This window comes from Pantoea sp. BL1, from assembly GCF_000963985.1.
Taxonomy (GTDB): domain Bacteria; phylum Pseudomonadota; class Gammaproteobacteria; order Enterobacterales; family Enterobacteriaceae; genus Pantoea; species Pantoea rwandensis_B.
Genome location: NZ_JZRH01000052.1, coordinates 1 through 57,671, shown reverse-complemented (window position 1 = coordinate 57,671; position 57,671 = coordinate 1). Strand labels below are relative to the sequence as shown.

Here is a 57,671-nt window from a genome sequence, read left to right as displayed (position 1 = left end):
TTCATCAGCGAAATAGCTGATTTTATATACTCTTCATGAGGTTTGAACCTCGACATATGCCGCACGCACACAACTGGAACCCGTTGGCCGTGGAATTTAGCATAGAAGGCGTAAGTGGTGTAATACCCTTTAGGATGGGAATACTTCAATGTACTTACGTCGCCAAAATGCTTGAGCAATAAGCTGGCAGCGGACAAGGAAGATAAGCCATTGCTATAAGCTATGATTAATTCTGGATTGCAAAGGGGCAGCGTTACATTATCAAAGAATCGCATAGAATTTATCGTAATCTCTTCTAGAGATTGATTTCTCGCAAGCGCTTCCACTTTTAGTGATGCTGCATTCTTTGAACACATCATGAGAGCATTGGTGTAAAGGACATCTTGCCAATCATAGCCAAGCCCCGTTGGGGTCTGTTGCAACCGCTTAGCAAGGTGAGTTATCCCCCACGCCCCTTCGATCCCGTTTTGAACATTAGATATGTAGGGTGATTCGAAATCCTTTTCGATGGATTGTGCATTGGTGAAATGGGCATCAACGAGTGAGCCATTGAATCCCATCATAATCACACGTTTTCTTTGTGGTGGAGAGGCTAAAAGTTGAAACGAACTATCGTAAGGTCTTCCCGGCAGATAGCTCAAACCGAAGTTTGCTAACCCGTCTAAGATAAATTTCTTTGTGGCTTCCATCTGAGTTGCTCCATTTCAAACCATGCATTTATAATGCGGAAAAATAATTTTTTTGGATGATCTTTCACACGGTTCACCTTTTATTTTTATTTATATTAAACCACAAATAGCGGCTGGCAATGAACCGTTTTAATATCGAGTTCGGTGATCATATGAGGCTCGCCTCTAATATGGTGGAAGTTGCATAGAATAATTTACAGGATCCGCTTAAAAACACAGAATGGTAACGCGCCATCTTAGCCATTCCTCTATATTATTACCAATTACAGTCCCTGCATCAAATTTCTGGCTGCTGATTCCAGCATCCGGGACTTTCACTGTCAAAAAACTCTATCAAAATATTTTTTCCAAGATTATCTTTGATTAATTGGTTGGCTCTATTGCAATACGCTTGGTCTCTTCTGAATACAGATACTGCGACTTTTTTTATGCCTGCTCCAGCCATTCGTTTTAGTAGATGCACATCATGCTCTCCCATTCCCCAGCCTAGAATCACAAGATTTTCACGCTGTTCGGTAAGTACTTCCCGATAAACCGTTGAAAGATAAAAACTGCTCTGAATCGAGTTTACTTTTTGTTCATGCGTTCCTTCACTAACAAACAGAGGAACAACTTCCTCGCTTTGCCACCGCTTCAGAATCGATTCAAGTAAACCTGCATTCCTAATATGAATTTTACTCTCTTGTTCAATACGATTACGGCACAATATGAGGCTGCCATGTGGATAAAAAACAAGTGTATTCGATTGTTCATTTCCAAGCATTCCTCTTAACCGTTGCCAGTCCTGCTCAAAAAGGCCTCTGGCAAGAAAGCAGTCCTTAAACCGATGATGGTCGTTGAGATCCAGACCATATGTCATTGCCCAATAGACGATCAGATCGTAGTTAAGCGAAATGACCGTGTTAAATCTTTTCAGAAACTCGTAAATATATGGCAGCTGTTCGTCAACTTCATCATGCTCAGGATGCACATCTCGTACAGCTTGAATAAGGCATTCACGTATTCGTAGGTAGGCCTCATGAGTGCGGGCATCTTCAATTTCTAATGATTTGTTGACGTTTGACGCCTGCCAAACAATACGCAGAATGAGTTCGAAATCTTTAGTTTGAAAAAAGTCAAAAAGTTTTCGTACATCTGCCTCCAGACTCTCTTTTTGGGTGACGTGTTCAAGAAGAGAGCCATATGCAAAACGAGGGCTGACTCCGATGCTTGCACCGTTGCCCAGCAAAATTGTCCCATCATATCGTGGTGCCAGCTCAGACCAAGGGAGAATGGAAAATGACATCTTAGTTATCTGCTCCAATAGTGAATTTTTCTAAATAAATAACAATTTACAGCACAGATGCTGACTGTTTGCATTTCTAACATTGCCGATTCAACAGTCTTGCTTGATGATTTCGAAAAAATATCATTATTTTTCAGTTATTTATCATTCTTTGTCATATGGCCGATACAATTATCAATATAGATATTATCTTCCTGATTTTATAGACTATCTAGTTAAGAATACCTCTTTCAGGAAATTGAACGATGCCCCGATTCAGCAATACTATTTTATGGTCAGGTCATGAGCACTAAGGCTGCCATGAGTGACAATCATTTAACAGAACCTTACGAGGCAGGGTTTAGTTTCTATGAGTTTTTCGCGGGCGGCGGTATGGCTAGGGCTGGGCTGGGAAAACAATGGCGATGCCTTTTTGCCAACGACATGGACCCGATAAAAGCATCGACCTACATCGATAACTGGGGGGACGAACATCTCGACATGCGTGATGTCCGAGAGGTTACCTCCTGTGAACTGCCGCTCCACGCTGATTTAAGCTGGGCGTCATTTCCTTGCCAGGATTTGTCTCTGGCCGGTAATGGCTTGGGAATTGGCGAAAGAGATTCCAGTGCGGATGAAACCACGCGTTCCGGTGCGATATGGCCATTCCTCGATTTAATAAGCAGGCTCGGCGAGGAAAACCGTAAGCCGCCGATTCTTGTTCTTGAAAATGTTCTTGGATTGCTGACGCTGGATAAGGGGAGCCATTTCGCCGCGATATGCCATCAGCTAAGCAAAACGGGCTATCGGTATGGCGCAATAATCATCGATGCAAAGCACTTTCTACCACAGTCCCGCCCCCGCGTATTTGTTGTTGCGATTAGTCGCCATATTTCCATTCCTGAATGTTTGGTTTCAGAAGAACCTTTGTCGAAATGGCATTCACCTTCGCTCCTACGCGCCTGCGATGCGCTAGCGAAGGAAGCTCGCAATGACTGGATCTGGTGGTCGCCTGGCGATTTACCAGACGCCAGAATGAGGGAACTGGACGACTTAATCGATTTTGAGCATGACAACGCGCTATGGCATTCTGCCGAGGAAACACAACGGCTTATCAGTATGATGGCACCGGCTAATCTGGCGCGTCTGGCGAACGCGCAGGCATCCGGCGAGACAATTGCAGGCAGCCTTTATTTACGCATGCGCAAAGAAAAAGGCGTCAACCGGCAACGGACCGAAATAACGTTCTCGACAGTTCTTGGTTGCCTGAGAACGCCAAAAGGCGGAGCTTCTCGTCCTCGTATTATCGTTGTAAAAGGCAGCCAAGTGAAAACTCGTTTGTTGTCGGTCAAAGAAGCGGCGGCGTTAATGGGGTTGCCGGATGATTTCATCCTCCCAGCTGCGTATCAGTCAGCATTCAAAGTGATAGGTGACGGCCTTGCCGTTCCTCCCGTTCGTTTTCTGGCAGAACGTATTCTGGAGCCACTGGTGATGGCAGTCCGAATCAATAGTCAGCGGACGGAGGATATACCTGAATGAACTGGACGTCTCTCGTTACGCCCGATGGTTGGGAGAGTAAACTGATTGATTATTTTCTCCGGTTCGGTGCTGGCGGCGACGCGCAGGATATTCGCTGGTTTGAAGTTACGCCGTCGACGCTTGCGGCAGCATTCGCCGACAGCAGTGCTAATGCGAATGAAATTGAAGAAGCGTTTCGAACCTGTATGTCAAAAATACGGGATCTGCCACAGCGCCTTGAATACGGCATGATAGAAAAGTCGACTCGTGATACGCCCGGATTTTTTACTTATCTGGTCATGACGTTGCTTATTAGCAGCCAATTCGACGCACAGGAAGAGCGCAATGACTTTCGTCTGAAGCTACAGAACTGGCTGCAGACCTCGCATAGTTTTCAGAATTTATCTGGCGTCAACCAGATGTGGGAGGCATTAGCCGAATGGCTTAACCAACGAATTCAGGAAGGTGAGTCTTACAGGCATCTTGTCCTACCGCCGCGGGATGGTCGGGTTCAAATCGGTCACACCTTGCGGTTGGCATTCCCTAATAAAGCCGATCTACGTCTGATGAGCGAGTGCCTGGAACGTTATCCGCAAGCGGCCGCTGATCCGCGCCAGTTAATCAAGTATTTTCAGATTGTTATTCAAAGACCTGGCGTTTCTTATGCGCTGAAGGAGGCTTACACCAAATTTAGAGACGCGTGGTTACTAGGGCACCGCGCACTATTCGATATGCCTTTCTGGCGCCTGCGTCAACGGGCGTTCGAAATATCATCCGGCGCACCGAATCATCAAATCATTATTGATATGTATGTCGACTTTGACGGTTCACGATGTTATTTCAGTAGTGTGGGCGAGACAGGCGAAACCGTTTTTCATCCTGAGTTATCCAAAGCTCTTAAAGACCGTGGTGCCGGGAGCAGTGAAAATCTGGGGAGGGCGTCGCAGGCCGGCTTACTATTTTTTGATGAGATCGGGCACGGGCGCTGGAGAGCGAAACCGTCTCCTGACGTAAACTCGCAACGGTTTCATATTGCCTTATCCAGTAAACATTCCGTACATATAAGCAAGCGTCTCAACGGTTATATTGTAGAGGACGATTGGATTTTAACGGTTCAGCCTCTGAACCTAGTTTCGGCGATGGATATATTTCGCTTACTAAGATCCTCTTGGGGCACTCAGGGTGATGACGTCACGCGTCCTCAGCTATACGGTGGAATACGCCTCCCCGGCGGATGGCTGGGATTACCCGCATTTTTGCCTTTTATTGAGTCAGATACGCTACGCTACAAAATATATTCATCCGGGAATGATGAAGCAGGAATCAACGTTTCTGTAATTGATGGCCGTTTGATTTCTTCTGTACCTCTTAACTGTGAACTTTCCATCGAGCCAGCGCTTGAAACGGGAGAAAAAACTCCGCCGTGGCGGCGTCGCGCGCGTTTTTTCACCTACGCTGTACCGCACCCGACTTTAGGCGAAAGTGCAAGATACCGGTTTGAGCCGCTTTGCGACTGGTTGACGTCTTCACTAAAGGCGCCGACATTTAATTTCGAAGAGCAGTTTCAATGGGAAGATAACGAAGTATGTTGCGATCATCTTCTGGAGGCGATATACGCCAGCGGAGCGAGCGGCTGGGAAGAGGCCGAGTTAATCGCGCTTCTAAGGCATGTAGACGGGAAGATCAACGTATGGCATTTGATTCGTTGTTTACAAAATGCGGGTCTGATCGAGCCACGCCTGCGTCCCGGATGGAAAGGCCGGGCATGGACGCTGGTTAAATCTTCATTGCTTCATATTCGTAACGGAGAAAATTCTCTAATTGTTGTGGAAGGCGCAGTCTGCGCCAGACTGGTGGATGATTTTCAAAAAGTGGTCGCTGGGTTGGGCGGAAAAAGTTTTCGTCGTTGCGGCGTTAGCCTTTGGTCGCCCCCTGTGTTTGGCGCTGTACTTGCTGATCCTGTTGCGTTATCTCAGCGTCTAGGATGGCCGCTTATCGAAGCCTCATCGTCATCCGATACAATACCGCTTTCACTAGCCACGACAGAACGCGCTGCTGAACTACATGATCTAGCTGCGGTCTGGGACTGGCATTCAGGGCGATTTCAGCAACATGGTTTCCAGGATAAAGAATCTGTGTCGTTGTCACTGCATATTCATCCCGGGGGGCGAGATCATGATATCTATCGGGTTGTTTCCGGAAGAAAAACAAAACATTATCTTTCCCGAACCGCAGCTATTATCGCCGCTGGCGCACATAACAGGGAACCCATGTTTGAACGCGTCGCTAAAAATCATCTGCAGTGTCTTATCGATGATTGTGGCCTGCCCGACGTATTGGCTACGGGAATACGGCGTCACGCGCTCAGAAACGGAGGTCCGATGGACTCCGGTTACACCTATCCTGTCGATGACATATCTCTCCTCTGGCTAGAGTCGCTACTTCCGGGATGTTTTTATTCTCCCTCGTCAAATGGCGAGGACGATTCAAGCCGAGTAGTTTCAGTCAGTCGCCATTCTGGCGGAAGAATACGTCCGATATGGAGAAACGGTCGGTTAACACTGACGCTGGGATAATAAGGAAAATTAAAAATGAGCAACATCCCTTGGTATCTGGGTCAATATGATCGCAGAAATTATCAGTCTTACCTTACAGCTATTGCGCAGGAAACACCTGATGGCTGGCGTACGATCGAGAACCCTAAGAAACTATTTCCTCGTACGGGTGAGGTTGAGTTTAACGACTCTGATGCTTTGCCGCTCCGTAAGGGCGAATGGGCCGCTTTTCATGTTGGGCCAGGTACTCGCAACAGAGCGCAGGCGAAACGTGCTCGCCGTATTTATCCTTATTATGATTTATCTTCCGGCCAATCGCTGCTGGAAGCGCGTCGCCAATTGAGCTTTGATGGCATAGCTACAGATGGTGAACCGGGGGTGTGGGCTATTCGTTTTGGCCTGGATGGCTTGATTCTGGCAAATCTGGCTGAGTCGAAAACAGGCTGTCTGATCATTTCCAAGAGTCAGAACGTCTATGAATATGACTTCCGTGAAGGCGGCGTGATTTCCGTATCAGGCATATCTGATAACGGAAAATTGTTTTATATGCCTGATGTCGATGCGTTGCCTACCCAGATCCATGACTGGACGCCGGATAAGCAGTACATCGAATACGTCATTCAACTTCTTTCCTGCGCTGATTTGACGGTCGATATCTCTTCATGGCTTCGAGTGCATACAGACGAGCAAAACGGAAAATTATCTTCCGGCGTCGATGCTCTTCTGGCTGCTGCTCAAATGCTTCGGGCAGGAGAGTTGGCTAAGAAACTGGAAGAGGAGGATTCTCTGACTCGTCAATTTACCGAAGCTGTATTGAAGGACCAGCACATCACCCGCCTTCTCGAGCATCAGATACAAAGCATCGCGGAAGAAGAGCGAGTCACGTTGCGCGCCCAACAGCAAAAGGCGCTCGATAATGAATTTTCGGGTGAACGGCTGCGACGTCGTGAAGTTATTGAAATGGAAATGGCCGTATTTGATAAGGCAAGGAAAAGCCAAATCGAGGAGGAGATTGCACAATTATGGCAGTTCCAAAAAGAAAAATTACAGACTGATTTTGCAGAAAATAAAGCGGATATAGAAAAAACTCTCAATCAGGAAAAAGAGTATCTCAAAAGCGAAATTAGTCGTCTGAAAGACGCCAGCAATGAGTTATGCGCCCAGAACGAAAATCAGCATCATATATTGGCTTCCTTAACCTACGAACATGAAGCATGTTTAGCATCTTTAAGAGAGACCGAAGAACGTACTGCTCAGGCAAAAATTGAACTCGAAAAGATGGATGTCGCGATTGCTGAGAAGTTTCGTCATATGGCTTATTCAGTATTCCCCAAAGTATGTCTTCCGACGCAAGCGAGAGTAGTATCATGCGAAGAATTCGGCCAGCTCGTTAGAGAGAACAAATTGCTGACACCCAGCGGAAAAATATTGATGACGCAATTTCTTGCGTTGATGTTAGCCGGTGAATGTCCGTTGTTATTTGGTCCGGAAACACAAGACTTTCTTGCTGTTGCTGAATCGCTGATTTCTTCAGGCCGCTCAATTCGACAGATCGCCGATCCAACGATAATTTCCTGCGAGGATCTATGGGTTCGTGCGGGAAATAATATGGCGACGCCGCTTTACCAAGGATTATTGTTGAGTGAAGCTTCTTGTCCCCGAACGATCCTCGCTGTGATTGAACGTGTCGAATGTTCCGCTGTGCGTTTCTGGTTGCCAGCGCTGAAAGATCGATTATACCGAGGTGATTTGCACCGACGCTTTCTGATTTGCGGCACCATTGAAAACGAAGATTGTGAAGAAATGGAGGAAATTAAGGAACAACATCTTCGCCTACGAATGGAAAATGTCGTCATTCGGAATGCGATTGCGCTATCTCCTTTATATCTTTCTTCAGAAAATCATAGCGAACTGGACCCCGGTCCAAAATCGCAAGGTTCTTTCCCTGACAAGCTCGCTATCGCGGATGAAATGTCAGCCGGACGTTTGGATCTAGCAAATACACTACGGGCGATGAGAACGGCACATGAGGTGGTGCCGCTTGATACTGAAAACAAAGCGATGCATCAAAAATATTTAGTCGATTTATATGCAAATTTAAATAATGACGAGATGTATGCCCAATAAATTATAGGAGAAGGAAATCATGTTAGACCCTATTGGCGGTTTTCGCCGTATTCAGGACTTCTTCATTTCATATATAGAAACTAGCTTTCGAATTGCCGATCCTTCAGTCGCGGCCTCAAGACGCAATCTTTTGAATAGTAGCGGAGAATTTGCCGCGGAGCCTTACATTGAACCTGTTTTGCGGTATGAGTCTTCTGATAAAACGCTTGAAGCTCTGGCCGAGATGGAAGGTGGACCGCTCAATAGCTTGTCTCCTAAAGGCCGTAAGGCGTTCGTTGAACTAGCGTTATCCGGTCTATTTGATTCGAAACTAGGTGACGAAGTCTGGTCGCGTCGTTCAGTCCATGCACCGTATAGCCACCAGACGCAAATGCTGGAGCGCGGTATTCTTCCCGGTAGACCCGGCATCGTGACATCTGGTACAGGTTCGGGAAAAACCGAAAGTTTTATGTTGCCTATATTGGCTGCATTATCGAATGAGGCTGTCAACTGGGCCGCGCCTTGCGAAGGCTATCTGCAAAATCGGTGGTGGACTGGCGAAAAAACAAACTGGACTTCTCGTCGAGAAGGAGAACAACGCCCGGCGGCCCTCAGGGCGATGGTGCTTTACCCGATGAACGCTCTGGTTGAAGATCAAATGGCGCGTTTGCGTAAAACGCTGGATTCCGAAGGGGCGCGTGGGGTTATGGAGCAGCATTTCTCCGGAAACAAGATATTCTTTGGGCAATATACCAGCGCAACACCGATTACAGGCTATGCCAGCCATCCACGTCTTTCCGGAGTCAAATCGGAAAAAAGTCGCCGTGCTCGTAATCTTGAAAAGTTACGTAAGGCATTGAAACGGATTGATAGCGATCAGCAGGCTGCACGTGCGTTCGATGAAAAAGAAAACACTGCAGAAAAGACTCGATATATATTTCCTTCGACAGACGGCGGGGAAATGATGTCTCGCTGGGATATGCAGGCTGCTCCGCCTGACCTCCTCGTCACTAACGCCTCAATGCTCGGGGCAATGCTTTCGCGCGAAGTCGAAGACGGTATATTTGATGCTACTCGCGAATGGTTAATTAATAACAACGACGCATACTTCTATCTGGTATTTGACGAGTTGCATTTATTACGTGGTTCTGCTGGAACTGAAACCGCGATGTTGATTAAGTCGCTAATTGTAAGACTCGGGCTTGACGACCCGAAACATCGCTACAAACTGCGTTTACTCGCGTCTTCAGCATCGCTGCCGATGGATGGCGTGGATGGAGAGCAATCTCGTAAATACCTACGCGATCTATTTTCGCCCTTCGGTACTTGCCGCGATTCTCTCGATCCCGGTAGTGATGATCCTGATTTCTGGCGTAACTGCGTCATTAAGGGAATACCTTATGTACCATTGAAACCAGAAGGAAAAATAGCTGTGCGGCCTTTCGCCGCATTGATGCGTGTTGCCCTCGAGGGGCAGGAAAATGTCGTACGCAATCTGAAAATGACGGACGCGCTTAGTCAGGCTTTGTCTAATGTCTTCATGGCTCTAGACGTGAAAGCGCAAAATAGCATGCAAGGCATTAAACAAGCAGCTGAGAAAGCAGCAGCGTTGCTGACCAATGCTTGTATAGAAGATGGCAGCGAGTTGCCGCGAGCGATGCCGCCGGGAATAATCATTGATAAGGTTTTTCTGAAGGAAGACCCAAGTAATCAAGATGAATTGGAATTAGCATTACGCGGATTAATGCTGGTGCGTGCGCTGCCAGAATCTGAGATAGATTGCGATAAACCCGCCAACGTCACACCAGCTTTTCGCGTGCATACATTCGTCAGAAATATTGAGGGTTTCTTCGCCTCCGTATTGCCGGGAGAGCAAAAGGCGAAATTCTCCGATTTTTGTTTGGAGCGTGGCTTGTCTCACGCTCCAGCAGGCCTAGGGGAGAAACGAGGTCGCCGTTTATTCGAGATGTTGTACTGCGAGGCATGCGGAGAATTACTGATCGGCGGTCAGAAGGGACAGAAGGGCGGTAAGACAATCGAATTATTACCTTCGGCGACCAATCTAGAAAATCTTCCAGAACGCCCCGGCGCTGAATATTACGACGATATGACGTTGGATGAATTTGCGGTTTTCTGGCCTGTCGATACTACTCATTCAAGCCCGGTAGGCTGCGAAAAAGGTTGGGATGTCTGGGATAAGGCGGTGCTCAATCCAGTTACAGGCATTGTGACGATCGGGCAGGAAATATTTCCGACAAATACTGACGCGGTTCACGGATATCTTTATTTCCAAAAAACAATTCCGGGTAAAAAAGGCGAGCCGACAAAGAGACCATCCGCGCAGCCTTTCTGCTGTCCTAACTGTGGCATTGACTACTCCAGCCGGCCTGCCAGCAATCGTACCAGAACGCCCATTCGCGCGTTTCGTACTGGTGTGACCAAGTCATCCCAGCTTGTGGCGACAGAATTATTTGAATTGCTACATGCGATCGGTGCGGAAGCAAAGAGTATTGTTTTTTCAGATAGTCGGCAGGATGCGGCATCTATGGCGCTAGAAATTGAACGATTGCACTTGCGCGATCTACGCAGGGAAATATTGGTCGCAGCAGCCAGAACTATGCTTAAAGAAGCAGAAAACAATTATATATCAGAAGATATTCTTAAAGATCAGATGACCAAAGCCATGCTGGCTAATGATGATAATGAGTACGGCCGACTATATGCTTTAAAAAAACATCAAGAGGGCATTGCTAATCTTTGTAAGTATAAACGCATAAAAATAGATAGGCTATTAGAGTCTGAAGGTGATTCAATCGGAAGAATTACATCTGAGCTGGTTGGCTTGGGAATATCACCATATAAGTATCGTTCCAGTTCAGATGATGAGGATAGCAATGTTTGGCATGCTAATTTTACTAAAGAAGATACGGTTGTTAAATATAGCGATGGACTATCTTCTCATGAAAAAATGAAGATAAAAACAAAAGTCGCCGGCGATCAATTTGAACTGATAGATGATGTCATTTTTGCTAATACCTTCTTCGCGCTTGAGGAAACAGGCCTGGCATATCCATGTATATCAAATAAAGATGACTTACCAGAGTTAGATGCATGGTTAAGGGTGTTTTCAGGGGCGTATCGAGTTACAGATAATAAATATTTTGACTCTACACGTACCCGTGATTGGTATGAAGGCAGTCATGTTGAAAAAGAGAAAGTTAAGCGCGTTGCCAGAGTATTATTCGGTGATAGAGGGTATCAAGAAGGTTTGACACGTATTTTAAATCAATTCTCTCAGCTTGAGCATAAGGCTGGGCGAATTAAGATCGGTAAATTGTTCCTCAAAATTAGTAAGCCAGGCGATAGTTATTGGCAATGCAGGAAATGTGGGCGAATTCACTTACATTTAGGGTTCAAGAATTGTACTCGCTGCTTAACCCCACTTGAAGTTAAACCCAGCGGAGTTGTCGAAAAGCTATGGAAGGAAAATTTTCTTGGTAAACGCATTGTTCGTGGAGAGCAAGACGGAGTTAAACGTTTCAGGCTGAACGTCGAGGAATTGACGGGGCAGACAGATGATTTCTCCGATCGCCTACGTAAATTTAAAGGCATTTTTGTTGATGAAATGAGTGAACTCGAAAAATTAGATGCGGAAATCGATATGCTTGCCGTTACCACGACAATGGAAGTTGGAATTGATATCGGTTCACTTCAGTCGGTTTATCAAGCCAACATGCCTCCTCAGCGGTTTAACTACCAGCAGCGCGTCGGCCGCGCTGGGCGACGTGGTCAGGCTTTTTCTTTCGTTATCACATTTTGCCGCGGACGAACTCATGATGCTTACTATTTCGCTCATCCTCATGCGATCACCGGAGATCCACCACCGCCGCCTTTTTTGGCAGTAGATCACGATGCCATTCCATTAAGACTTATGCGGAAAGTATGGCTTAGAGCTGCATTTAATCTTTTACGTGAAGAGGATCATAAAAAGGGAATAGCTTTCCCTGGAGATAAACTCGTTCCGCCTGATATTCATGGCGAATATATTTCTACGCATGATTACTATCATAGCGATGAAACTAATTGGGCTGAGCGGTTGCTGGGAGCATTGAAAGCAACTCAGAATATACATGATCGCTTTGTTATAGCAGCAACGTTCGATCCAAAGCAAAGACAACGCCTTTATTCCGCATTAGATGCGGAAAGAATAATTAATGAAATTGCTGAACTGAACGACTATGTCCCTAGCGAAGATATGGGACTTGCACGTTTCCTGGCCGAGCACGGAAAACTGCCGATGTATGGAATGCCGACTCGGGTGCGCAACCTTTATTTGGGATTGCGTAAAACAAAAGGGATAAACGCTCAAGAAGAATACGAGTGGTCGACGATGGATCGCGATCTTGATCTCGCAGTTTTCGAGTATGCTCCAGGCTCGGTACTGATTAAGGATAAGAAAAAGCATGAGGTAATAGGCTTCACAGGTAATTACCAAGAACCTCAGGTACAGAACAACCGAATATCTGATCTCTCGACGGTAGGCTCGTGGCAGGAGTCATGCAGCCATGTAGCAATTTGCCCGGCATGTGGTTCCGCCAAACTAGAACTAGATAAACCTGACAACGACATTAATTGCGAGGATTGCTGCACGCCGATTAGCCCTAACGAATTCAGACTTTATATCACACCAGCCGCTTTTCGTACGGATTTCAAACCTAAAGACGATATAGATAATTTTATCCGCATGTCGTTGAAAACCACAGCAACAGTGTTGCATGAAGGCGTTCCAACAAAATGCGGTTCCTTCACGGTACAACGAGGTGAAGTAACCATTCTACGCCTCAATGATGGTCCCATTAGCGGAGAAAAGGAAGGCGAACGATTTAATGTTGACTTGGTGAACGATCAAAAAGCGCCAATGCCATTTTCTACTTATTGCCCGTCAGTTAAAGGCGAGCAGGCTATCGATTCAGACTGGCTAAAATCGCACGCTAACCCACGCTGGCAGCTTCGTGGCGAGGAAAAAAGTTTTGGGCTTGTATCAAGCAAAGAGACAGAGTCTCTTCATCTTGAAATAACGAAATTCGATACTCGCCTTAATATGGATATGGTTGCCAGATACGGCGAGTACATGAATTTACCTTCGCGCGCTGCGGCTATTAGCGCGACCCAGATCTTGACGCATAAGGCAGCGCTCTATCTGGATGTTTCGCCAGATGAATTTGAAATGCTTGAACCCCGACTGCATCTTGGTAAACCCAGACTGCAAATCGCCGATGCGTTAATCAACGGTTCAGGACTATGCAGACGGCTTGCCGAACCAGCTACTGCTAACGGCTTTCCTCTGATAGTCAAACTATTACATGAAATTCTCGAAGAGAATGACAAATGGCCGATGGTTGATTTTTTAAACAAAGATCACCCGATTCAGTGCCAAACTGCGTGTTACAAGTGCATACAGCGCTATGGTAATCGCCAGTATCACGGTTTACTCGACTGGCGTTTAGGTTTGGCCTATTTACGGGCGATGGTTATGCCCGAATTCGCATGTGGTCTGAATGCCGCAGACTGGAACCAGCCGGAGATGAAAGGATGGCGAGAAAGAGCATTTCAGTTAGCGGAAGACGTCGAGGCTCTTCGACCAGCAACAATCAAATTGTTAAAAGAGTATTCGTTACCTGTTCTTATCGAAATTCAGGATGGAAAAGAACTCTGGCGTGCAGTTGTTACACATCCCCTATGGCAATCGAAGGACCCTGAGCGAAATGCTCTGATTGATTCCATGGGCCTAGCTGATGGGAGATCTTCACTTAAGTTCATTGATACATTCGAGCTGGAAAGACGACCATTGCGTGCGCTTGCTAACCTTAAGCCTAGTTAAAATATAGCAATAGGGCTGATAGTTTTGATTGATGAGGTTTTAATGGATGCGCTTTCGATATGAAAGCGCATTTATATAATTACATGGCATCACCGGGTTTTAATTTACAAAGTTTATTCGACTGAGTGTCTCTATGTGATAACAAGATTTTAAGGTAGATATAACAATGCAGAGCGAGTCGTTTGAAGCTTGGTCTATTAAGTTATTTTCCCTTTTATAGTTCAGAGATTACAGGTGAAGATCTTTGTTCTTTTTTGTTAGTATGTTCCATTTAAGCAGGGGGGGAAGAAATCGATGATATACTAAATTTAAGTAAGGGGTTTTTCAGTTAAAGAACACAAAGAAATATATTCTATGCACTCATTAAAGCTACACAAAATGCTTCGATGATATTGATATTTTAAAAACTACAAATTAAAACAGCTGAAGAATTTAAGGGGTATCGAGAGCATTTAAAAGTGTTGAATTAGAGATAATGCTACTTTGAGTGTTGTTTTCGGTAGTTGAAAATAGTGGTTAGTTAGATGTTTTTTAATGTGCTATTTTTATTTATCAAATTAACAAGTTTACTGTCGAAGGTAGTCTTGAACAGTGTAATTAAAGTTACATAAAAATCTTTTCAGTTCCCTAATGTTGGCTTACAATATAAGTTATCCATTAGGGTATCTTATTGAAGAAAGTAGGGGGCATACTTACTTATCAATTGAATGGCAACTGGATAACATTATTTTTAATAAATGTTTTATGCTTCATGCTTCATGCTTCATGCTTCATGCTTCATGCTTCATATTGCTAATGATAGCTAGTAGTATTTTACATAAAATCTCAAAAGATAAATGCGATGCAAATTTTTGATAATGATGGTACTGAACTAAATGCAGAGTGCTCTGTAGTTGAAGAAGATGGGGTTTATGGATTAATTCTTGAATCTTGGGGGCCAGCACACAGAAATAAAGACTACAATATAGCTCTCGATTGTATTATTGAGCGGCTGATTAGTTACGGTGTGCAAAATGTCATTGTCTATCTTGCCTCATCGACAGCCAGAAAACACATGCCGTCCATAGCTGAAAGAAAAATCCATCCAGGTGAATATTTCGCTTTAGTTGGCAGTAGCCCTAGAGATATTCGACAGGAAATGTGTAGTTATCAATCCCATTTCAGTAGTACAGGCAGAAAAGAAGTACCTTCAGGTAATAGGACAAAGAGAATAATAATATGTATTCCTACAGTCAATAGTGAAATTTTTTGGGACCATGTAATAAATGGAGAATCATCAGATATCTTGCAACCTACAGATGATGAGAGAATTTTGAACGCAAGGGTTAGCCGACTGATAAAGAAACCTTTGACTGAACCAGACGGATATAAATCACCAAGCTCGATAGAGCGACTTCAAAAGATCTATGCTAGAGATCCAGCCGTAAAAGCTTGGATCTTGCAGCAAAGTAAAGGCATTTGTGAAAGCTGTGGTGAAAAGGCACCGTTTTATTTAAATGATGGCAGTCCGTATCTAGAAGTACATCACGTAGTACCTCTTTCATCAGCCGGAGCGGATACCACAAGCAACTGTGTTGCACTTTGTCCTAACTGCCATAGGGCATTACACTACAGTCAAAATGCAAAAAAACTAATTGAAGCGCTCTATATTAATATAGAAAGATTAAAGAAATGACTGCGTACTTTGCTAAGTGAATCGTTGCCGTGTACTTACACTTTGGAATGCAGCGGGCATGCAGGGAGGATGCCTAGCCTGGAACGAATAGCGGTCGTTCGCATAGTATAACAATGGGAATGCTGCTTACGTCGTTAGATCTGACAGCTATAAGTTGACCAATATGTTCGATGTATACACGCAATGCGTTGAGAAATACCGTGCCCCTAGCCTGCGTGACTGGCGTGGGGATGTATATCCACGTGGATTTTTTTCCCCTCTTCCGGCAGAAGCCGAACTGCTGAATCTCAGCAAAGAAAATGTATTTGAATAAGGATTGTCTATCCTAGAATATGTTTACAAGGATTTTTGACCAACAAAGCTGGTTTTAATATATGCCTCAATTATGTCGATAGACTGATTTGTGAAATTTGAACTACCCGAATGTTTAATAACCAGATATTAGAATAAAAAACGAATAACCAACTGAGATAAAATGCTTTTTTGAGCTATAATATAAGAAGCCATCTTAGGGGCGGTTCGGACTTGGCACTTTTGCTTCATTGTCTTTACCACTCTTAAAGTGGCTTACATCACGACAGGATGTCTAATGTGAATCTGTAATCAATATAAGGATATAACCATATGAAAAATCAAAAAATAACTTTTAGAACCGCAGCAAGTGCGGTGAATTTTTTGCGTGCTTTAGGGCATCGTCGTCTCTGGATAACCCGGTTCTGGGTTGGTAATTATGGTGTAGATTACTACTATACCATTGTTGACTGGGACCTCCGCGTGTTGGCTGACTGGGATGAGACCGAACTTCGATGGGACATCAGAACTCCTGCATGGAAAGTAGAACCAAATTCACGTGATTACCTCCCAGAAGACGTCTTAGTTGAATTTGTCTCTGAAGAGCAATTATTTCAGTTGTCCACAGTACATTCATTTTTGTAAACATCAGGAGGGGCTTTGTCCCTCTCTTTGGGGCCACTTGGAAAACCGAAATTATCCCATGTTGAACCTATTTTTAAGCGATAAAGAATTGACAGGCAGCTTTGAGTGATAAGTAGACGGCTGCCCCATGTTGATCATTATGCTTTGATTTAAAAGCGCATGCTCTTTTTATCAATATTATCTAGGTTTAAATTAAGGATGCCTCCATCCCTTTACATCAGAAACCCATCTTATTATGTGTTTTTTTGAGTTAATATCTTTGTTCTAAAAGAATTTTTTGTAAAATTTAAAAGGAAAGAAAAGTGTCAAAGTTGAGTGTGGTTTACAACAGTATTATTATTATTGAATCACTACCTGAAAATGAATACAAAACAGGTGAGGTTTTATCCAGTGTGTTAAAAGAATCACATCCTGATCATTCAGGAATACAATATATTCCAGTTGCATCTAAAGATGAGTTCATAGAATTAATGGAGGAAATAAGATTTTTGATGCAGGATAACCAGGGGTTTAAACCGATTGTTGATATAGAAACACATGGTAACACGAAGGAAATTGGGTTTGCTGATAACTCTCGTATGCCATGGAAGGAATTAATGGATATGCTTAGAGGGTTAAATGAAATTTGCAAGAACGAACTTGTTGTTTTCCTCGCTTGTTGTGAAGGTTATCACTTTATTAAATCAACAACCATTTCAAAATATTCCCCATGTGGTTATCTATTTTCTCCTCAAGAAAAAATATCAGTTCTCAATGTTATCAATGCAACAGTTGAATTCTTCAATGAAATAAAAGCAAATGGAGATTTAGATGTAGCAGCTGATTTAATGCAGCTGCGGGGAATTAACTGTTTTAAATCGGAGGTGTTTTTTCATAACTCTCTAACTATTGCCTTAATACAAGATTTTAAAGGGGAAAAGAAAATGAGCACAGACATCGAAAGAGAGATGTTAATTAACAGTCTTTCTAATACTTATCTGGGAGGTATAAGAGATGATTACACAAAGCATGTGATTAAGTGCTTCCATGAGCATGTAAGAAAATAACCTAATCGCACCTAGCATGATGAAAGCGATGTCCGCTTCTCGCTGTGAGCGAAGAGTGGAAATTCGTGATTGTTGCTGATCATAACTGGGGCATATACTTAGCTAAGGAGCGATAAACTCATTAGACGTGTTAGAAATACTTAGATCGTAATATTAGTATTTGTTACATCATATTGAAAAATAAGGCGAAGCGAGATTTTTGTTCAAATATCATAAATTATTTTCTGAGTAAAAGAACATCAAGAGGATGATGTTTTGCACTCGAGTAGTTTACATACTAACTAGGGTCAAAAAATTTAGATGGGATAATTTCTTAATTACCACTGTGAACTTAGGTCTACGCTGACCGAAAACGCGAGAAGGTTTCCACGGTCAGCGGGAGTTATATACATTTGTATCTACACGCTTATTTTGAAGTGCATTCCTACTCTTAGGTATACAATAGATTTATTAAGGCCCACACTGGGAAAAGAGCCTTTATTATCCATTTCGTGAATTTACTTCTGATATTTAAGTGTAAGTGCCAGAGCGAGTCCAAATGCGGATTCCGCATATTTCTCAATATCCCCATGACCGCTTAGGTCAATACTGAGACGTAGAGCATTCCCATGAACAAGTTCAGACCTGATTTTATAAAGTTCTTTAAACTCTTTAGCCTTGCTATCACCAAGAAGATCCTTAACCAAGCGCTCTCCTGCTTTGGATATACTTTCTGTCTTAGCTGATCCTAATATATTAGAAAGACGATCTTTTATATCTTTTTTTGTATCGACTTTATTTATTTTTTTCTTCAGCATCTGAATTGCTTCCGCCATTTCTGCTTCGATAGGCTGCCGATCAATAAGTATCTCGATGGCAGTCATTGCTAGGATTAGCTTGGATTTAGCATGGCGGTCTGACAGGCATAAACTTAGCACATTGAGTGCTTCTAAGTTCTGGCCAGTGCCATAATTAAACTCCTCGTCTGGGAGAGATAAAGCGTTAAGTATCGTAGGGTCGAATTCCTCTACGGCAGGAGTAGCTCCCGGCCAGTGTATCAGTCTCTTGGTCTCATAAAACTGAGGTTTATAACTGATTGGAACAATATTCCGTTGTTCAAAGATACTGCCAATTAGTTCGGTGATATGGCGTTGCATGGTGTTAAATGAAAACCAGTCCAAAGGTGATATTTTATGCGTCACCAAAATGATTTTTGTTTTAATAATTGTATTAACCATTTCTTTTAGCGCATCCTCACTAGAGGAATATCCATCTGATGATATCAAAATAACATCATTCTCTTTTCTGGTAATGTTTATCACATTGCTACCAGTCTTAAACGATGTGCTTGTATTATCTTTATTTATATTTCTATCTGTTAGTTTGATTGCGAAAGCATATGAAAACATACCCAATCCTTTTGCTGTGTTGTTTATCCATGCATACGTTTTACGAGGTGCTTAGAGTAGACGTAAACTTATATATCATTGCATTTGCTCTGGTGATTGACAACCTGTAAAATATCTAAAAGGCTATAGGTTTTAGCATTTATCTAGTGATTAATTAAGAAAGTGGTTCTGAACAGAAGAAGTCGCTACTCAGCAGCATTGCTTCTTACGAACTCTTTGGCTGATTGACCAAGCAAAAATTTGTGATAAAAACATCCGTACCTGAAGTGATCCGCTCCCATAGATTACCGTGGCACAATGTTAACAACGTCAGCTCTTGGCACTTAGCAGCCGATGAATATCTATCGTGTCCAATATTTGGACTCGATGTAATTAGGCCATAGCAATTAATTTGATACCTTTATGCCCGCCTTCAATAATACTTCCGCGGTCTGCCGCTGTAACAAAATTTGCCCACCATTGCATCATCGGGCGTCGCTGCTCAAGGTAATCACTTCGGTTGTATGCGCGACGAACCTCATTTTTATCGACATGTCCTAGCGCTGCCTCAATGACATCAGGAGGGAAACCTTGCTCATTGAGCGCAGTGCTGGCAATTGAACGCAACCCATGTGATACAAGGATACCGCCGAATCCCGCTCTCTTAAGCGAAGCATTTACCGTTTGGCTATTCATTGGTTGAGTAGACTTCAAACGACTTGGAAAAATGAATTCCCGATTGCCACTTAACGGTTTCATCATTTCCAGAACAGCGATGGCTTCATCTGACAATGGCACAGTATGATCACGGTTCATCTTCATGCGTGATGCAGGGATCTTCCATTTTCTTGCTTCCATGTCTACCTCTTCCCAACGGGCTTCAGCCGCTTCGGCAGGGCGGGTAACGGTAAGAAGTTGCCACATGAACAGACATCGTGTTGAAAGGCTAATGCTGGCCGTTCGCATCGTCTGCATTAACTGAGGCAACTGATCGGGACGAATGCTGGGCATGTTTTTCTTCTGCGGCTTCTCGAATGCTTTGCCAATATTGACACTAGGAACCGCATTAATCAGCCCCGTGTTTTGGGCATAGATCATGACCTCATTTATGCGCTGGCACAGGCGACGAACGGTCTCCAGCGCTCCTCTGGCCTGAACCGGTTGCACGGCCTGAACCAAAGTATGAGCTTTAATATCTGTAACGCTGACGTCACCAATTGCAGGGAAGATATCTCTTTCCAAAGATCGCCAAATGTCCTCTGCATAGTCCTCGGTCACACTGGCTTTCTTCACATTCCACCAACGTTCAGCCACGAGTTGGAAAGTATTAGTTTTGGCTTCAAGCGAACTGCGCAGTTGTTCTTGCTGATGTTCCTGGTGATCGATTTGTTTCGCCAGGAGTGAGCGAGACTCTGCCCGATAGCTTCGAGCATCGGCAAGCGTAACTGACGGGTAGGAGCCAATGCTCTTTTTCGCTCTCTTTTTGGTGACAGGGCGAATGTAGCGAAACTGCCAGATTTTACTTCCGCTGGATTTGGTCAGTAGCTCAAGGCCATCGCCATCATAGAGCACATAGTCCGCTTCCTTGGGTTTGGCAGACTCGATTTCCTTAACGGAGAGAGGTTTGGTTTGTCTTGCCATAGCCGGGTTTCCATAGTTTTAGGCACCTCAAAAACGATAAAGCTTTATGAGGTGCCTAAAAGGTTCGGATTTAATTAGTTGAGTTCGGACTTTGCGGGATAAATTGAGGGCACAAAAAAGCCCGCAGTGCTTGCGCCATGCGGGCTCTTAGGGCTTCATCGGATGACTCTGGTAATCACCGATGGAGAATTTTGGTGGAGCTGGCGGGAGTTGAACCCGCGTCCGAAATTACTACACCGTCGGTACTACATGCTTAGTCAGTCTTTACATTCGCCGGCCAGCTGCGGACAGACACGCCACTGACAAACTAGCCTGATTAGATTTAGTGCTTCAACCCCAGGCAAGGCATCCACACGATCTCTTTTGGGTTTGACCTCTCTTGATCCCCGTCTTAAGAGCGGAAGCTAGGGAGAGAGGGCTCTTGGCAGGTTATTAAGCTGCTAAAGCGTAGTTTTCGTCGTTTGCGACTATTTTTTTGCGGCTTTTAACGAGGCAAACCGCCCCTCGACATGCACCTAAGGCTTCACAATCCCGTCGAGTCCAGAATCAGCCCCAAGAACTTCTTATACTACAGAAAAGTGACGGTTGAATCCAGTGCTTAACGCTTTGAATTCTTCATAATACGTGCTTTATCCATCTGCCATTCGCGATCTTTCACATCGTTACGCTTGTCGTGTTCTTTCTTACCGCGCGCCACGCCGATCTTCAGCTTGGCCCAGGCGTTTTTCCAGTACATCGACAGTGCAACCACGGTGAAACCTTCACGATTAACGCGACCGTAAAGCGAATCGAGTTCGCGCTGTTTCAGCAACAGCTTGCGGCTACGCGTGGGGTCACACACCACGTGCGTAGAGGCAACCGCCAGCGGCTGGAAGGTGGAACCGAACAGATAGGCTTCGCCATCGCGCAGCAAAATGTAGCTGTCGCTGATGTTGGCTTTACCGGCGCGGAGTGATTTAACTTCCCATCCCTGTAGCGACATCCCTGCCTCGAACTCTTCTTCAATGAAGTATTCGTGGCGAGCGCGTTTGTTGAGGGCAATAGTGGCTGAACCGGGTTTGTGAGCTTTTTTCTTTGTCATAGTGCGGCGTAGTCTACATCACTCAGTCTGTGGGCGCATCCCCCTGTCCTGGGGGCGGTAAAAAACACTCTATTTTAGCACAGCTGGCAAACCCGTGAATTTTGTTTGGTGTCCGAAAATGGTATTATTCTACGGTTTTGTGATGAACAGGAACCATTATGGCCCAGATTAGCCGTTCGGCGTTGGTCCCCTATAGCGCTGAGCAGATGTACCAGCTCGTGAATGATGTGGACGCTTATCCCCAGTTTCTTCCGGGCTGCACCGGCAGCCGCGTATTGGATAATAGCGGAAATCAGATGACGGCAGCGGTAGATGTCTCTAAAGCAGGCATCAGTAAAACCTTTACTACCCGCAACACGTTGATCAGCAATCAGAGCATTTTAATGCAGCTGGTTGATGGCCCTTTTCGTAAGCTGACCGGTGGGTGGCACTTCACGTCTTTAGGTGATGATGCCTGCAAAGTTGAGCTGAGCCTCGACTTCGAATTCACCAATATGTTGGTGGAGATGGCGTTCGGTCGTATTTTCAAAGAACTGGCCAACAGTATGGTGCAAGCGTTCAGTCAGCGCGCGAAAGAGGTTTACCGTGCCTGATATCACCGTTGAGGTAGTTTATGCGCTGCCCAACAAGCAGTACCTGCGTTCGGTAACGCTGGAAGAGGGCGCGACCGTCGAGCAGGCGATTAAAGCCTCGGGCTTGTTATCACTGCGCAAAGACATCGATCTGGCAAGCAATAAGGTGGGCATTTTTAGCCGGCCGGTGAAGCTAGGTGATGGCGTTCAGGATGGTGACCGCGTGGAGATTTATCGTCCACTGATTGCGGATCCCAAAGAGATGCGTCGCCAGCGAGCAGAACGTTCGGCGAGCAACAAGTAGCGGAATGACAGACACAAAAAAGGCGCTTAAGCGCCTTTTTTGTTGCCGTTCACTTAGTCTTCACTGCCAGTGAGTTTCGGTTTGTTATCAATGTTGGTCAGCGTACCGTTGCTGTCAAAGGTCAGCGTCAGGGTTTGCTGCTTCACGCCTTCATGGCCCGGTTCCTGACGGAACACGTAATACCAGACATTGCTGCCAAACGGATCGTGCATCATCGGTGTGCCGAGAGTGTAGGCAACCTGCTGCTGCGTCATGCCGGTGTGAATCTTCGAAACATCGTTGGCGACCAGGTAATTGCCCTGATTGATATCCGGACGATATACAACGCGCTCAAGGGTGGAACATCCGGCGGTCATCATCAACATTACCACTGCCGCGGCAGTCAGCGTTTTACAGCGCATCTATACATTCCTTTTCTGGGGCCAAACGCCTTTTGTCAGGCTGTTTTGTTGCCATCAAATTCTGAACTCTGCTTACGGCAGGCTTTATTATGGCGATATAACTGCCGATAATAATAAACCTTTGTCCTATTGGAAACCTCTACAGAGCAAGCATATGACCACCGGGCCAGAAAAAAGTGCGAAATCAGGCTGCTAAAAGTTCTTTTGCATTGGCCAGCGTATTGCGCGTGACTTCGCTACCGCCTAACAAACGAGCCAGTTCCTGCAGGCGGGCTCGTTTATCCAGCGGCTGCATATGGGTTTCGGTCATCTCGCCATCGGTCTCTTTGCTGACGTAGAAGTGCTGATGTCCGCAACCGGCAACCTGTGGCAAGTGCGTCACACACATCACCTGCGTGGATTCACCAAGTTGGCGCAGCATCTGACCGACGACCGCTGCGGTTGGGCCGCTGATACCGACATCCACTTCATCAAAGATCATGGCCGGCGTTTCCATTTTCTGAGCGGTGATTACCTGAATCGCCAGCGCAATACGCGAAAGCTCACCACCCGAGGCCACTTTGCCCAGCGGTTGTAACGGCTGACCAGGGTTAGTGGTCACACGGAAATCGATGCGTGTGGCGCCATCCGCCGTGAGTTGATCGGCTTTGAACTCCAGCTCAATCGCAAACTGACCGTGCGGCATAGACAGGGTACGCATGCTTTGGGTGATCTGCTGGCTGAGTTCATGCGCAGCCTGCTGACGCAGTTGATGCAGTTTTTCCGCGCAGGCGACGGCCGCCAGATGGTGTGAACCGACTTCGTTTTGCAACGTTTCCTGATCGCTCTCTTGTTGTGAGAGCTGTTCTGCTTCGTCCAGCAACTGCTGATATAGCACCGGCAACGTCTCTGGCGACACATGATGTTTACGAGAGAGGGCAATCTGGCGTGACAGACGTTGTTCCAGTTCATGCAGACGATTGGGATCGAGATCCAGACGTTCGCAATAGTGGCGCAGCTCATCGCTGGCTTCGCTCAGTTGAATCGCTGCCTCTTCCAGCAAATTGAACACGCCGCTAACTTTGTCATCCAGCGACACGAGTTCGCCCAGCATATTGCGCGCGCTATACAGCAAGCTTTGCAGGTTGGTGTCATCGCTATCGGCGAGAATTTGCAGTGCCTGCTGACTGGTAGAGAGCAGTTGTCCGCTGTTGGCGAGGCGTTTGTACTCTTCATCAATCTGCTCAAATTCGCCCGGCTGCGGGGCAAATTCATTAAGTTCTTTCAGCTGATATTGCAGCAGTTCACGGCGTGCTTCACGCTCCTGCGACAGCTGTTGATGCTGAGCCAGCGCACGACAGCTTTGATGCCAGCGCTGGTAGTGCTGACGCATCTCATCAAGCAGGTCATCATGGGCCGCGTAAGCATCCAGCAGATGTTTTTGGTGATCCGGCTTAAGCAGCAGCTGATGGGCATGCTGGCCGTGGATTTGAATCAGCAGCTGACCCAGCTCACGCAGTTGTGACAGCGGCACCGAAGTGCCATTGATGAAGCCACGGGAACGGCCATCGGCGCTGATCACGCGGCGCAGCAGGCATTCGTTGCCTTCATCGAGCTGATTCTCCACCAGCCAGCGCTGGGCGGAAGGTGAAGCTTTGAGCTGGAAACGCGCGCAGATATCGGCACGACTGGCCCCCTGACGCACCATATCTGCTTCAGAGCGGCCGCCCAGGCACAGGCCCAGCGCATCAATTGCGATGGATTTACCTGCGCCGGTTTCCCCCGTGATCGCTGTCATCCCACGATGAAAGTCGATCTCCAGTTCACGAACGATAGCAAAGTTACTGATGGTCAGTTGTGCCAGCATGAAATCACCTGTATGTAAAAACAGATATGGTTTTTCATACAGTATAAACTGGTTTTTTATACAGTAAAGTGGCTGGCGGTGATTTTCAGAACAATTTTTTTGACCAGCCGAGTTTCGAGCTTAAGGTATTAAAATAATTGTAATTTTTAGGATGGATTAGGTTGAGATGATGCGCGCTGCGGCGAATCAACACATCTTCCCCTTCCTGGATAGGCAGCGCAATCTGGCTATCGCAGCTGATTTCCAGATCGCTGCGCAACGATGAAAAACGCAGACGAATGGTGCTGCTGCTGTTGATTACCAGCGGACGTGCGGAAAGTGTGTGCGGGAACATGGGCACAATGGCGATGGCATCCAGCGATGGCGTCAGTATCGGGCCACCCGCAGAGAGGGAATAGGCGGTTGAGCCGGTAGGCGTGGAGATGATTAACCCATCCGAACGCTGGGAAAAGGCAAAAACCTCATCGATATACACTTCAAATTCAATCATGTGGGCGACTTTGCCCGGGTGCAGTACCACTTCATTGATGGCGCTTCCAATCCTTGGCGAGCACGCTTCTTTGCACACCTGCGCCTCCAGCAGGAAACGGCTTTCAACAAAGTATTCGCCCTGCAGCACATCATCCAGCTGTTGCTGTGCGTTATCGGGATCGAGATCGGTGAGAAAACCGAGATTACCGCGGTTAATCCCAATCACTTTGATGTCATAACGTGCCAGCACGCGCGCGGCGCCCAGCATATTGCCGTCACCGCCCACTACCACGGCTAAATCGGCACGTTGGCCGATTTCCGCCAGGCTGCCGGTTTCCACATCTTTCAAGTTCAGTTCGCGCGCAATCTGCTGCTCGACGATCACCTCATAGCCTTTTGCTGTCAGCCAGCGCCAGAGCATTTCATGGGTGGTTAACGCAGTAGGATGGCGCGGATGGCCGACAATCCCAATGCAGTTAAAGTGTTTGTTCATTTAGCGCGTGTTCCTCATAAGCCAAAACGGCCAGGCAATGTGATGGGTTCACTTGAAACCGTCAAACTGATCCCCATAATAAGCCAACCAGCGAGATGAATGTGCAAAACGCGGAGAAATTCATGAGTAGTAAAGAACAGAACACCCCTAACGAGCAAGTCTCAGACGAAATTCAACAGGATCAGCAGCACGTGGACGCAGAGACGGCAACTGAGGTGGATCCGCGTGATGAGCGTATCGCGCAACTGGAAGCGGAATTAGCCCAGTCGCAAGGCGGCGTGCGTGAAGCACAGCTGCGCGCTCAGGCGGAGATTGAAAACATCCGTCGCCGTACCGAAATGGATGTGGAAAAAGCGCACAAGTTTGCGCTGGAAAAATTTGCCAACGAACTGCTGCCGGTGATTGATAGCCTCGAGCGCGCGCTGGAAGTGGCTGATAAAGAGAACACCGAACTGGCTTCGATGATTGAAGGCATCGAACTGACGCTGAAATCCCTGCTGGGTGCCGTGCGTAAGTATGGTGTTGAAGTGGTCGGTGAAACCAACGTGCCGTTCAACCCGGATGTGCATCAGGCGATGTCGATGATTGAATCAGAAGACATGGCACCGAACCATGTACTGATGGTGATGCAGCGTGGTTATACCCTCAATGGTCGCCTGTTGCGCCCAGCGATGGTGGCAGTAACCAAAGCCAAAGGCTGATGACCCTGCTGAACACAAAAACGGCCGCTGATTGCGGCCGTTTTTATTTTTAAGGCAGAACGGGCATCCAGTCGATGGGCGTCTGGCCGGACTGGCTTAACAGCGCGTTCGCCTGCGAGAAGTGCTTACTGCCAAAAAAGCCGCGATGGGCGGAAAGCGGTGAGGGGTGCGGCGCTTTTAAAACATGGTGACGTTGCGTATCGATAATGCTGCCTTTCTTCTGCGCATGCGAACCCCACAGCAAGAAAATCACGCCTTCCCGATGTTGATTGATCGCGCTAATCACATTGTCCGTAAAGGTTTCCCAGCCGAATCGCGCGTGGGAATGCGCTTTACTGGCTTCTACCGTTAGCACCGTGTTCAGCAGCATCACACCTTGTGTGGCCCAGCTTTCGAGAAAGCCGTGCTGTGGGCGCGTAAAGCCTGCAATATCCTTCTCCAACTCTTTGTACATATTTAGTAGCGAAGGAGGAGTGGGCACGCCGGGAAGCACAGAGAACGCCAGACCGTGCGCCTGATTAGGGCCGTGATAAGGATCCTGACCCAGAATCACCACCTTAATGTCACCCAGCTCAGTCAGACGGAAGGCATTAAACACGTCTTTCTGCGGTGGATAAACGGTCACACCTGCTGCGCGTTCGTTGGCTACCGCTTTTAAGGTTTCGACGAAGTAAGGTTTTTCTTTCTCTTCAGCCAGCACGTCGTGCCAGGTCAGCTTCTCAGCCATCTTTAACTCCCTGCAAAAATTTGCGCCTAGCTTAACGTGTCGCACGCGGCAGCAGAAGGGTAAAAATAATTTGAAAAATTGCAGAGAAAGTTTTTGAGCGGAATGGTTTTAAATCAATTTGTTAGCGATGAGGCGTGTTTTGCCTGGCAGCATAATTGATACAGGTCAAAACGGCACCAAAGCTCCGGTGATATATCAATGTGTCAGATCAATGGATTCACCGCGTGATATCAAATATCGCGCACTAAAGCCCTGGAGGTCACTATGATTACCGGTATTCAAATTACTCAGGCCAATAACCCACAATTGCTGAACTCATTCTGGTTGCTGGATGATGAGAAAGCGGAAGCCCGTTGCCTGTGCGCAAAAGGCGATTTCACGGAAGATCAGATCGTTGCTATTAGCGATCTGGGCGACATTGCTTACCGTGAAATCCCGCTGGAGCAGAAACCCGAGGTGCGTATTGAAGGTGGCCAGCACCTGAACGTCAACGTGCTGCGTCGCGAAACCTTAGAAGATGCGGTAAAGCATCCGGAAAAATATCCGCAGCTGACCATTCGAGTGTCTGGTTATGCGGTGCGCTTTAATGCGCTTACGCCTGAACAGCAGCGCGATGTGATTACCCGTACTTTCACTGAAAGTCTGTAATTGATCGGCTGACGAAAAGTCACACAGCAATCCAGGCCGCGCCGATACCTTTCGGCGCGGCTTTTTTGTTTTTATCGATCCTGAAAGGGACTGCTGGATGGGCGATTGACAGAAAAAATATAACCGAAGCGCTATTTTGGCAGGCTAAAGATAAAAAAAACGCCTCATCAGAGGCGCTTTATTGAGTGCGTGCTGATTTATTCTGCACCGCTCTCTGGTGTGCTGCTGCCGCTCGCCTTACGACGTTTACCGACATTTTTGGTGTCGCGATGACGTTGTTTAACACGCGGTTTTTCAGCTTCTTTCTCTTTGCGCTCTTTACGCTTCGCAAGAGCTTTTTTCGACGGTTTACCCGTGACTTTAGCACTCGGTGCACGCGATTCCGGACGCAACTCTTCGATGATGCGCGCTTTAATCGGCTCGTTGATATAACGGGTAATTTTACCCAGCAGCACATGGTCATGTGCCTCAACCAACGAAATCGCCGTGCCTTTACGTCCAGCACGCGCCGTACGACCAATGCGGTGCAAGTAGATATCGGCAGTGAGTGGCAGGTCATAGTTGATGACGTGAGTGACGTCATCAATGTCGATTCCGCGTGCCGCAACATCGGTCGCAATCATTACGTTGACGCGATTTTCGTTGATACGCTTAATCGCTTCATTGCGGTTTACCTGCACCATCTCACCTTCAAGATAGCTGGTGCGAATGCCGGCTTCGTGCAGCCAGGTCACCAGTTCATGCAGACGTTCGCGTTTACGCACAAACACAACCACGCGCTTGGCTTCAGGCTGTTTTAACAGATGCACCAACAGCTTGGTTTTGTGCTCAAGGTTGTCAGCACGATAAAACCATTGTTGAATCTTTTTACGTTCGCTTTTGCTGGGATCCGCTTCAATTGATACCGGATCGTTCAGCAGGCGCTCGGCGAAGTCTTTGATATTTTCGCCTTCCAGCGTGGCGGAGAACAGCAGCGTCTGTTTGCGCCAGCGGGTTTCCGCTGCGATGGTTTCAATATCCTGCGCGAAGCCCATGTCGACCATGCGGTCGGCTTCATCCAGAATCAGAGTTTCAACCGCGCGGCAGTCAAAGTTTTCTTCTTTGATGTACTGCAGCAAGCGACCGGTGGTGGCCACCACGATGTCCTGGTTTTCGCTGAATACTTCGGCGTGGTTCATATAAGCCACACCACCGGTGATGGTGGCGATATCCAGGTGCGTGTGTTTAGCCAACTCACGTGCGTGATCGGCAACCTGCATCGCCAGTTCGCGGGTTGGCGTGAGGATCAGAATACGTGGCGGGCCCGATTTTTTGCGTGGGAAGTCGAGCAGATGCTGTAAAGCGGGCAGCAGAAAAGCAGCGGTTTTCCCCGTTCCGGTTGGCGCCGAACCCAGAACGTCACGGCCTTCCAGCGCGGCAGGAATGGTCTCAGCCTGAATGGCAGTGGGGCGCGTGAAGCCTTTTTCCTGCAGCGCTTGCAGCAGGCTTTCGTCAAGTTCGAGTTCGGAGAATGTGGTTACGGTCATGGTCTACCTCAGTTTGGGGCGCTGATTATAGACAGAACAGACATAATCTTCATCTGTTTGTGTGCAGCAGGTGAAGGTGAATTCCCCTCACGACCACGTTACACTTCCCGCAGTAGATAATTCAACGGTAGTGAAGTATGTCTCAGGACCAGCCGCAGACGCGGGCAATGTTAAGAAAAGATGGTTTTACCTTTAAGCAATTTTTCGTGGCGCATGACCGCTGTGCGATGAAAGTCGGCACCGATGGCGTGTTACTGGGTGCCTGGGCGCCGGTGGCCGGTGCGCGACGAATTCTGGATATTGGCTGCGGCAGCGGATTGATTGCGCTGATGCTGGCACAGCGTACGCCACAGCAGGTGATGCTGGATGCGGTCGAGTTGGATGCCAATGCGGCCAACCAGGCTGAAGAAAATGTGCAGGCTTCTCGCTGGGCCGATCGCATCACTGTGCATCAACAAAACATCGTCAGCTGGAGCGAGCAATCTGAAAAGCGTTATTCCCTGATTGTCAGCAACCCGCCTTTTTTTTCGCCGGGAACGGCGTCAGCCAGCACGGAGCGTGATAACGCGCGCAGTACCACCACGCTGGACCACCCCACGTTATTACGCTGTGCTGCTCAGTTAATTGAAGAAGAAGGTCTCTTTTGCGTGGTGCTGCCCGAGGATGCGGGAGAGAATCTCATTCAGCTGGCGCTGGCCGAAGGCTGGCATCTGCGGTATCGCTACGATGTGGCGGCTTATGCACAACGTCCGCCGAATCGTCTGGTGTTAGGTTTCTCGCCAACAGCAGGCGAAACGTTGCTGGAGCGTCTCGCCATTCGTGATGAAGATAAGAGCTACTCGGCTGACTGGCTGAGTCTGGTGAGTGATTTTTATCTGTTCCGATAATGCTCTGGCTGGAGCTGAGTCGGTAAAGCTTCCGGGAGTTGATCGGGATAATCAGGCGTATAATGCAGGCCACGGCTCTCTTTGCGTTCCAGCGCACAGCGCACCATCAACTCCGCCACCTGCACCAGGTTGCGTAACTCCAGCAGGTTATTGGAGAGTCGGAAATGCGCGTAATACTCATCGATTTCCTGCTGCAATAAATTAATCCTGCGCAATGCGCGCTGCAGACGTTTGGTGGTGCGCACAATCCCCATGTAATCCCACATGAACAGACGCAGTTCATGCCAGTTATGCTGAATAACGACGCGTTCGTCCGCGTCATCGACCCGGCTTTCATCCCAGGCCGGCAGTTGCTCGACGGCGGCAACCTCCGGCAAGCGGCGAATCATGTCTTCAGCCGCTGACCAGCCATACACCAAACACTCCAGTAGTGAATTCGATGCCATTCGATTGGCGCCGTGCAGACCGGTGTAACTCACTTCGCCAATGGCATACAGCCCATCAACATCAGTGCGGCCTTGCTGATCCACCATCACGCCGCCGCAGGTGTAGTGCGCGGCAGGAACGATAGGAATGGGCTGCTTTGTCAGATCCAGCCCAAAGGTCAGCAATTTCTCGTAAATCATTGGGAAATGGGCACGCACAAAGCTTTCTGGCTGGTGGCTGATATCCAGATACATGCAATCGACACCCAGACGCTTCATTTCATGGTCGATGGCGCGTGCCACGATATCGCGCGGGGCTAACTCGGCGCGCTCATCGAAATCGGGCATAAAGCGGGTGCCATCCGGGCGCAGCAGCCATGCGCCTTCACCGCGCAGCGCTTCCGTCAGCAGGAAGTTCTGTGCCTGAGGATGGAATAAACAAGTGGGATGGAACTGATTGAATTCCAGATTGGCGACACGGCAGCCAGCACGCCATGCCATCGCAATACCATCACCAGAGGCCACATCCGGGTTGGTGGTGTACTGATACACTTTTGCTGCACCGCCAGTGGCCAATACCACCGCACGAGCACGACAGGTTTCCACCTGTTCGCGATTGCGGTTCCAGATCCACGCGCCCACCACCCGACGTTCACCCGGCAGCCCCAATTTGTCGGAAAGAATTAAATCAACGGCGTTAGTGCGTTCAATAATGCGGATGTTGGGATGGCTCAGCGCCTGGCTCACCAGCGTGGTTTCAACCGCGCGGCCAGTGGCATCAGCACTGTGCAGAATTCGGCGATGGCTATGCCCACCTTCGCGCGTCAGATGGTAACGCGCTTCGCCGTCACTCTGCGGTTCCTTGTCGAAGGCCACGCCGTTATCAATCAACCACTGCACGCAATGGCGTGCATTGCTGGCAATAAAACTAACGGTTTCACGTTCACACAAGCCAGCACCGGCGATCAAGGTGTCTTCGACGTGAGATTCAATGCTGTCTGTTTCATCAAACACCGCGGCGATACCGCCCTGAGCATACAGCGTCGAACCTTCGTTCACCTGTGCTTTGCTTAACACGGTCACCTGGTAATAGGGTGCCAGTCGCAGCGCCAGAGACAGGCCTGCAGCACCGCTACCCACAATTAACACATCACATTGGTAATCAGGATTCGACGTCATGGTGTTTAATTTACTAAACAAAAGGTTTCCCGAGCATAAGCCTGGAAGCCGGGCCTGTGAAGTATTTTGAACAAATTACGCGGTAAAATTATCCAGAGCAGCGACATAATCACGCGATTTCAGTAAGTTATGTCCGAAAATAGGCACATCGTGTTTTTTATACCAAACACTCTGAAAATTCAGGTAATAAAGATGAAAATTAGGGCGTCATAGGGTACTCTCCCAGCGATTATCGGTGCCGCAAATGACGCCAACGGCGTAGCAAGTCGCTACACTGAAAGACAATCAACAACAATGATGTCGTGGTTCCGATACGGAAAATATCTGGTCGTGGTGAACTTCAGGCCAACATATGACTCTAAGCGCATGCTTGCTCAGAACAATGAGATGTGCTGGCAGTTCACTTACGCATAAAAAGAGATTTGGGGAGACATTACCTCGGATGAGCGAGCAGTTAACGGATCAGGTTCTCGTTGAGCGGGTTCAGAAGGGAGATCAAAAGTCATTTAATTTACTGGTTATTCGATACCAGCATAAAGTGGCGAGCCTGGTTTCACGTTATGTCCCTTCAGGCGATGTGCCTGATGTGGTTCAGGAATCCTTTATTAAAGCGTATCGCGCACTGGAATCTTTCCGTGGCGATAGCGCCTTTTATACATGGCTGTACCGCATTGCGGTGAATACAGCAAAAAACTATTTAGTGGCTCAGGGGCGTCGTCCGCCATCCAGCGATGTGGATGCGATCGATGCAGAAAATTTCGAAAGTGCGGGTGCATTAAAAGAAATTTCGAACCCTGAGAACTTAATGTTGTCAGAGGAACTGAAACAAATTGTTTTTCGGACCATTGAGGCGCTTCCCGAAGATCTGCGTATGGCCATCACCCTCAGGGAGTTGGATGGTTTAAGTTACGAAGAGATTGCCGCCATCATGGATTGCCCGGTGGGTACCGTTCGTTCGCGTATCTTCCGTGCCCGAGAGGCCATTGATAATAAAGTTCAACCGCTTATCCAACGTCAGTGATAACGGCTACTGGAAGGGTACCAAAGCATGCAGAAAGAAAAACTTTCCGCTTTAATGGATGGTGAAACTCTCGATAACGAGCTGTTGGCGTCGTTGTCGAAGGATGCAGATCTTCAAAAAAGCTGGGAGAGCTACCATCTAATCCGCGACACCTTACGAGGTGATGTCGGTGAAGTGCTGCATTTTGATATCTCCGCACGCGTTGCAGCGGCCATTGAAAATGAGCCATTGCGCAAAGTGACTCCGCTGATTCCTGAAGCGCAGCCTGAGCCATCACGCTGGGAGAAAATGCCGTTCTGGCGCCGTGGCGGCACCTGGACTGCACAACTGGCGCAGATTGGTGTGGCTGCCTGTGTCTCGCTGGCAGTGATTGTGGGTGTTCAGCACTACAATACTCAGCCTGGCAGCAGTGCAACGGAAACCTCAGATTCTCCAGCGTTTAATACGCTACCGATGATGGGTAAAGCTTCTCCTGTCAGTCTTGGCGTCCCTTCTGACGCGTTTGACACCAATAGCTCTAACCAGCAGGTGCAGGAACAGCGTCGTCGTGTGAATGCCATGCTGCAGGACTATGAACTGCAACGCCGTCTGCATGCTGATCAGGTCCAGTTCGATGAAAAGAATGATCCACAGCAGGCGCAAGCTAACGTTCCCGGAAATCAGTCGTTAGGAACTCAACAGCAGTAATGAAGCAACTTTGGTGTGCCGTTAGCCTGCTGGCAGGCAGCCTGCTTTGGTCCTCCACCGCCCCGGCGCAGACATCTGCTTCCGGGGCGTTGTTACAGCAGATGGAGCAGGCAAGCCAGAACCTCAACTACGAATTCGCCTACATCAATGTCTCTCGTCTTGGCATTGAATCTCTGCGCTATCGTCATGCAGTTATCGATAATCGTATCTTTGCCCAACTGTTGCAGATGGATGGGCCGCGTCGTGAAGTGATTCAGCGTGGCAATGACATCAGCTACTTCGAGCCAGGGCTTGATCCCTTCTCGCTACCGGGCAATCACATTATTGATGCGCTGCCTGCATTGATGTTTGCTGATTTCTCCCGCCTTGGTGATGCCTACGATTTTATTCCGGTAGGACGTTCGCGTATGGCCGATCAAATGTGCGAAGTGGTGCGCATCGTGTCGCGTGATGGCACGCGTTACAGCTATGTCGTGTGGCTGGATGTTGATACTAAATTGCCGCTACGCATTGATTTGCTGGATCGCGATGGTGAAACGCTGGAGCAGTTCCGTGTCATCAGCTTTGCGGTGGATGAAGGCGTGCGTAATCTGATGCAGGGGCTGGAAAAAGCCAATCTGCCGCCAACGCTGTCATTACCGGCGGGCGATAAAGTGCAGCTCAGCTGGCAGCCAGGCTGGTTGCCTGCGGGTATGACACTGATTTCGCAGAGTCGCCGCGATATGCCAGCCATGAATAAAACCGTAGAATCTCGTCTGTACAGCGATGGCTTATTCAGCTTTGCTATCAACATTACGCCTGCCGATAAAAGCAGTGTGCCGCAGTCATTGCGCACTGGGCGTCGTACGGTGCAGACAGAAGTGCGCGATAATCGTGAAATCACCGTGGTGGGCGAATTACCGCCTGCAACGGCCAAACGTATCGCGGACAGCATAGATTCAGGTGCACAAAAATGATGAGAGAATGGGCCACCGTGGTGGCGTGGGAAAAAGGCATTGCCACGCTGCACTCGGAAGCGAAAACCTCCTGTAACAGCTGTTCAGCCCGCAAAGGCTGCGGCAGCCACGCGCTCAATCAACTTGGGCCGAAAAATGCTCATGTCATGACCATTGCCAGCCCGGAGCCTTTACAGCCCGGACAGCGCATTGAATTGGGTATCCGTGAAAGCAGTCTGCTGGGGTCAGCGCTGCTGGTTTACATGACGCCGCTGTTTGGCCTGTTTTTAGTCGCAGGTCTGTTTCAGATGCTGTTCCACAGCGATCTGGCGGCGGCCTGTGGTGCGCTGTTAGGCGGCATTGGTGGCTTTATTGTGGCTAAAGGGGTTTCCAGCGTGTTCGGTCAACGGCAAGCCTTTCAGCCGATCATCCTCAGCGTTGCGTTACCGCCCGATGCCATACGCGTAGAAAATGAAGGTTGATCCCTGCCAGGGCCGCGCAATGCGCGGCTTTTTCATTTAGGCTTACCCGCTGAAATCTGTTGCGATTCCCCACAGTTCCATTCTTTAACGCGCGGCGTTAACAGTGTAATATGCGTCGTCATTAATGAGGCTGACAGGATTCCGGGTAAAGCTCACTTTCCTGAATGTGTCTGTGCTCAAGTTTTCCACTGATTTTTTACGTGAAGATATTCATATAAATGAAGCACATACGAAATTTCTCCATCATCGCACACATCGACCACGGCAAATCAACGCTCTCTGACCGCTTGATTCAGATTTGTGGTGGCCTCAGCGATCGTGAGATGGCGGCGCAGGTTCTGGATTCTATGGATCTGGAGCGCGAGCGCGGCATTACCATCAAAGCGCAAAGCGTAACGCTCGATTACAAAGCGCTGAACGGTGAAACTTACCAGCTCAATTTTATCGATACTCCCGGCCACGTTGACTTCTCCTATGAAGTTTCCCGCTCGTTAGCGGCTTGTGAAGGGGCATTGCTGGTGGTCGATGCAGGTCAGGGCGTTGAAGCACAGACGCTGGCGAACTGCTACACCGCAATGGAAATGGATCTGGAAGTGGTACCGGTTCTGAACAAAATCGACTTGCCTGCGGCCGATCCTGAGCGCGTGGCGGAAGAGATTGAAGATATCGTTGGTATTGATGCGGCTGATGCCGTGCGCTGCTCGGCAAAAACCGGCGTTGGCGTTCCGGATGTGCTTGAGCGCCTGGTGCGTGATATCCCACCACCGGAAGGTGATCCGGAAGGCCCGCTGCAGGCGCTGATCATCGACTCATGGTTCGATAACTACCTGGGCGTTGTGTCACTGATTCGTATCAAGAACGGTACGCTGCGCAAAGGCGACAAAGTGAAAGTGATGAGCACCGGCCAGACCTATAACGCTGATCGCTTAGGCATCTTTACACCGAAACAGGTTGACCGTAATGAACTCAATTGCGGTGAAGTGGGCTGGTTGGTGTGTGCAATCAAAGACATCCTCGGCGCGCCAGTAGGCGATACCTTAACGCTGCAGCGAAATCCTGCTGACAAAGTGTTGCCAGGCTTTAAAAAAGTGAAGCCACAGGTTTATGCCGGTCTGTTCCCGATCAGCTCTGATGACTATGAAGCATTCCGTGATGCGCTGGGCAAATTGAGCCTGAACGATGCCTCACTGTTCTACGAACCAGAGAGTTCAACGGCGCTGGGCTTTGGCTTCCGCATCGGCTTCCTTGGCCTGCTGCACATGGAGATCATTCAGGAACGTCTGGAGCGTGAATACGATCTCGACCTGATCACCACTGCGCCGACGGTTGTCTATGAAGTGCTGACGACCGATGGTCAAACTGTCTATGTCGATAGCCCATCCAAGCTGCCGCCGCTGAACAATATTGAAGAACTGCGCGAACCGATCGCCGAGTGTCACATGCTGCTGCCGCAGGAGTTCCTCGGCAACGTGATCACCCTGTGTATTGAGAAACGCGGTGTGCAGACCAACATGGTTTACCACGGTAAACAGGTTGCGCTGACCTATGAAATCCCGATGGCAGAAGTGGTACTCGACTTCTTCGACCGTCTGAAATCAACGTCTCGCGGCTATGCATCGCTGGACTATAACTTTAAACGTTTCCAGGCCTCTGACATGGTGCGTGTCGACGTGATGATTAACTCAGAACGTGTAGATGCGCTGGCGCTGATTACCCACCGTGATAACTCTCAGTATCGTGGCCGCGACCTCGTGGAGAAGATGAAAGATCTAATCCCACGTCAGCAGTTCGATATTGCGATTCAGGCGGCAATCGGCAACCACATTATCGCTCGCTCAACGGTCAAGCAGCTGCGTAAAAACGTCCTGGCGAAATGCTATGGCGGTGACGTGAGCCGTAAGAAGAAACTGTTGCAGAAGCAGAAAGACGGTAAGAAGCGAATGAAGCAGGTCGGCAACGTTGAGCTGCCGCAGGAAGCATTCCTTGCCATTCTGCATGTCGGTAAAGACAGCAAATAAGGAACTTTAATGGCTAATATGTTCGCCCTGATTCTGGTGATCGCCACGCTAATAACGGGTGTTATCTGGTGTATCGATCGCTTTAAATGGGCTCCGGCGCGTCGTGCTAAGCAGGCAGCTGCACAAGCGCAGGCGGGCAACACATTGGACGGCAAAACGCTGGCCAAAGTGGCGGCTCAGCCAGGTTGGGTAGAAACGGCGGCATCGGTGTTCCCGGTGCTGGCGGTGGTACTGATCGTTCGCTCATTTATTTTTGAGCCGTTCCAGATCCCATCAGGTTCCATGATGCCGACGTTGCTGATTGGTGATTTTATTCTGGTGGAGAAGTTTGCTTACGGCATCAAAGATCCGATTACTCAAACCACGCTGATCCCAACGGGTCATCCGCAGCGCGGTGATGTGGCGGTGTTTAAATACCCGAAAGATCCGAGCGTCGATTACATTAAACGTGTGATCGGTCTGCCGGGCGACAAAGTGGTGTTTGATCCTTACAGCAAAACGCTGACGGTTAACCCGGGTTGTGGCACAGGCAAGTGCGATACCGCGTTGCCGATCACCTATACCAACGTGGAGCCAAGCCGCTTCATTCAAACCTTCAGCGGCTTTGATGGCAATGAAACTGGTAACGGCTTCTTTGAAGCACCACAGGGCGAAACCATGAAGGGCGGCCTGCGTCTGGGAACACGTAAAGAGACGCTGGGCACGGTGACGCACGATATCCTGTTAGTAAACGAAGCGCAGAGCCAGGCAAGCATGTATTATCAGCAGCCGGGTCAGCCGCAATCCACGTGGATCGTGCCGGAAGGGCAATATTTCATGATGGGTGATAACCGCGATAACAGCGCCGACAGCCGCTACTGGGGCTTTGTGCCTGAGAAGAATCTGGTCGGTAAAGCGGTGGCTATCTGGATGAGCTTTGAGAAACAAGAAGGACAGTGGCCAACGGGCGTGCGCTTAAGTCGCATCGGCGGAATCCACTAAGCATTATGCCCACTGCGGTGGGCAACACGGTTGGCCTCTTTCGGGGGGCCACTGCACACGAAACAGAACGTGTTGGAAGCTCAGCCCTGTTTCGTATGCAGAGTTACAGACGCACAGAATAACTGGAATCGCATGAACCCCATCCTTATTAACAAGCTGCAGCGCAAACTGGGCTACACTTTTACTCATCCGGAACTACTGCAGCAAGCATTGACTCACCGCAGTGCCAGCAGCAAGCACAATGAACGTCTTGAGTTTCTTGGCGATTCCATTCTCAGCTATGTGATAGCCAATGCGCTTTATCATCGCTTCCCACGTGTGGATGAAGGTGACATGAGCCGCATGCGCGCTACGCTGGTGCGGGGCAATACTCTGGCAGAGATGGCGCGTGAGTTTGAACTCGGCGAATGTTTACGTCTTGGACCGGGCGAGTTGAAGAGTGGCGGTTTCCGTCGCGAATCGATTCTTGCTGATACGGTTGAAGCGCTGATTGGCGGTATCTTCCTCGACAGCAACATTCAAACCGTTGAGAAACTGATTCTCGATTGGTACCAAAATCGCCTTGATGAGATCAGCCCGGGTGATAAGCAAAAAGATCCAAAAACGCGTCTGCAGGAGTTTCTGCAAGGGCGTCACCTGCCGCTGCCTTCTTATCTGGTGGTGCAGGTGCGTGGCGAAGCCCACGATCAGGAATTCACCATTCACTGTCAGGTGAGTGGCATGGCAGACCCGGTGGTGGGTGTAGGTTCCAGCCGCCGTAAAGCAGAGCAAGCTGCCGCTGAACAGGCATTAATTAAGCTTGGTCTCGAATAAAATACATAGTCATATCGCAGCGTCGACAGCGACGCTGCCCAAGTCAGGACTCGAATGAGCGAAATCGAAACACACAGCGGCTTTATCGCGATTGTTGGCCGACCTAACGTTGGCAAATCCACCTTACTGAACCAGTTATTGGGGCAGAAAGTGTCGATCACCTCGCGTAAACCGCAAACCACGCGTCACCGCATCATGGGCATTCACACCGAAGGCGCTTATCAGGCGATCTACGTGGATACCCCAGGGCTGCACATGGAAGAGAAGCGGGCGATTAACCGCCTGATGAACCGTGCTGCCAGCAGCTCAATTGGTGATGTGGAGCTGGTGATTTTTGTTGTTGAAGGCACCCGCTGGACGCCGGACGATGAAATGGTCTTGAACAAGCTGCGCGACGGCAAAGTGCCGGTGGTGCTGGCCGTTAACAAGGTCGATAACATTCAGGATAAAACCATTCTGCTGCCGCACCTGCAGTTCCTGAGCCAGCAGATGAACTTCCTTGAGATCGTGCCGATCTCGGCGGAAAGCGGTAAAAACGTCGATGCGATTGCCGCTATCGCGCGTAAATGCCTGCCGAAATCTGACCATCACTTCCCGGAAGATTACATCACCGATCGCTCACAGCGCTTTATGGCGTCTGAGATCATCCGTGAAAAACTGATGCGCTTCCTCGGCGCCGAACTGCCTTACTCAGTGACCGTGGAAATCGAACAATTCGTCTCTAACGATCGTGGTGGCTATGACATCAACGGTCTGATCCTCGTCGAGCGCGAAGGGCAGAAGAAGATGGTGATTGGCAACAAAGGCGCCAAGATTAAAACCATCGGTATTGAAGCGCGTAAAGACATGGAAGAGATGTTTGAAGCTAAAGTGCATCTCGAACTGTGGGTTAAAGTGAAATCGGGTTGGGCGGATGACGAACGTGCACTGCGCAGCCTGGGCTATACAGACGAATAATTGATGGAAGGCTGGCAACGCGCCTTTGTGCTGCATAGTCGCCCTTACAGCGAAACCAGCCTCCTGCTCGATCTGTTCAGCGAAAGCGAAGGGCGCGTCCGCGTCCTCGCCAAAGGCGCACGCTCGCGCCGTTCCCAACTCAAAGGTGCACTCCAACCCTTCACGCCGCTGTTGGTGCGTTGGGGCGGGCGTGGCGAAGTCAAAACGCTGCGCAGCGCCGAAGCGGTGTCGCTGGCATTGCCGCTCAGTGGCATCACGCTCTATTGCGGGCTGTACGTTAACGAACTGCTGTCTCGTGTGCTTGAGCAGGAAATTCCTTTCTCCGATCTTTTCTTTGATTATCTCCATTGCATCCAGATGCTGGCCGCAGGCAGCGGCACGCCTGAACCGGCGCTGCGTCGCTTTGAACTGGCGCTGCTGGGCCATCTGGGTTACGGCGTGGATTTCCTGCACTGTGCGGGCAGTGGTGAAGAGATCGATGACGGCATGACGTACAGCTACCGTGAAGAGAAGGGCTTTATCGCCAGCCTGGTGGTGAACCAACGCAGCTTCACCGGTCGCCAGCTGCGTGCGCTGTGGACACGTGAGTTTCCCGATGCCGACAGCCTGCGTGCTGCCAAGCGGTTCACGCGTATGGCGCTCAAGCCTTATCTGGGCGGAAAACCGCTGAAGAGCCAGGAATTATTTCGCCAGTTTGTGCCAAAAAAGAAGCCCGATGTGGCAAACGACTAGCGCTGGTCGTACCGCCTGATATGCTCAGCACGGTACACTGCAAACACACTGAACCTATTTAAGGATTGTCATGGCTGAGTTGCTGTTAGGGGTCAACATTGACCACATCGCCACCGTACGTAACGCACGTGGCACGAATTATCCCGATCCAGTCCAGGCTGCGTTTGTTTCGGAACAGGCAGGCGCAGATGGCATCACTGTGCACCTGCGTGAAGATCGTCGTCATATCACCGATCGCGATGTGCGTATTCTGCGCGACACCATCCAGACGCGCATGAATCTGGAGATGGCGGTGACCGATGAGATGATCGACATTGCCTGCGACATCAAGCCGCACTTCGTGTGTCTGGTGCCAGAAAAGCGCCAGGAAGTGACCACCGAAGGCGGATTAGATGTGGCGGGGCAGCAGGACAAAATCAACGCAGCGGTTCGCCTGCTGAGCGAAGCGGGTATCCTGGTGTCGTTGTTTATCGATGCCGATCATCGCCAGATTGAAGCGGCCGTTGCCAGCGGCGCACCTTACATTGAGATCCACACCGGCGCCTACGCGGAAGCACCGGAAGGCCTGGAGCGTGAAGCCGAGCTGTCTCGCATTCGCAAAGCGGCCACGTTTGCAGCCAGCCTGGGCTTGAAGGTCAATGCCGGTCACGGTCTGACGTATCACAATGTGCAACCGATCGCTGAACTGCCGGAGATGCACGAGCTTAACATTGGTCACGCTATCATTGGCCGTGCGCTGTTCAGTGGCCTGGCGGATGCGGTGTCAGAGATGAAGCAGTTGATGCGGGAAGCGCGTCGCTAATGGCGATTCTTGGACTCGGCAGTGACATCGTTGAAATTGAACGTATTGCCGGTGTGATTGAGCGATCCGGCGATCGTCTGGCGCGTCGCGTCTTAAGCGAAGCTGAGTGGCAACAGTATCAGGCGCACCAGCAACCGGTGCGTTTTCTTGCCAAACGTTTTGCGGTGAAAGAAGCGGCGGCCAAAGCCTTTGGTACCGGAATTCGCAGTGGCCTGGCCTTTAATCAATTCGAAGTGTACAACGATGCGCTTGGCAAACCGGGCTTACGCTTTTTCGAACAGGCAAAAGTGATTGCCAGCCAGTTGGGCGTGAAACATGTGCATGTTACCCTGGCCGATGAGCGCCACTACGCCTGCGCAACGGTGATCATCGAAGACTAAGGGTGCAACACGACAAATTTCTCCCACAGCGCCTCGCGGGTTTCCGGGTGCTGTGGGTCAGAAATGATGGTGTTATCAATCGGGCAGACGCTTTGGCAGGTCGGCACATCATAATGACCTACGCACTCGGTGCAGCGGTCGACATCAATCTCATAGATCATCTCACCTAAGCTTATAGCCTGGTTCGGGCATTCAGGTTCGCACATATCGCAATTGATGCATTTCGCCGTAATGAGTAAAGCCATGATCGCCGTTAGCCTGAGAAAGAAGGCGCGCACCTTATCATAAAATCGGCTTCTGCAGGCGCAGGGTTTGTTGTGCTGGATCAAACAAAGCGGGAATTAAGCTCACTGAAGCAGAATTCGCTATAAATCAGCCAGGCATCAGGAAAACGCCGCGTGACCATTCTGTGCGTTAAGAATCAGCCAATAAAAGGCCGGATAACGGCCTTTTTCGCATTACACCAATTTCTTTACCAGTTCTTCGCTGTGCCGTATGTGGCTGGAAGCGCGTTCTGGATCGTTTTGTACCAACGCCATAAACAGCAGGTCGGTCAACGCCAGTTGTGCACTGGTGGATGAGATCGCGGCACTGCGCGTGCTTTGCTCCTCGGCAACGGTGTACAAGCATATGGAAGCGCACTGTTGCAGTGAGTTGGGGGTAAAGCCGGTAAACGCCAGCACGTCGACCCCCAGCTGCGCGGCCTCCTGCGCCGCAAGGTTAATTTCACGCCGCTCGCCAGTATAGGAAATCGCCAGCAGCACATCCCCCGGAGCCATCGCCTGCACGCTCGCCAGTAAAGCATGCATATCCTGCTCAGCGACCGCGTTGATGCCAATCTTCATCAGCTTCCATGAGAAATCTTTCGCCACTAACCCCGACGCACCGATGCCCACTAACAAAATGCGGTTGGCGTTTTTCAGCAATTGCAGGGTTTGCAGCAGCTTCTCTTCACTGTTGATATCCAGCGTGGCGCGGATAGCGGAAATCTTCTCAGTCAGTAATTTTTCGCCGACCACTTTGAGGGGATCGTCGCTGAGAATATGATTGTGCACGGTGATGGCGTCACGATCCGCCAGCGACTCACTCAGCGCCAGTTTCAGCGCAGGAAATCCCTTATAGCCCAATTTTTGGGCAAACTTCACCACGCTTGACTGGCTGACGCCCGATTCCTCAGCCAGTTTTTGTGAACTCAGATGCCGTGCCCGATCCGGCTGCGACAGCAAAAAATCCGCCAGCCGACGCTCATTTAGCGCCAGTCGAGGGTAGAGCTGGCGAATTCGCAGCAATGAACTCATGTTCGATCCTTAATCCATCTAATCCCGCTTGAGCTTAGTCTCTTTTCGCACCGTCAGGTTTTAATGACAGCACGCCGACACAAAGAATAAACTATTCAGCTGGCATTGTGGTCATTGGAATTAAAAATGACTGCTTTCGCCCCCGCCGTTGAAGCTGGCTACACTGTAGGGCAAGCCGTAGAAAGGAAAGATAAGGAGTGGAGTTTGACAAAGGGTACGCAACGCCGCGTGGTGTTTTTCGATCTCGATGGCACGCTGCATCAGCAGGACATGTTTGGCACCTTTATGCGTTATCTGCTGCGACGTCAGCCGATCAACCTGTTGCTGGTGGTGCCGCTGTTGCCGGTGATTGGTCTGGGAATGCTGTTTAAAGGGCGCGCTGCACGCTGGCCAATGAGCTTGTTGCTATGGGCCATTACCTTCGGCCACAGTGAGCTGCGCCTGCGTCAGCGTGAGGCCGCGTTCGCGACATGGTTCCGCCAGCGCGTCACCGCTTTTCCGGTGGTGCAACAACGTCTGACGGATTATCTCAGCAGCGATGATGCGGATGTGTGGCTGATCACCGGTTCGCCACAATCACTGGTGGAGCAGGTCTATTTTGATTCGGCCTTTCTGCCGCGCGTTCAACTGATTGCCAGCCAGATGCAACCCGGTTTAGGGGGGCGCGTATTAGCCATGCGTTGCCTCGGGCATGAGAAGGTTGCTCAACTCGAAGAGAAGATTGGTACACCATTGCAACTCTACAGCGGTTACAGCGACAGTAAACAGGATAACCCGCTGCTGTTCTTCTGCCAGCATCGCTGGCGGGTAACATCACGCGGTGAGCTGCAACAGCTGGAGTGAATCATGCGGCGATTCCGTCTATAATGCGCCGCCTTTAAATCCGCAGGAGCTGCCCGGTGAACCCACAAACTGATGAATATTGGATGCGCCATGCGCTGGAGCTGGCGCGTCGCGCGTGGGTACAGGGCGAAGTGCCGGTGGGCGCGGTATTAGTGCAGGGCGATAAAGTGATCGGTGAAGGCTGGAATCGGCCGATTGGTCAGTGCGATCCGACCGCGCATGCCGAGATCATGGCGCTGCGCCAGGGCGGTAAAATTCTCGAAAACTATCGCCTGCTCGACACCACGTTGTATGTGACGCTGGAGCCGTGCGTGATGTGCGCCGGTGCGATGGTGCACAGCCGCATTACGCGGCTCGTCTATGGCGCAAAAGATGAGAAAACGGGCGCAGCGGGCTCGCTCATGGACGTGATTGGTCATCCAGGCATGAATCATCAGATTCAGATTGATTGCGGTGTACTGGCGGACGAGTGCGCCGGGATGTTAAGTGATTTCTTCCGCATGCGCCGCGAGCAAAAGAAAGCGCTGCGGCAGGCGCAGCGCGAAGGTTAGTTCATCGCAATCTTAGGTTCGACCGCCGGGTAACCGGCGCCCAGTTCGGCTTCCAGCGCCGACTGCTGAGCGATGCGCTTCTCCTGTTCCTGCAGATATCCCACCAGACTGATCTGATACTTACGGATGTTCTCTACATAGTTGTAAGCTTCATGGCCCCGCGCGTAGCCGTAGGAGGTTTGCGCGTAATAACGCTTCTGACTCAGCATCGGCAGACGCTGTTTGACATCGGCCCAGCTATCAGGATTACCGCCTTGTTTGGCCGTCAGCTTGCGGGCATCCAGCATGTGCGCATAGCCCATGTTATACGCCGCCAATGCAAACCAGATGCGCTCATCATCAGGAATGGTGTCCGGCACCTTCTCCATCATACGTTGCAGGTATTCGCTGCCACCACGGATGCTCTGCTCAGGATCAAGGCGATCGTTGACGTCGAGGCTGTCAGCGGTGTTACGCGTCAACATCATCATACCGCGCACGCCGGTCGGCGAGGTCGCCTGCGGATTCCAGTGCGACTCCTGATAAGAGATGGCTGCCAGCAGACGCCAGTCCATGCTCGCCGCGTATTTCTCAAACAACGGTTTGATATCCGGCAACGTGTTATCAATCGCGCGCAGGAAGGTGCGGGTATCCACGTAATCAAAAGTGCCAACGTGACCGAGATACTTCTCTTCGAGGCGCGCCATGGTGCCTTCTTCGCCCATCTGGCTATAGAAGTCGAGCATTGCCGCATTCAGACTGTCATCATCATTGCGTGGCAGATACCAGGTAACCGGTTCTTCATCGGTGATGTCAAATGCGACGGCCAGCTGCGGATGGATGCGCTGCAATAAGCCGATGGTGACCGAATCGCCCACGGTGTAATCCAGCTTGCCGTCGGCGACGGCTTCCAGCAGCGCTTTCTGTCCCTGATCGGTAGAGATCGCCCAATCGAGATCGGGATAGCTGTCAGCTTTGGCGGAACGTAAAGTTGACAGATATGCCGAACCGGACTGCACAATCAGGCGGCCTTTCAAATCGCCGAGCGTCTTCGGCCGTGGCTTATCAATGCGGTACACCAACTGCTGCGAAACAGAGTAGTAGCTCGGTCCACTTTGATAGTGGGCAAGGCGTTCACCGTTGTAGATCAGCCCAGCTGCGAGCAAATCCGCCTTACCATCGTCCAGATCGTCAAACAGATCGCCGAGGTTCGGACGCACCGTAACTTCGAGTTTGACGCCAAGATAATCGGCGAAGCGTTTCGCCAGCTCGTAATCCATACCGGCTGGTGCATTATTGATGGTGTAGTAAGTCAGCGGGGAGTTGACGGTACTGATGCGCAGCACTCCACGTGATTTAATCTGCGATAACGCGTCTTTTCCGCCCCCGTACCAGGGGATTGAAGGCCACAGTGCCAGCGCAAGCAGCACGGTGATCAGACCGATCAGCAGATAGTTTATTTTCAGGCGTTTCAAATAGTTGTCTCGTAATGGCTCACAGGCCTCTGTCTTTTAAAAGGCAGTATTTATGTTGTTTTCACTCCCAGAGCGATGGGCATTTTGCGCAACAAAGCGCAGCAGGGCAACTTATATAGCAAGAATTGTGCAAAATTCAGCCAAATGCTGAGTGCCAGATTTTATGCGCAAACGGTTTCGTAACCCGTGCTGTTTCTCTATAATACCGCCCGTTTTCCCCTGTTGCGCCCAATGAAGCGTCGCCCGGCGCTTCGAAGACGAGAGATCTTTGATGATGGAAATTCTGCGTGGTTCGCCCGCTCTGTCGGCATTTCGTGTAAACAAACTGCTGACCCGCTTTCAGGACGCTCACCTGCCAGTGAGTGATATTTACGCCGAGTACGTCCATTTTGCCGATGTCAGTGCACCGCTCAGTGCGGATGAACATGCCCGCCTGCAACGTCTGCTGAAATACGGTCCTTCTCTCGCCGAGCACGCGCCACAAGGGCGTCTGTTACTGGTGACGCCGCGTCCCGGCACCATTTCTCCGTGGTCATCAAAAGCCACCGATATCGCGCACAACTGCGATCTGCCCCAGGTTATCCGCCTCGAACGCGGCATGGCCTTCTATGTGCAGGCACCGCAGCTGACGGAAGCGCAATGGCAACAGCTGGCTAGCCTGCTACATGACCGCATGATGGAGACCGTGTTCGGTGACCTGAATGAAGCACAGCAGCTGTTCGCGCATCATGAACCACAGCCGCTGAAAAGCGTTGATGTGCTGGGTGCCGGTCGCATTGCACTGGAACAGGCCAACACCACGCTGGGCCTGGCGCTGGCCGATGACGAAATCGACTATTTGCTGAATGCCTTCACCAAACTGGGCCGTAATCCGAACGACATCGAGCTCTATATGTTTGCCCAGGCAAACTCCGAGCACTGCCGTCATAAAATCTTCAACGCCGACTGGATTATCGACGGTGAAAAACAGCCGAAGTCGCTGTTTAAAATGATCAAAAACACTTTTGAGCATAATCCTGAGCACGTGCTGTCTGCTTATAAAGACAACGCCGCGGTGATGGAAGGTTCAAAAGTGGGCCGCTTCTACGCCGATGCGCAGAAGGGCGAATACACCTTCCATCAGGAAGAGGCGCATATCCTGATGAAGGTGGAAACCCATAACCACCCCACCGCGATTTCGCCGTGGCCAGGTGCTGCGACCGGTTCCGGCGGTGAAATCCGTGATGAAGGCGCAACGGGACGTGGCGCGAAGCCAAAAGCGGGCCTGGTCGGTTTCTCCGTCTCTAACCTGCGTATTCCTGGTTTTGAACAGCCGTGGGAAGAGGATTTTGGTAAGCCGGAGCGTATTGTTACCGCGCTGGATATCATGACTGAAGGCCCACTAGGCGGCGCAGCGTTCAACAACGAATTTGGCCGTCCTGCACTGAACGGTTACTTCCGTACTTATGAAGAGCGCGTGAACAGCCATAATGGCTCAGAACTGCGTGGCTACCATAAGCCAATCATGCTGGCGGGCGGTATTGGTAACATCCGAGCTGACCACGTGCAGAAGGGTGAGATCGTGGTTGGCGCGAAACTGATCGTGCTCGGCGGGCCTGCGATGAACATCGGTCTCGGCGGCGGAGCAGCCTCTTCAATGGCGTCTGGTCAGTCTGATGCGGATCTGGATTTTGCATCAGTCCAGCGCGACAACCCGGAAATGGAGCGTCGCTGCCAGGAAGTGATCGACCGCTGCTGGCAGCTGGGCGAAGACAACCCGATTCTGTTCATCCACGATGTGGGTGCAGGCGGTCTGTCGAACGCCATGCCAGAGCTGGTGAGCGATGGCGGCCGTGGTGGTAACTTCAACCTGCGCGACATCCTCAACGATGAGCCAGGCATGAGCCCGCTGGAAGTGTGGTGTAACGAATCTCAGGAACGTTATGTGCTGGCGGTGGCACCGGCTCAGCTGGCGCTGTTTGACGAGCTGTGTAAGCGTGAGCGTGCGCCATATGCGCTGATCGGTGAAGCCACCGAAGAGCTGCACCTGAACCTGGCGGATAGCCACTTCGATAACAACCCTATCGACATGCCGTTAGACGTGCTGTTGGGCAAAACGCCGAAGATGACGCGTGATGTTGCCACTCAGCAGGCTAAAGGCGATGCGCTGGTGCGTGACGGTATTACCGTGGCTGACGCCGTTAATCGCGTACTGCATCTGCCAACTGTGGCAGAGAAAACCTTCCTGATTACCATCGGTGACCGTTCGGTAACCGGTATGGTGGCGCGTGACCAGATGGTCGGCCCATGGCAGATCCCGGTCGCGAACTGTGCAGTGAGCACCGCCAGCCTGGATAGCTATCACGGCGAAGCCTTCTCACTGGGCGAACGCGCTCCAGTAGCCTTGCTGGACTTCGCTGCATCTGGCCGTTTAGCGGTCGGTGAAGCGCTGACCAACCTGGCGGCCACTGCGATTGGTTCACTGCAGCGTGTGAAGCTGTCTGCGAACTGGATGGCGGCAGCGGGTCACCCGGGTGAAGATGCCGGTTTATATGCGGCAGTGAAAGCGGTCGGTGAAGAGCTGTGTCCGGCGCTGGGCATCACGATTCCAGTGGGCAAAGACTCGATGTCGATGAAAACCCGCTGGCAGCAGGGTACCGAAGAGCGTGAGATGACCTCGCCGCTGTCGCTGGTGATCACCGCCTTTGCGCGTGTAGAAGACGTGCGCCGCACCGTAACGCCTCAACTGCAAGCTGACCAGGATAACCTGCTGATGCTGATTGATCTGGGCAACGGCGCAAACACCTTGGGTGCTACCGCACTGTCACAGGTTTACCGTCAGTTAGGCGATAAGCCAGCCGACGTGCGTGATGCATCGCAGCTGGCAGGTTTCTTCAACGCTATTCAGGCGCTGGTGGCCGAGCAGAAGCTGCTGGCTTACCATGACCGTTCTGATGGCGGCCTTCTGGTCACGCTGGCTGAAATGGCCTTCACCGGTCACTGCGGTATCGAAGCCGATATCGCCGCGCTGGGTAACGATGCGCTGGCAGCACTGTTCACCGAAGAGTTGGGTGCAGTGATCCAGATTAATGCCGCTGATCGTGCAGCCGTTGAGAAAGTGTTTGCCGACCATGGTCTGAGCAGCAATGTGCATGTGATTGGTCAGGCACTGCCGGGCGATCGCTTTGTCATCCGTTCTGGCGACAGCGCGGTGTACAGCGAAAGCCGTACCACGCTGCGTACCTGGTGGGCAGAAACCACCTGGCAGATGCAGCGTCTGCGTGACAACCCTGCCTGTGCCGATCAAGAGCACGAAGCGAAGAAAGACGACAACGATCCTGGCCTGAACGTCCATCTGACCTTCAAGCCAGAAGAAGATGTTGCTGCGCCGATGATCGCCACAGGTGCGCGTCCTCGTGTTGCCGTGCTGCGTGAGCAGGGCGTGAACTCCCACGTTGAGATGGCGGCTGCCTTCCACCGTGCTGGTTTCACCGCAGTCGATGTGCACATGAGCGATCTGCTGGCGGGCCGCCGCGGCCTGGAAGAGTTCCAGGCGCTGGTCGCGTGCGGTGGCTTCTCTTACGGTGACGTATTGGGGGCAGGTGAAGGTTGGGCGAAATCGATTCTGTTCAACGGCCGTGTGCGTGATGAGTTCGAAAACTTCTTCCACCGTCCACAGACGCTGGCGCTGGGCGTATGTAACGGCTGCCAGATGATGTCGAATCTGCGTGAGCTGATTCCGGGCAGCGAACTGTGGCCACGCTTTGTACGTAACCAGTCAGAGCGGTTTGAAGCACGTTTCAGCCTGGTCGAAGTGGCTGCGAGTCCATCGTTGCTGCTGGACGGCATGGCCGGTTCTCATATGCCAATTGCCGTGTCGCACGGTGAAGGTTTCGTGGAAGTGCGTGACGGTGCACATCTGGCCCAGCTGGAAAGCAAAGGTCTGGTGGCGCTGCGCTTCGTAGACAACTTCGGTAAAGTGACCGAAAATTACCCAGCCAACCCGAACGGCTCGCCGAACGGTATCACTGCGGTAACCAACGAAAGCGGTCGCGTCACTATTATGATGCCGCACCCAGAGCGCGTGTTCCGCACCGTGAGCAACTCCTGGCACCCAGCAGAGTGGGGCGAAGACAGCCCGTGGATGCGTATCTTCCGCAACGCACGCAAGCAGCTGGGCTAATTTAGCCAGCAGCATCAGAGGCCGCCGCAAGGCGGCCTTTCTTTAGTCCGTCAGGCCTCACTCACTCACTCACTCACTCACTCACTCACTCACTCACTCACTCACTCACTCACTCACTCACTCACTCAGTCACTCACTCAGTCAGTCACTCACTCAGTCACTCACTCAGTCACTCACTCAGTCACTCATTCACTCATTCACTCCATTACGCCATGACTGACTTTGGCTGGCTTATAAAACTGTCGGAAATTGGCGACAAACACGAAAGTAAGATGTCGCTAAATGGTGACATTTAAATTATTGATTTATATTGACTCAATTTTTCATCCTTTAACTCGTTGCTGATCAGCGACACTTTCGTCAGACCAGCCGGTCCGCTTTTTCATAAAATAGTGCGTCACACCTCGCATTTCTCTGATAATCAATGCTATTTCATTTCTGGCACGATAGTTGCTATACTCACAGCGTTGCTCATTCTCCTGTCTATGATTGCCCCGCACTGCGGTTGAGCTCATAAAATTCGAATGACGCACCAAACGGAGCCTGCCGTCCACCCAACCGATAATCGCTTGCTTTGCAACGTTATCAAGCATCGGACGCAACGTTGAGTTAGGCTCCACCTATTTTGCAAGCGATGCTGAGGCGTCGCTCTCACGGCAGCCCAAAAGGGCTGCCGTTTTCCTTTCTGTACTTTCTTCCCTATTAATACTTCGTTAGCATGCCAGCAGCTCACATTGAAGGATGCGCGGTAGTGAAGAGATGGCGTCTGTTTCCCCGATCCCTGCGGCAGTTAGTCTTGATGGCTTTTTTGCTGGTCCTGCTACCATTGCTGGTGCTGGCGTGGCAAGCCTGGGAAAGTTTGTCTGCGCTCAGTAATCAGGCTGCAGATACCAATCGCAATACCTTTACCGACGTACGCCGCAGCGAAGCGATGGCGCGCACGGCGCTCGAACTGGAACGCAGTTATCGTCAATATTGCGTATTGGGTGATGCCACCTTGCAAAAGCTTTATCAAACGCAGTGGACGCGTTATGGCCAGATGCTCACCAGCCATGCGGATAGCCTGCCAGAGCTTCCATCATTCAAAGCGCTGCAGGAAACTTTGCCGCAGCTCGCCAGTGTGCAGTGTGACAACGGTAACCCAGTGGCAAAAGCCGCCACGGCCCTCGAACATTTTTCTGATGCCAATGCGCAAATGGTGCAGGAGACGCGTGAAGTGGTGTTTTCGCGTGGCTTGCAGCTCCAGCGCGAAATCGCCGACCGCGGTCAGTTCTTCGGCTGGCAGGCGCTGATTCTGTTTCTGATTAGTCTGGCGCTGGTGTTGCTGTTTACCGGCATGATTATCGGCCCGGTAAAACGCGTAGAACGGATGATTAACCGACTTGGGCAAGGCAAAGCGCTCGGCGACAGCGTGAGTTTTCGCGGCCCTCGTGAAATCCGTTCACTCGGTCAGCGCATCGTGTGGCTGAGTGAGCGCTTAAGCTGGCTGGAAGAGCAGCGACATGAGTTTCTGCGTCATCTCTCACACGAACTGAAAACCCCGCTTGCCAGCTTACGAGAGGGCACGGAATTATTGGCCGATCAGGTGGCTGGGCCACTCAATGCGGAACAGCAGGAAGTGGTGGCGATCCTTGACACCAGCAGCCGCCATTTGCAGCGTCTCATCGAACAACTTTTGGATTACAACCGCAAACTGGCGGATGGCCCCATGGCGCTGGAGCCGGTCGCAATCAATGACATCGTTGATGCGGTCGTTAAAATCCATTCATTGCCCGCCGGTGCGCGTCAGATCACCACCCATGTTGATCTTCAGGTGGCGCACTGTCTGGCAGAGGCAACATTGCTGCAAAGGGTCATCGATAACCTCTATTCGAACGCCGTGAACTACGGCAGCGAATCCGGTAACATCTGGCTGCAGAGCCAACAGAAAGGCAACCAGGTGTGGATTGAGGTGGCGAACACCGGCATACCCATTCCGGCTGAAGAGCAGGCGATGATTTTTGAGCCCTTTTTTCAGGGCAGCCAGCAGCGCAAAGGGCCGGTTAAAGGCAGCGGGCTGGGGTTAAGCATCGCCAAAGATTGCCTGCGCAGGATGCAGGGCGATTTGCAATTGGTAACGCGCAAGGATGCGGATGTCTGTTTTCGAATCATTTTGACGACCAGCGCCGGGAATGCCTGATTAATGAAACACACCCTGATTAAACTTTTTAGCTGCGCGTTGGTGGCATTTGGCTTGAGTGCCTGCCAGACACCGTCCACGGGCAGCGCGTTACACGATGGCACCAATCTTCCTGAGCCAGAAGTGCGGTTGCCTGATTATCTGGCCACCGATTGTCAAAAAGTGTGGAAGATTGAAACGCCAGTAGCAATGAGCAACCCCCTTTACTGGCAGCGTGCTATCGACTGTGGTGAGCGTTTATCTCCAGCGGAAGCGCGGGCTGAGGCACGACGCTGGCCAGTACAAGGCTGGGCGCGTGCTTTTAAACAAGGCATTCTGCTGGCAAATGGCAATGTGACGCCCTTTGAGCGCCGCCAGTTCGTCGATACGCTAGACGGTTATAGCGCTTCCTATCCAGCCTCCGTGCGCCCGTTATTGATGTTGTGGCGTAGCAATCAGGCGGCGCAGTTAGCGTTAAGCGGTGAACGCAGCCGCTATGCTGCACTCCAGCAAAGCCACGATACTGAGCTGGATAGCCTGCGCCAGCAGCAAACCAAACTGCGTCAATCACTGGAGGAGACTCAGCGTAAGCTTGAGCGCTTAACTGACATCGAACGTCAGTTGTCGTCCCGTAAACCGGCGGACAGCAGCGATACATCGCACGGTGCCAGTGATGCACAAAGTGAGGATCAGTGACCATGAAACAGTCTGCACGTTTACTGCTGGTGGATGACGATCCCGGCCTGCTAAAACTGCTTGGCATGCGCTTAAGCAGTGAAGGCTATCAGGTGACCACCGCCGCAAGTGGCCCGGATGCGCTGCGCCAGTTGCAGAAAGAGAAAGTTGATCTGGTGATCAGCGACCTGCGTATGGATGAAATGGACGGGCTGGCGTTATTTGGCGAAATCCAGAAGCGCCATGCAGGTTTACCGGTGATCATTCTTACGGCGCACGGCTCGATCCCCGAAGCGGTTTCCGCTACGCAGCAGGGGGTGTTCAGTTTCCTGACGAAGCCAGTGGATCGTGACGCGCTGTACAAAGCCATTGATGAAGCGCTGGCACAGCGCGCGCCGGTCAGCGATGACACCTGGCGTGAGGCCGTGGTAACGCGCAATCCATTGATGCTGCGTTTGCTGGATCAGGCGCACATGGTGGCGCAATCCGACGTTAGCGTGTTGATTAACGGCCAGAGCGGTACCGGCAAAGAGGTGCTGGCTCAGGCGATTCACGCCGCCAGCCCGCGTGCAAACAAGCCGTTTATTGCCATTAACTGTGGTGCGCTACCGGAGCAACTGCTGGAGTCAGAGCTGTTTGGTCACGCCAAAGGGGCTTTCACCGGTGCCGTGAGTGCGCGTGAAGGGCTGTTTCAGGCGGCGGAGAGTGGCACGCTGTTTCTTGATGAAATTGGTGATATGCCACAGGCGTTGCAGGTCAAATTACTGCGCGTCTTGCAGGAGCGAAAAGTGCGTCCGCTTGGCAGTAATCGGGATGTCGATATCAACGTGCGCATCATCTCAGCCACGCATCGCGATCTGCCCAAAGCGATGGAGAAAAAGAGTTTCCGCGAGGATCTCTACTATCGTCTCAATGTGGTGAATCTTAAGATTCCGGCGCTGCATGAACGTGCAGAAGATATTCCGCTGCTGGCGAACCATCTGTTGCGCCAGTCGGCCGAACGCCATAAACCCTTCGTGCGCAGCTTCTCTGTGGATGCGATGAAACGCTTAGTGGGGGCCAGCTGGCCTGGCAACGTGCGGCAGCTGGTCAACGTGATTGAGCAGTGTGTCGCGCTGAGCACATCACCCGTGATCGGTGATGCGCTGGTTGAGCAGGCGTTAGCAGGTGAAAATACGGCGCTGCCGACTTTTGTTGAGGCACGTAATCAATTTGAGCTCAACTATCTGCGCAAATTGCTGCAAATGACCAAAGGAAATGTCACCAACGCTGCGCGTCTGGCTGGACGTAACCGTACAGAATTCTATAAGCTGCTGTCACGCCATGAGCTGGACGCCAGTGAATTTAAAGAGTAGCTTGCTGCGGCATATTGATTCATCCATTGACTACCCCAAATAATTTGAGTTGCAGTCAGGCGGCAAACGAAAGCATCCCGATGAGCTTACTTCTTCAAGCGATTTGGGGAAAAGAGAGCCGCCAACCCCTCTGCAACTTGAAGCAGGACGGGTATATACTACTTGTTATCCGTCCATCATGGAGGGAGTGAAAAAAGGATCTGTCATGAAAAAGATCGATGCAATTATTAAACCATTCAAACTCGATGATGTGCGCGAAGCGTTGGCTGAAGTGGGCATCACCGGGATGACGGTCAGTGAAGTGAAGGGTTTTGGTCGCCAGAAAGGCCACACTGAGCTGTATCGTGGCGCGGAGTACATGGTCGATTTTCTGCCAAAAGTGAAAATCGAAATGGTGGTCGGTGATGACATCGTCGACACCTGCGTTGAAGCCATTATGAATACCGCGCAGACCGGCAAAATCGGCGACGGCAAAATCTTTGTGTTCGACGTGGCGCGCGTGGTGCGTATCCGTACCGGTGAAGAGGACGAAGAGGCGATCTAAGCCCCTTCGTTAGCCTGTTAAAAAGCCTGCATGATGCAGGCTTTTTTTGTTTACAGCACTTTGTGCGGGCCAAAAACTTCATAATGGATACGATCGGCACTGATACCGGCATCGACCAGCTGCCGCGCGACAAACTGCATAAATGGCAGGGGGCCGCAGAGCCAGAACTGGCGGTCGGCCTGATTCAATTGGCTGGAGATGCCTGCGAGATCCATTAATCCCTGCGCATCAAAACGGCCACTGTCCACGCTTTCCGGCTCGCGATACCAGATATGGCTGGCGAAATGTGGCAGGCGAGCACCTGTGGCTTGCACTTCATCCGCAAAAGCATGCTGTGTACCGCATTCGGCCGCATGCAACCAGTTAACCGCGCCTGCATACTGTTGCTCGGCCAGGCTGGCTAACATCGCCAGCATTGGGGTTTGGCCGACTCCGGCAGAAATCAGCGTGACCGGCGCGCTTCCTGTCGTTTGCAGATAGAAATCACCTGCTGGAGCCGCACATTGCACAATATCACCGACCTTGGCATGGGTGTGCAGCCAACCGGAAACGCTGCCGTGCTCCTCGCGCTTCACTGCGATACGATAGGATTTACCGTTAGGTAGATGGGTGAGTGAATACTGGCGATGCTGGATATTTTCGCTTCCTTCAGGTCGCAGACTAACGGCCAGATATTGTCCGGGCAGAAAATCAGCGACGGGCTGACCATCGTTAGGTACCAGCTCAAAACTTTTAATCACGGAGCTTTCAGTGTTGATGGTGCGAATACGGAAGTCACGCGCGCCACGCCAGCCGCCGACTTTCTCTTCTGAGGCGCAATAAATCGCTTCTTCACGCTGGATAAACACATCCGCCAGCACGCCGTAAGCTTTGCCCCATGCCTGCAAGACGTCATCGCCGGGATTGAGTAACTCTTCGATGGTGGCCAGCAACGTTTCGCCGACTACCGCATATTGCGCGGGCTGAATATTCAGGCTGGTGTGCTTCTGCGCAATCTTCTCTACCGCCGGCAGCAGCACTGCCAGATTCTCCAGGTTGCTGCCGTAGGCAACAATGGCATTAAACAGCGCCTCACGCTGATTGCCGCTGCGCTGATTATTCATGTTGAAGACGTTTTTCAGTTCCGGGTGTTGCGTTAACAAACGCTGATAGAAGTGGCCAGTGAGTTGCGGGCCAAGCTGAGCAATAGCGGGCAGGGAAGACTTAACGGTAGCGATAGTTTGTGCATCTAACATGGTGAAGGCCTCGCAGTGATTTTAAACATGTATTTTAAATGCATCTTATGATCGTTCATCTTGCCTGTAAATCCCCCGTTTTGTTTGCGGGTTAAGTGCCGAAGCTGGAAGCTGGCCCACAAACCTGAAAAATATTCCCCTTCAGCATGAGCAAATATCGTGATTTACAAGCTTGCAAAAATGCGTAAAAAACCCGTTCCAGCGCCGTGCCAATCGTTTGCGTAAAAAGAGGGTGTTGGCGCTACCGTCACCTGACAAAACCGTTTACACTGTTGGCCTTCGCCCCTTGCCGGGGCCTAAACTGCCGTTAAAAAAGTTAGCTAGTCAGGAGATGCCGGATGTTAAAGCGTGATATGAACATTGCCGATTATGATGCCGAGTTGTGGCAGGCTATGGAGCAAGAGAAGGTGCGTCAGGAAGAGCACATCGAACTGATTGCTTCTGAAAACTACACCAGCCCACGCGTTATGCAGGCGCAAGGTTCACAGCTCACCAACAAATATGCTGAAGGGTATCCGGGCAAACGCTACTACGGCGGATGTGAATACGTTGATATCGTTGAGCAGCTGGCGATCGATCGCGCGAAAGCGCTGTTTGGCGCAGACTTTGCCAACGTGCAGCCGCACTCTGGCTCACAGGCTAACTTCGCGGTTTACACTGCGCTGTTGCAGCCGGGCGACACCATCCTCGGTATGAACCTGGCGCACGGTGGTCACCTGACGCACGGTTCACCAGTGAACCTGTCAGGCAAGCTGTATAACGTCATCCCTTACGGCATCGACGAAACCGGCAAAATCAACTACGACGAACTGGCTGAGCTGGCTAAAACGCATAAGCCAAAAATGATCGTCGGTGGTTTCTCTGCATACTCTGGCGTGTGCGACTGGGCAAAAATGCGCGAAATCGCAGATAGCGTGGGCGCTTACCTGTTCGTTGACATGGCTCACGTTGCCGGTCTGATCGCCGCTGATGTGTACCCGAACCCAGTTCCTCATGCACACATCGTGACCTCAACCACCCACAAGACCCTGGCGGGTCCACGTGGTGGCCTGATTCTGGCGAAAAACGGTGACGAAGACCTGTACAAAAAACTGAACTCTGCGGTATTCCCGGGTGGTCAGGGCGGCCCGCTGATGCACGTGATCGCGGGTAAAGCGGTGGCGTTCAAAGAAGCAATGGAGCCAGAGTTCAAATCCTACCAGCAGCAAGTGGCTAAAAACGCCAAAGCAATGGTTGAGGTTCTGTTGGAGCGTGGCTACAACATCGTTTCAGGCGGTACTTATAACCACCTGTTCCTGATCGATCTGGTGAGCAAAAACCTGACCGGTAAAGAAGCTGATGCCGCGCTGGGCCGTGCTAACATCACTGTGAACAAAAACAGCGTACCTAACGATCCGAAGAGTCCATTTGTGACCTCCGGTGTGCGTATCGGTACGCCAGCGGTTACACGTCGTGGTTTTAAAGAAGCAGATGTGCGCGAACTGGCTGGCTGGATCGCTGACGTGCTGGACAACATCAACGACGAAGCGACCATTGAACGCACCAAGCAGAAGGTACTGGATATCTGTGCGCGTCTGCCTGTGTATGCCTGATTTGGCACCATGTTGATGTGATTAAAAAGGATGGCGCTGGCCTAATGCCAGTCAGTT

General features: G+C 50.3%; 46 protein-coding genes and 1 other RNA gene (1 of these 47 running past the window's edge). 31 read left to right on the top strand and 16 right to left on the bottom strand.

Features of this window, described 5'->3' with window-relative positions:
* Window positions 1–689, bottom strand: partial view of a hypothetical protein gene (locus VH86_RS21090; RefSeq protein WP_045834008.1) — the 5' portion only. 4 nt of this gene lie to the left of the window's left edge; 689 of the gene's 693 nt are visible here — the first part of the coding sequence; it begins with the start codon at window positions 687–689; its stop codon lies off the left edge, out of view.
* A gap of 277 nt (window positions 690–966) precedes the next feature.
* Window positions 967–1,974 carry a DUF4917 family protein gene (locus tag VH86_RS21085; RefSeq protein WP_045834007.1) on the bottom strand — a complete coding sequence of 336 codons (1,008 nt, stop codon included), beginning with the start codon at window positions 1,972–1,974 and terminating at the stop codon, window positions 967–969.
* A gap of 300 nt (window positions 1,975–2,274) precedes the next feature.
* On the opposite strand from VH86_RS21085, the gene VH86_RS21080 reads away from it, so the two are divergent.
* The 7 genes from VH86_RS21080 (at window position 2,275) to VH86_RS21055 (ending at window position 17,670) form a co-directional block, all read left to right on the top strand.
* On the top strand, window positions 2,275–3,492 hold the full coding sequence (locus VH86_RS21080) for a DNA cytosine methyltransferase (protein ID WP_231647339.1): 1,218 nt from the start codon (window positions 2,275–2,277) through the stop codon (window positions 3,490–3,492).
* Window positions 3,489–6,047: a hypothetical protein gene (locus VH86_RS21075; protein WP_045834005.1), complete on the top strand. Its 2,559-nt coding sequence runs from the start codon at window positions 3,489–3,491 to the stop codon at window positions 6,045–6,047. The genes VH86_RS21080 and VH86_RS21075 overlap by 4 nt, the downstream gene beginning before the upstream one ends.
* A 15-nt stretch (window positions 6,048–6,062) precedes the next feature.
* On the top strand, window positions 6,063–8,153 hold the full coding sequence (locus VH86_RS21070) for a hypothetical protein (RefSeq protein WP_045834004.1): 2,091 nt from the start codon (window positions 6,063–6,065) through the stop codon (window positions 8,151–8,153).
* 19 nt (window positions 8,154–8,172) lie between these two features.
* On the top strand, window positions 8,173–14,013 hold the full coding sequence (locus tag VH86_RS21065) for a DEAD/DEAH box helicase (protein WP_045834003.1): 5,841 nt from the start codon (window positions 8,173–8,175) through the stop codon (window positions 14,011–14,013).
* Between the two features lie 841 nt (window positions 14,014–14,854).
* Window positions 14,855–15,688: an HNH endonuclease signature motif containing protein gene (locus VH86_RS25290; protein ID WP_072050633.1), complete on the top strand. Its 834-nt coding sequence runs from the start codon at window positions 14,855–14,857 to the stop codon at window positions 15,686–15,688.
* Window positions 15,689–16,312: 624 nt separating this feature from the next.
* On the top strand, window positions 16,313–16,624 hold the full coding sequence (locus VH86_RS21060) for a hypothetical protein (RefSeq protein ID WP_045834002.1): 312 nt from the start codon (window positions 16,313–16,315) through the stop codon (window positions 16,622–16,624).
* Between the two features lie 302 nt (window positions 16,625–16,926).
* Window positions 16,927–17,670 carry a hypothetical protein gene (locus VH86_RS21055; RefSeq protein ID WP_045834001.1) on the top strand — a complete coding sequence of 248 codons (744 nt, stop codon included), beginning with the start codon at window positions 16,927–16,929 and terminating at the stop codon, window positions 17,668–17,670.
* Window positions 17,671–18,167: 497 nt separating this feature from the next.
* Here the strand turns inward: VH86_RS21055 and VH86_RS21050 are convergent, their stop codons facing one another.
* The 4 genes from VH86_RS21050 to smpB all read right to left on the bottom strand — a co-directional run bounded on the left by VH86_RS21050 (window position 18,168) and on the right by smpB (window position 21,759).
* Window positions 18,168–19,058 (bottom strand): HEPN domain-containing protein, encoded by an 891-nt coding sequence (locus VH86_RS21050; RefSeq protein ID WP_045834000.1) that lies wholly within the window; start codon window positions 19,056–19,058, stop codon window positions 18,168–18,170.
* A gap of 372 nt (window positions 19,059–19,430) precedes the next feature.
* A complete protein-coding gene (locus VH86_RS21045) occupies window positions 19,431–20,678 on the bottom strand; it encodes an integrase domain-containing protein (protein ID WP_045833999.1) in 1,248 nt (415 codons plus the stop codon).
* A 192-nt stretch (window positions 20,679–20,870) separates the two neighbouring features.
* Window positions 20,871–21,232, bottom strand: a transfer-messenger RNA (tmRNA) gene (gene ssrA, locus VH86_RS25285).
* A 44-nt stretch (window positions 21,233–21,276) separates the two neighbouring features.
* Window positions 21,277–21,759 carry an SsrA-binding protein SmpB gene (smpB, locus tag VH86_RS21040; RefSeq protein ID WP_034825578.1) on the bottom strand — a complete coding sequence of 161 codons (483 nt, stop codon included), beginning with the start codon at window positions 21,757–21,759 and terminating at the stop codon, window positions 21,277–21,279.
* A gap of 158 nt (window positions 21,760–21,917) precedes the next feature.
* Here smpB and VH86_RS21035 point away from each other — a divergent pair, with 158 nt between their 5' ends.
* Together VH86_RS21035 and VH86_RS21030 are read left to right on the top strand one after the other, a co-directional pair.
* Window positions 21,918–22,352, top strand: coding sequence for a type II toxin-antitoxin system RatA family toxin (locus VH86_RS21035; RefSeq protein ID WP_034825580.1), 435 nt, complete (start codon window positions 21,918–21,920; stop codon window positions 22,350–22,352).
* The gene (locus VH86_RS21030) at window positions 22,345–22,635 is read left to right on the top strand and encodes an RnfH family protein (RefSeq protein ID WP_038645335.1); all 291 of its coding nucleotides are present in this window, start codon (window positions 22,345–22,347) and stop codon (window positions 22,633–22,635) included. Before VH86_RS21035 ends, VH86_RS21030 begins: the two co-directional genes overlap by 8 nt.
* 53 nt (window positions 22,636–22,688) lie before the next feature.
* Here VH86_RS21030 and bamE read toward each other — a convergent pair whose 3' ends face one another.
* The 3 genes from bamE to nadK form a co-directional block, all read right to left on the bottom strand.
* Window positions 22,689–23,036 (bottom strand): outer membrane protein assembly factor BamE, encoded by a 348-nt coding sequence (bamE, locus tag VH86_RS21025; RefSeq protein WP_045833998.1) that lies wholly within the window; start codon window positions 23,034–23,036, stop codon window positions 22,689–22,691.
* Between the two features lie 184 nt (window positions 23,037–23,220).
* Complete coding sequence (gene recN, locus VH86_RS21020; protein ID WP_045833997.1) at window positions 23,221–24,882, bottom strand: DNA repair protein RecN; 1,662 nt, start codon at window positions 24,880–24,882, stop codon at window positions 23,221–23,223.
* Window positions 24,883–24,967: 85 nt separating this feature from the next.
* Window positions 24,968–25,846 carry an NAD(+) kinase gene (gene nadK / locus VH86_RS21015; RefSeq protein WP_034825588.1) on the bottom strand — a complete coding sequence of 293 codons (879 nt, stop codon included), beginning with the start codon at window positions 25,844–25,846 and terminating at the stop codon, window positions 24,968–24,970.
* A gap of 122 nt (window positions 25,847–25,968) precedes the next feature.
* Between nadK and grpE the strand changes: the two genes are divergently transcribed.
* On the top strand, window positions 25,969–26,547 hold the full coding sequence (gene grpE, locus VH86_RS21010; RefSeq protein ID WP_038645340.1) for a nucleotide exchange factor GrpE: 579 nt from the start codon (window positions 25,969–25,971) through the stop codon (window positions 26,545–26,547).
* Between the two features lie 49 nt (window positions 26,548–26,596).
* On the opposite strand, the gene ung is transcribed toward grpE, so the two are convergent.
* Window positions 26,597–27,274: a uracil-DNA glycosylase gene (gene ung, locus VH86_RS21005; RefSeq protein WP_038645341.1), complete on the bottom strand. Its 678-nt coding sequence runs from the start codon at window positions 27,272–27,274 to the stop codon at window positions 26,597–26,599.
* Window positions 27,275–27,538: 264 nt separating this feature from the next.
* Between ung and grcA the strand changes: the two genes are divergently transcribed.
* On the top strand, window positions 27,539–27,922 hold the full coding sequence (gene grcA, locus VH86_RS21000) for an autonomous glycyl radical cofactor GrcA (protein WP_038645342.1): 384 nt from the start codon (window positions 27,539–27,541) through the stop codon (window positions 27,920–27,922).
* Window positions 27,923–28,119: 197 nt separating this feature from the next.
* Here the strand turns inward: grcA and srmB are convergent, their stop codons facing one another.
* Window positions 28,120–29,448 (bottom strand): ATP-dependent RNA helicase SrmB, encoded by a 1,329-nt coding sequence (gene srmB, locus VH86_RS20995; protein ID WP_034825597.1) that lies wholly within the window; start codon window positions 29,446–29,448, stop codon window positions 28,120–28,122.
* A gap of 137 nt (window positions 29,449–29,585) precedes the next feature.
* Between srmB and VH86_RS20990 the strand changes: the two genes are divergently transcribed.
* Entirely contained in the window at window positions 29,586–30,335 is a 750-nt protein-coding gene (locus VH86_RS20990) for a tRNA1(Val) (adenine(37)-N6)-methyltransferase (protein WP_045833996.1), read from the top strand.
* Here the strand turns inward: VH86_RS20990 and nadB are convergent.
* On the bottom strand, window positions 30,320–31,939 hold the full coding sequence (gene nadB, locus VH86_RS20985) for an L-aspartate oxidase (RefSeq protein WP_045834022.1): 1,620 nt from the start codon (window positions 31,937–31,939) through the stop codon (window positions 30,320–30,322). The genes VH86_RS20990 and nadB overlap by 16 nt on opposite strands.
* A gap of 442 nt (window positions 31,940–32,381) precedes the next feature.
* On the opposite strand from nadB, the gene rpoE reads away from it, so the two are divergent.
* From rpoE to acpS, 11 genes are all read left to right on the top strand, one after another.
* Complete coding sequence (gene rpoE, locus VH86_RS20980) at window positions 32,382–32,960, top strand: RNA polymerase sigma factor RpoE (protein WP_038645348.1); 579 nt, start codon at window positions 32,382–32,384, stop codon at window positions 32,958–32,960.
* Between the two features lie 27 nt (window positions 32,961–32,987).
* On the top strand, window positions 32,988–33,647 hold the full coding sequence (gene rseA, locus VH86_RS20975) for an anti-sigma-E factor RseA (RefSeq protein WP_034825605.1): 660 nt from the start codon (window positions 32,988–32,990) through the stop codon (window positions 33,645–33,647).
* Entirely contained in the window at window positions 33,647–34,603 is a 957-nt protein-coding gene (gene rseB / locus VH86_RS20970) for a sigma-E factor regulatory protein RseB (protein ID WP_034825608.1), read from the top strand. The genes rseA and rseB overlap by 1 nt, the downstream gene beginning before the upstream one ends.
* Entirely contained in the window at window positions 34,600–35,064 is a 465-nt protein-coding gene (gene rseC / locus VH86_RS20965; protein ID WP_045833995.1) for a SoxR-reducing system protein RseC, read from the top strand. Before rseB ends, rseC begins: the two co-directional genes overlap by 4 nt.
* A 218-nt stretch (window positions 35,065–35,282) precedes the next feature.
* Window positions 35,283–37,082, top strand: a complete 1,800-nt coding sequence (lepA, locus tag VH86_RS20960; protein WP_038645354.1) for a translation elongation factor 4 — start codon at window positions 35,283–35,285, stop codon at window positions 37,080–37,082.
* 9 nt (window positions 37,083–37,091) lie between these two features.
* On the top strand, window positions 37,092–38,063 hold the full coding sequence (lepB, locus tag VH86_RS20955) for a signal peptidase I (protein WP_034825616.1): 972 nt from the start codon (window positions 37,092–37,094) through the stop codon (window positions 38,061–38,063).
* 132 nt (window positions 38,064–38,195) lie between these two features.
* Window positions 38,196–38,876, top strand: a complete 681-nt coding sequence (gene rnc, locus VH86_RS20950) for a ribonuclease III (RefSeq protein ID WP_038645358.1) — start codon at window positions 38,196–38,198, stop codon at window positions 38,874–38,876.
* A gap of 54 nt (window positions 38,877–38,930) precedes the next feature.
* Complete coding sequence (gene era, locus VH86_RS20945; protein WP_034825620.1) at window positions 38,931–39,833, top strand: GTPase Era; 903 nt, start codon at window positions 38,931–38,933, stop codon at window positions 39,831–39,833.
* A 3-nt stretch (window positions 39,834–39,836) separates the two neighbouring features.
* Window positions 39,837–40,565 carry a DNA repair protein RecO gene (gene recO, locus VH86_RS20940; protein ID WP_045815862.1) on the top strand — a complete coding sequence of 243 codons (729 nt, stop codon included), beginning with the start codon at window positions 39,837–39,839 and terminating at the stop codon, window positions 40,563–40,565.
* A gap of 70 nt (window positions 40,566–40,635) precedes the next feature.
* On the top strand, window positions 40,636–41,367 hold the full coding sequence (gene pdxJ / locus VH86_RS20935) for a pyridoxine 5'-phosphate synthase (RefSeq protein WP_034825624.1): 732 nt from the start codon (window positions 40,636–40,638) through the stop codon (window positions 41,365–41,367).
* Entirely contained in the window at window positions 41,367–41,747 is a 381-nt protein-coding gene (acpS, locus tag VH86_RS20930; protein ID WP_045833994.1) for a holo-ACP synthase, read from the top strand. The genes pdxJ and acpS overlap by 1 nt, the downstream gene beginning before the upstream one ends.
* Here the strand turns inward: acpS and VH86_RS20925 are convergent.
* Window positions 41,744–41,992, bottom strand: a complete 249-nt coding sequence (locus VH86_RS20925) for a YfhL family 4Fe-4S dicluster ferredoxin (RefSeq protein WP_034825627.1) — start codon at window positions 41,990–41,992, stop codon at window positions 41,744–41,746. The two genes, acpS and VH86_RS20925, sit on opposite strands and share 4 nt — an antisense overlap.
* A gap of 213 nt (window positions 41,993–42,205) precedes the next feature.
* Window positions 42,206–43,045, bottom strand: a complete 840-nt coding sequence (locus tag VH86_RS20920) for a MurR/RpiR family transcriptional regulator (RefSeq protein ID WP_034825629.1) — start codon at window positions 43,043–43,045, stop codon at window positions 42,206–42,208.
* A gap of 204 nt (window positions 43,046–43,249) precedes the next feature.
* Between VH86_RS20920 and yfhb the strand changes: the two genes are divergently transcribed.
* A complete protein-coding gene (gene yfhb, locus VH86_RS20915) occupies window positions 43,250–43,888 on the top strand; it encodes a phosphatidylglycerophosphatase C (protein WP_038645369.1) in 639 nt (212 codons plus the stop codon).
* Window positions 43,889–43,944: 56 nt separating this feature from the next.
* Window positions 43,945–44,439, top strand: a complete 495-nt coding sequence (gene tadA, locus VH86_RS20910) for a tRNA adenosine(34) deaminase TadA (protein ID WP_072050632.1) — start codon at window positions 43,945–43,947, stop codon at window positions 44,437–44,439.
* Here the strand turns inward: tadA and mltF are convergent.
* Complete coding sequence (gene mltF, locus VH86_RS20905; protein WP_038645371.1) at window positions 44,436–45,893, bottom strand: membrane-bound lytic murein transglycosylase MltF; 1,458 nt, start codon at window positions 45,891–45,893, stop codon at window positions 44,436–44,438. The genes tadA and mltF overlap by 4 nt on opposite strands.
* A 271-nt stretch (window positions 45,894–46,164) precedes the next feature.
* Here mltF and purL point away from each other — a divergent pair, with 271 nt between their 5' ends.
* From purL to glnB, 5 genes are all read left to right on the top strand, one after another.
* Complete coding sequence (gene purL / locus VH86_RS20900) at window positions 46,165–50,055, top strand: phosphoribosylformylglycinamidine synthase (RefSeq protein ID WP_045833993.1); 3,891 nt, start codon at window positions 46,165–46,167, stop codon at window positions 50,053–50,055.
* Window positions 50,056–50,806: 751 nt separating this feature from the next.
* Window positions 50,807–52,234 carry a HAMP domain-containing sensor histidine kinase gene (locus VH86_RS20890; RefSeq protein ID WP_045833992.1) on the top strand — a complete coding sequence of 476 codons (1,428 nt, stop codon included), beginning with the start codon at window positions 50,807–50,809 and terminating at the stop codon, window positions 52,232–52,234.
* Window positions 52,235–52,237: 3 nt separating this feature from the next.
* On the top strand, window positions 52,238–52,909 hold the full coding sequence (qseG, locus tag VH86_RS20885; RefSeq protein WP_045833991.1) for a two-component system QseEF-associated lipoprotein QseG: 672 nt from the start codon (window positions 52,238–52,240) through the stop codon (window positions 52,907–52,909).
* A 2-nt stretch (window positions 52,910–52,911) separates the two neighbouring features.
* Window positions 52,912–54,243: a two-component system response regulator GlrR gene (gene glrR / locus VH86_RS20880; RefSeq protein ID WP_045833990.1), complete on the top strand. Its 1,332-nt coding sequence runs from the start codon at window positions 52,912–52,914 to the stop codon at window positions 54,241–54,243.
* Between the two features lie 205 nt (window positions 54,244–54,448).
* Entirely contained in the window at window positions 54,449–54,787 is a 339-nt protein-coding gene (glnB, locus tag VH86_RS20875; protein ID WP_034825643.1) for a nitrogen regulatory protein P-II, read from the top strand.
* Window positions 54,788–54,837: 50 nt separating this feature from the next.
* On the opposite strand, the gene hmpA is transcribed toward glnB, so the two are convergent.
* A complete protein-coding gene (gene hmpA / locus VH86_RS20870) occupies window positions 54,838–56,022 on the bottom strand; it encodes an NO-inducible flavohemoprotein (RefSeq protein ID WP_045833989.1) in 1,185 nt (394 codons plus the stop codon).
* A gap of 338 nt (window positions 56,023–56,360) precedes the next feature.
* Here hmpA and glyA point away from each other — a divergent pair, with 338 nt between their 5' ends.
* The gene (gene glyA / locus VH86_RS20865; protein ID WP_045814929.1) at window positions 56,361–57,614 is read left to right on the top strand and encodes a serine hydroxymethyltransferase; all 1,254 of its coding nucleotides are present in this window, start codon (window positions 56,361–56,363) and stop codon (window positions 57,612–57,614) included.
* Window positions 57,615–57,671 lie beyond the last annotated feature (57 nt).

Coding starts and splice junctions, on each gene's coding strand:
- VH86_RS21070 (WP_045834004.1), top strand. CDS start 6,063: ATGAGCAACATCCCTTGGTATCTGGGTCAATATGATCGCAGAAATTAT.
- VH86_RS21080 (WP_231647339.1), top strand. CDS start 2,275: ATGAGTGACAATCATTTAACAGAACCTTACGAGGCAGGGTTTAGTTTC.
- bamE (WP_045833998.1), bottom strand. CDS start 23,036: ATGCGCTGTAAAACGCTGACTGCCGCGGCAGTGGTAATGTTGATGATG.
- VH86_RS21065 (WP_045834003.1), top strand. CDS start 8,173: ATGTTAGACCCTATTGGCGGTTTTCGCCGTATTCAGGACTTCTTCATT.
- VH86_RS21045 (WP_045833999.1), bottom strand. CDS start 20,678: ATGGCAAGACAAACCAAACCTCTCTCCGTTAAGGAAATCGAGTCTGCC.
- grcA (WP_038645342.1), top strand. CDS start 27,539: ATGATTACCGGTATTCAAATTACTCAGGCCAATAACCCACAATTGCTG.
- VH86_RS21060 (WP_045834002.1), top strand. CDS start 16,313: ATGAAAAATCAAAAAATAACTTTTAGAACCGCAGCAAGTGCGGTGAAT.
- pdxJ (WP_034825624.1), top strand. CDS start 40,636: ATGGCTGAGTTGCTGTTAGGGGTCAACATTGACCACATCGCCACCGTA.
- VH86_RS25290 (WP_072050633.1), top strand. CDS start 14,855: ATGCAAATTTTTGATAATGATGGTACTGAACTAAATGCAGAGTGCTCT.
- hmpA (WP_045833989.1), bottom strand. CDS start 56,022: ATGTTAGATGCACAAACTATCGCTACCGTTAAGTCTTCCCTGCCCGCT.
- glyA (WP_045814929.1), top strand. CDS start 56,361: ATGTTAAAGCGTGATATGAACATTGCCGATTATGATGCCGAGTTGTGG.
- VH86_RS20920 (WP_034825629.1), bottom strand. CDS start 43,045: ATGAGTTCATTGCTGCGAATTCGCCAGCTCTACCCTCGACTGGCGCTA.
- recN (WP_045833997.1), bottom strand. CDS start 24,882: ATGCTGGCACAACTGACCATCAGTAACTTTGCTATCGTTCGTGAACTG.
- VH86_RS20925 (WP_034825627.1), bottom strand. CDS start 41,992: ATGGCTTTACTCATTACGGCGAAATGCATCAATTGCGATATGTGCGAA.
- glrR (WP_045833990.1), top strand. CDS start 52,912: ATGAAACAGTCTGCACGTTTACTGCTGGTGGATGACGATCCCGGCCTG.
- VH86_RS21035 (WP_034825580.1), top strand. CDS start 21,918: ATGGCCCAGATTAGCCGTTCGGCGTTGGTCCCCTATAGCGCTGAGCAG.
- grpE (WP_038645340.1), top strand. CDS start 25,969: ATGAGTAGTAAAGAACAGAACACCCCTAACGAGCAAGTCTCAGACGAA.
- VH86_RS21050 (WP_045834000.1), bottom strand. CDS start 19,058: ATGTTTTCATATGCTTTCGCAATCAAACTAACAGATAGAAATATAAAT.
- rseC (WP_045833995.1), top strand. CDS start 34,600: ATGATGAGAGAATGGGCCACCGTGGTGGCGTGGGAAAAAGGCATTGCC.
- purL (WP_045833993.1), top strand. CDS start 46,165: ATGATGGAAATTCTGCGTGGTTCGCCCGCTCTGTCGGCATTTCGTGTA.
- rseB (WP_034825608.1), top strand. CDS start 33,647: ATGAAGCAACTTTGGTGTGCCGTTAGCCTGCTGGCAGGCAGCCTGCTT.
- srmB (WP_034825597.1), bottom strand. CDS start 29,448: ATGACCGTAACCACATTCTCCGAACTCGAACTTGACGAAAGCCTGCTG.
- glnB (WP_034825643.1), top strand. CDS start 54,449: ATGAAAAAGATCGATGCAATTATTAAACCATTCAAACTCGATGATGTG.
- rnc (WP_038645358.1), top strand. CDS start 38,196: ATGAACCCCATCCTTATTAACAAGCTGCAGCGCAAACTGGGCTACACT.
- smpB (WP_034825578.1), bottom strand. CDS start 21,759: ATGACAAAGAAAAAAGCTCACAAACCCGGTTCAGCCACTATTGCCCTC.
- rpoE (WP_038645348.1), top strand. CDS start 32,382: ATGAGCGAGCAGTTAACGGATCAGGTTCTCGTTGAGCGGGTTCAGAAG.
- rseA (WP_034825605.1), top strand. CDS start 32,988: ATGCAGAAAGAAAAACTTTCCGCTTTAATGGATGGTGAAACTCTCGAT.
- lepB (WP_034825616.1), top strand. CDS start 37,092: ATGGCTAATATGTTCGCCCTGATTCTGGTGATCGCCACGCTAATAACG.
- nadK (WP_034825588.1), bottom strand. CDS start 25,846: ATGAACAAACACTTTAACTGCATTGGGATTGTCGGCCATCCGCGCCAT.
- ung (WP_038645341.1), bottom strand. CDS start 27,274: ATGGCTGAGAAGCTGACCTGGCACGACGTGCTGGCTGAAGAGAAAGAA.
- qseG (WP_045833991.1), top strand. CDS start 52,238: ATGAAACACACCCTGATTAAACTTTTTAGCTGCGCGTTGGTGGCATTT.
- lepA (WP_038645354.1), top strand. CDS start 35,283: ATGAAGCACATACGAAATTTCTCCATCATCGCACACATCGACCACGGC.
- nadB (WP_045834022.1), bottom strand. CDS start 31,939: ATGACGTCGAATCCTGATTACCAATGTGATGTGTTAATTGTGGGTAGC.
- VH86_RS20990 (WP_045833996.1), top strand. CDS start 29,586: ATGTCTCAGGACCAGCCGCAGACGCGGGCAATGTTAAGAAAAGATGGT.
- VH86_RS21075 (WP_045834005.1), top strand. CDS start 3,489: ATGAACTGGACGTCTCTCGTTACGCCCGATGGTTGGGAGAGTAAACTG.
- acpS (WP_045833994.1), top strand. CDS start 41,367: ATGGCGATTCTTGGACTCGGCAGTGACATCGTTGAAATTGAACGTATT.
- VH86_RS21085 (WP_045834007.1), bottom strand. CDS start 1,974: ATGTCATTTTCCATTCTCCCTTGGTCTGAGCTGGCACCACGATATGAT.
- era (WP_034825620.1), top strand. CDS start 38,931: ATGAGCGAAATCGAAACACACAGCGGCTTTATCGCGATTGTTGGCCGA.
- recO (WP_045815862.1), top strand. CDS start 39,837: ATGGAAGGCTGGCAACGCGCCTTTGTGCTGCATAGTCGCCCTTACAGC.